The organism is Rhizobium sp. Leaf453 (assembly GCF_001425605.1).
GTDB lineage: Bacteria > Pseudomonadota > Alphaproteobacteria > Rhizobiales > Rhizobiaceae > Pararhizobium.
On sequence record NZ_LMRG01000029.1, the window covers coordinates 115005 to 171157 of the forward strand.

Consider the following 56153-nt stretch of genomic DNA (forward strand, 5'->3'; position numbering starts at 1 on the left):
CAAGCCCCTGTCCAGTACGGTGGCGGTTCCGACGACAGGGCAGGGCGACCGGACCCGTCTCGACCGCGTGCTCGATCATATCCATCTCAATTATGCCGCGCCTCTCTCGGTCGATGCCTTGGCAGATATCGCGGCGCTTAGTCCGTCCGGTCTGCATCGCCTGTTCGGGCGTCACCTGCACATGACCGTGTCCGACTATGTCACCTGCCTGCGCATCGGCGAGGCCTGCGCCCTGCTGTCGGCGACGGAAATGCCGATTGCCCACATCGCCGACGAGGTGGGCTATGCATCGCTGGCCAATTTCAATCGGCAGTTCAAGTCCCTGAAGGCCAAGACGCCGCGTGAGTATCGCCACAGCTTCGCGCGTCGCTCCTGACCGGCACGATCCATCAATCCCACTGATCCGATCGTCATTTTATTTCGCTTTTTTAGCGAGAGGGCGGAGCGTAAATTGACCACTCAATCATTCGGAGTCGTTCATGTCCGCCGTTACCCAGTCCACCCCGCGCGCGTCCGCCGCAAGCCCCGGTCTGCCCTGGCTGATCATCGTCGCCGGGTCGCTCATCGCCGTTCTCACCTTCGGCCCGCGGTCTGCCATGGGCTTCTTCCAGTTGCCGATGCTGGCCGATACGGGCTGGGACCGCACGACCTTCGGCCTCGCCATGGCTCTCCAGAACCTCGCCTGGGGTGTCAGCCAGCCGTTCTTCGGCGCCATCGCCGACAAGTATGGCTCCTGGCGCGTGCTTGCCTTTTCCGGTCTGGTCTATGCTGGCGGTCTCGTCATCATGGCCTTCGCCAATGCGCCGATCTGGCTGCATGTCGGCGGCGGCATCATGGTCGGCCTGGGTGTCGGCTCTGGTTCGTTCGGCATCCTGCTGTCGGCTTTTGCCCGCAACGTGACGCCGCAGCAGCGATCGATGGCCTTCGGCATCTGCACGGCAGCGGGTTCCGCCGGCATGTTCCTGTTCGCGCCGCTGAGCCAGGGCCTGATCTCGGCCTTCGGCTGGTCGGACAGCCTGATCTACATGAGCGCTCTGATGCTGCTCGTACCGATCTTCGCCATTCCGCTGCGGGGCAATTCCTCCTCCGGCACACAGAAGGAAGCGCTCTACAAGCAGTCGATCGGCGAGGCGCTGAAAGAGGCGCTCGGTCACAAGAGTTACCTACTGCTCGTCACCGGCTTCTTCGTCTGCGGTTATCAGGTGGCCTTCATCACCGCGCATTTCCCGGCCTATATCGGCGATATCGGCATCGATGCGCGGTATGCCGTGATTGCGCTGGCGCTCATCGGCTTCTTCAACATCATCGGCTCGCTCGCGGCCGGCTTCATCGGCCAGCGCTATTCCAAGCCCTATTTCCTGGCATGGATCTATATCGGCCGCTCGGTCGTTGTCTCGGCCTTTCTGCTTGTGCCGCAGTCGCCAACATCGGTTGTCATCTTCGCCGCGCTCATGGGCCTTCTCTGGTTATCGACGGTGCCGCCGACCAACGGTCTCGTCGCCATCATGTTCGGCACGCGCCATCTCGGCCTGCTCGGGGGCATCGTCTTCCTGTCGCACCAGATCGGCTCGTTCCTCGGCGTCTGGATGGGCGGCTACCTCTACGACCACTTCGGCTCCTACGATCCGGTCTGGTGGCTCGGCGTGGTTCTCGGTGTCTTTGCGGCCATCGTTCACTGGCCGATCCAAGAAAAGGCGGTGCCGAGACCGGCTGCGGCATGAAAATCAGCCTTGATCATCGCCCGAAATCATTTCGGGCGAGGCTTCTTGCAAACTGTCACAAAAGTTTCTAATTCTAATGTGCTCAGCAGAATTTCATGTGACGAGTATGTCCGTGTTTTTTGTTATTTGTGCCGTATCATTCACAGCCGGTGCCTCCGGTATCGTCTATGGATCATACGTCACAGCCGACAGATTTCACCTTCATACCCGTTATATGGGGTTTTGTTGGGCACCAGGACGCACCGGCTATGCCGGTTTTCTTTTGAGGCTATTATGCTCATTTTGAGCAAAATAGGGAGTGCCGCCCAACAGCGGCAGAAGTGGAGGGTTTTATGACCGTTGTTGCCCAGCATTCGGCCAAAGGGGCCGAGCGTCTGCTCACTGCAGCGGAACGTTTCGGTATCATCGAGCGGCCAGACCTTACCTTCACGCCTGAAATCGCTCGTGAGACCGAACATCTCTACGAGCGCGTCAAGCAGTTCATCCCTGCCTTCGAATGGCCGGTCTATGCACCCTATGTCGCCGCCATCAACCGGCTGAAGAAGGAGCGCGGCGCCGTCATTCTCGCACACAATTACCAGACGCCGGACGTCTTCCACTGCGTTGCCGATATTGTCGGGGACAGTCTGCAGCTCGCCCGCGACGCCACCAAGGTCGATGCCGAGATCATCATCCAGTGCGGCGTGCACTTCATGGCCGAGACCTCGAAGCTTCTGAATCCGGAAAAGACCGTGCTGATCCCCGATGGCAAGGCAGGTTGCTCGCTGTCGGAATCGATCACCGGCGCCGATGTGCGCCTTTTGAAGCAGCGTTATCCGGGCGTGCCTGTTGTCACCTATGTCAACACCTCGGCCGACGTGAAGGCCGAGACCGACATCTGCTGCACATCGTCGAACGTTCTCGCCGTTGTCGAAAGCCTCGAGAGCGATACGGTCCTCTGCATTCCCGACGAATATCTGGCGATGAACGTCGCCAAGCAGACCAACAAGAAGATCCTGACCTGGAAGGGTCACTGCGAGGTGCATGAGCGCTTCACGGCGGCTGAACTCCTGGCTTACAAGGAGGCCGATCCTTCGATCGAGATCATCGGCCATCCGGAATGCCATCCTGATGTCATCGCCGTCTGCGATTTCGCCGGTTCCACCGCCGGCATGATCAACTATGTCAAGGACAAGCGCCCGCCGCGCGTCCTGCTCGTCACCGAATGCTCGATGGCGTCCAATATCCAGGCGGAAGTCAAAGGCGTCGATTTCATCAAACCCTGCAATCTCTGTCCGCACATGAAACGCATCACGCTGCCGAAGATCCTCGACAGCCTGTTGTTCATGACGGAGGAAGTCCTGGTCGATCCGGCAATCGCCGGCCGGGCAAGGCTGGCCGTCGAGCGGATGGTGAATTTGAAGCAGTGATGGGCTTAGCCCCTCTCCCTTGTGGGGAGGGGGTGGGGAGGGAACTTTCCCATACGAAAGAAGAACCCCTCCCGGCCCTGCGGGCCACCCTCCCCACAAGGGGGAGGGCTAACTGCATTGGAGGAGGAAGAGCATGCTGACCGATCATTTCCGCCCACAGTCCTTCAACGGCATCGATGACATCGTCATCGTCGGCGGAGGACTTGCAGGCCTGTTCTGCGCACTGAAGCTCAGCCCGCGTCCCGTCACCGTTCTGGCAGCCGCGCCGATCGGCCATGGCGCCTCGTCGGCCTGGGCGCAGGGCGGCATTGCAGCGGCAATGGGGCTTGGCGATACGATCGACAAGCATGTTGCCGATACGCTGGTTGCCGGTGCTGGGATCGTCGATGAAAAGATGACGCGGATGATGGTCGCCGAAGGCCCGGCGCGTATCCACGATCTCTTGGGCTACGGCGTCCCGTTCGACCGCGACCTCGAAGGCAAGCTGCTCCTGTCGCGCGAGGCCGCCCATTCCGAGCGCCGCATCGTCCGCGTCAAGGGCGACATGGCCGGCAAGGCGATCATGGAGGCCCTGATCGCCGCCGTGCGCAACACGCCGTCGATCCGTGTTCTCGAAGGCTATGTCGTTGAGGAGTTGGTGCGCGAAGGCCGCTTCATTTCCGGCGTCATTGCCCGGCCGGATGCCGGCCAGTCGAAGAAGCGCGTCGCCTTTCCGGCCCGCGCCGTGGTGCTCTGCTCCGGCGGCGTCGGCCATCTCTTTTCCGTCACCACCAACCCGACCGAGGCCTGCGGGCAGGGTGTCGGCATGGCGGCGCGCGCCGGCGCGATCATCGCCGATCCGGAATTCATTCAGTTCCACCCGACAGCCATCAATATCGGCCGCGATCCGGCGCCGCTGGCGACGGAAGCGCTGCGCGGCGACGGCGCGCAACTGATCAATTCCGCCGGTCACCGCTTCATGCGCGACATTCATCCGGATGCCGAACTCGCACCGCGCGACATCGTCTCACGCGGCGTCTTCGCCGAGGTGAAGGCAGGACGCGGCGCGTTTCTCGATTGCACGAAGACGATCGGCGCGCATTTCCCGGAAGCTTTCCCGACTGTCTACGCCTCCTGCCTGTCGGCTGGCATCGACCCGGTCACCCAGCCGATCCCCGTCGTGCCTGCTGTGCACTACCACATGGGCGGCGTGTTGACGGATGCAGAAGGTCGCACGTCGATCGATGGGCTCTGGGCGGCGGGTGAGGTCACGTCCACCGGCGTCCACGGCGCAAACCGTCTGGCCTCTAACTCTCTGCTCGAAGCCGTCGTATTTGCCGCGCGCATCGCCGAAAACATCAAGGGCATGCTGCCGGAGCCGAAGATCACCGACTGGGGCAACAATGCCGGCGAGAATGACGATCCGGTGACGATCGAGGACAGTCCGCCGCTGACCGCGCTGCGCCACATCATGAGTGATCATGTCGGCGTCATCCGCTCGCGCGATACGCTGACCCGAGCCATCCGGGCGATCGCCAATCTCGAACGGCAGAACACGCGTTTGCGCTTCGGCAATATCCTGACGACCGCCAAGTTGATCGCGACCGGCGCTTACCTGCGCACCGAAAGCCGGGGTGGTCACTACCGCTCGGATTGCCCCGAACCGAAGCCGGAATGGAAGCACCGGACCTTCCTGACGCTCGCCGAGGCCGACAAGGTCGTGGCCGAGGTCAGCGAGGTGGAGCCGGCATAGCTTTCAGCGTGGCAACCGCTGCCTCCTCATACTCCGTCATGCTCGGGCTTGACCCGAGCATCCACAGCCCACGGCATGGATCCTCGGCTCAAGGCCGAGGATGACGAAGGGAGAGGGGCAAAACGTGCATCTCCCCAAACCGTGATCCTGAAAGACACCGCCATGACACCCACTGCCCTTCGCCCCGAACTGCCCGCTCTGATGGTCGAGGAGCAGGTTCGCGCAGCTCTTCTTGAAGATCTCGGCCGGGCCGGCGACATCACCACCTATGCGACGATCGCGCCCGGGATGACCGCCACTGCCGAAATGAATTCCCGTGAAAACGGTGTCGTGGCCGGCATCGAACTGGCGCGCACGGCCTTCCGGCTGATCGACGCGGCAATCCGGTTCGAAGCGTTCGTTGCCGATGGAGACAGCGTCGTGCCCGGAACGGTCCTTGCCCGCATTTCCGGTCCGGCGCGGGGGCTGCTATCGGCCGAGCGGGTGGCGCTGAACTTCCTCATGCATCTCTGCGGCGTCGCCACTTACACCTCGAAATTTGCCGCCGAAATCGCCCATACAGATGCAAAGGTCTGCTGCACGCGAAAGACCATTCCGGGCTTGCGGGCGCTCGAAAAATACGCAGTTCGCATGGGCGGTGGCTCCAATCACCGCTTCGGGCTGGATGACGCCGTGCTGATCAAGGACAACCACATCGCGGTTTCCGGCGGTGTCGCCCGCGCCGTCCATGCCGCACGCGCGTATTGCGGCCATCTGGTCAAGATCGAGGTCGAGGTGGACGGGCTGGGCCAGATGCGCCAGGCGCTGACCGCAAGCCCCGATGTGATACTGCTCGACAATATGGGCCCGGACCTTTTGCGCGACGCCGTCGCGATCAACGCCGCTCACTGGCAGCTTTCCGTCGATGCCTATGCCACTGATCCGCGCCGGACGCGGCTCGAAGCCTCGGGCAATGTCAATTTCCAGACGATCCGGGTGATCGCCGAAACCGGCGTCGATTACATCTCGACCTCGAAGATCACCATGGCCGCCCCGACGCTGGACATCGGGCTGGATGTGGTGATCGGCTAAGGCTTATCTCGACTGCCGACGTTTCCATTCATCGGCGACATCGCCCATCGTCTTGCCTGTTCCGTCCTTGATCCAGGCCATCAAAGTGCGGTCGAACTTGAAACCATCGCCGCATTCCGCCGTGAGAAACCGGCGGACGTTCTGGGTGTTGCGATAGGTCGCGGTCACCTCGGTCTTGCGATCGATCGGATCGGCGTGCCAGTCGAATGCCGTCATTTCCCACTCCCTCAATGTTGCAAGACGAACGGGCAGATCGAGCGCTCGCCGATCGTCAGGGTCTTTCTGCAATCATAGTGGCATGTCTTGAACGGCCCGCTGAGATCTTCGTCGTTAAGGTTGCATGTTTCCGTGACGGAAGAGCCTGATCCCGTTCCTGAGTCGAAATAGTCGGGGATGGCCGGCTTGTTTTCGGGCGGCGCCAGCAAGGTTCCGGCAAACAGGAGGACGATGATCTTCATGGAACGGTCCGCCGGTGCGTGGATGAGGTGAATTGCTTGGCTGGGAACCTTTACCAACCCGATGCTGTTCGCGCAAATAGGCAGCATTTCGAAGGGGTGGTTCGTGTCGGCAGATTTTTGGGTTTTCGTGGTCATCGGCTTTTTCGCGCAATTGGTCGATGGTGCGCTCGGCATGGCCTTCGGCCTTTTGTCCACCACCAGCCTTCTGGCCGTCGGCGTGCCGCCGGCAACGGCAAGCGCAATGACGCATATCACAGAAATCTTCACCACGGCTGCCTCGGGCACTTCGCATGCCCTTCATCGCAATGTCGATTGGCGCCTCGTCGCGCGGCTGGCGCCGGCGGGCATGATCGGCGGCGCTCTCGGAGCTTATGGCTTGGCTAGTGTCGATGGAAAAATGATCGAACCCTTCGTGTCCGCCTATCTCGTGCTGGTCGGCCTTTATATCCTGTTCAAGGCCTTCCGTCCGCTCTGGTTGCGAGAGGTCAAGGATCGGGCCGTACCGTATATCGGCCTCGCAGGCGGAGCCTTGGATGCCGCTGGTGGCGGAGGATGGGGACCGATCGTCACGACGTCGCTTCTCGGTCGCGGTCACGAATTGAAGAAGGTCATCGGTTCGACGAGCTTAACCGAGTTTGCCGTCACCCTGACGATCTCCGCGACATTCGTGCTGACACTTGGCTGGTCCGACCTTGGTTCCGCTGTCGGTCTCATTCTCGGCGGCGTGCTGGCCGCACCGATTGGCGCCTATGTCGTCAGGAGCGTACCCGTGCGGCCGCTGATGATCGCCGTTGCTATCGTCATCATCACCACATCGGCCATCCGGATTTTTTAAAGCATATCGGTCAAGTGATATCGTTGGGTTGCGGATCGATTTTGGAACTGGAGGCGGGGTAAGGCGTTGCGCTCTAAGCACGTCACATCTCCGGAGGAATATTCCAATGAAACGTTTGGTCACAACGCTTGCCCTGCTGCTCGCAACGGCGACAGCCGCCGGCGCGCAGTCCTCGTCGCAGACCGCCATCGCCAATTTTATCGGCAAGGACGGCAAGGAAACTGGCCGTGCCGCACTGACGCAAGGCAAGAACGGCGTCCTCATCGAAATGGAAGTGACCAATATGCCGCCCGGCAAATGGGTTGCCTTCCATGTTCATGAAACCGGCAAGTGCGACTCAGCCCACCAGCATGAGTCGGCCGGCAAGCACTTCAATCCCGGCAAGACTGAACATGGCTTCCTCGCGGCCAACGGGCCACATGCCGGTGACATGCCGAACCAGTATGTCGGTGCCGACGGTGTTCTGCGCGCCCAGGTGTTCAACAGCATGGTCGTGCTGGATGGCGAGGAAAACGGCATTCGCGGCCGCGCCCTGATGATCCACGGTAAATCCGACGACAATCGCAGCCAGCCGGCCGGCGATGCGGGCGAGCGGCTGGCCTGCGCCGTGATCGAATAGGCGGTCTTTAAGCGCCGCTTTCCGGCACCGCCTCCACCGCAGGCTCAGGCAAATAGAAGACACGCTTGGCGGCACGCAGCATCTCGCGCGTCGTCGCCCACCAGCTACCGGTCCGCACCCAATATCGAAGCGTCAGCGACGTGCCGTCCTTGCTGAGATCGGCGATGAAAGTGGACGGGGCAGGGCTCTGCTCGACCATCGGATTTTTCGTTGCCAGATCAAGTAGCCTTGACTGCGCCGCGTCCAGATCATCCCCATTGCCGACGACCACAGTCAGATCGTGGCGACGAATGGGTTCTCTGCTGTAATTCGTGACCGGCACATTCCAGAGTGTGGAGTTCGGCGCCAACCGGTAGAGACCGTCGGCTGTGCGGAGCTCCGTCGCGAACAGCCCGATTTCCGTCACCGTACCGCTGACGGCGGAGGTTTCGATGGATTCTCCAACCCGGAAGGGCCGGAGCACCAGAAGCATGATACCGGCCGCGATATTCTGAAGTGTGCCCTGTAGCGCCAAACCGATGGCGAGGCCGGCGGCACCCAAAGTCGCGATGATCGAGGCCGTCTGCACGCCGAACTGCCCGAGCACGGTGATGAAGACAAGCAACAGAAGTGCATAACGGATAATGTTGGAGAAGAACCGGGCGAGCGTTTCGTCGATGCCTCGGACGCGCGACAGACCGGAATAGGCCCAGTTGTGGGCCAGCCGGGCAATGAACCAGCCGAGGAAAAGCAGGATCAGCGCTCCGACGATCGAAAACGAATATTGCACCGCCAGGGCGCTGGCCTGGCTGAGTGCGGTTCGCGTTGCGAGAATGACGTCCGATGCCTGCTGTTCCATGATGCTGTCCTTCGTCCTGATGAGGGGGACATGGGGCAGGGACCGGGCGGGTCAACCCTTGTTTTCGGATGATAGGTCGTTATCGGCCGCCGACCTTGAGGCCCGGTGCCGGGCGTTCGTCGAGGATCTGGCGACGGAAACGGAAGAGCGCGGCGGGCCGTCCGCCCGTCGCCGCCGATAGCATGCCTGTCGGCTCCACGAGTTCGGCACCCTCGACGAGACGGCGGAAGTTCTGCTTGTGCAGATGCCGTCCTGAAATGGCTTCGACAGTCGCCTGCAGGTCTGTCAGCGTGAATTCAGGCGGCATCAGTTCGAAGATGACCGGCCGGTACTTGATCTTGCCGCGCAGCCGCGCAACCGCAGTCGCGACGATCCGGCGATGGTCGTGTCGCATGGTGAGGCCGATCGGCGGCGTGCTGGTCGCGGCGACGCGCCCGTCAACGACCGCTTCGCCAACGAGGCCCGCTTCATAGAGAAGTTCGTAGCGCTCGAGCACTCGCTCTTCGTCCCAGGGGAAATCGTCGAGACCGAAGGCGAGGCGGATACGAGTGCGCCGCTGCGGCAGGCCCATGCGTTCGTCCTGGTGACCGCCGCTCTCCCACAGTCGCAACGCGGGGAGGATGACCTGGTCGATGATGCCCGGCCGTCCCTGCCGCCAGTCTTCCCACGGCAGATAGGTGTACCAGTCGCGCCAATGGGCGCCGGCTTCCGACAGACGTGCATTGTTTTCGGCATCTGTCCGCGTCAGCGCGAGATAGCCGACCGAGACCATATGCTTGCCGCTTTCGCCCGGAGAGCGATGCCGGCCCTGATCGCCGAATGTGTAGAGTTGCTCGATATAGCCGAGGTTGAGCGCCGTCTGCTGTTCGACGCGCGCTCTAAGGCTGGTCTCGAATGTCCGGTGGCGGGCGGGGTCGAAGGGGCCGAACGGCAATCCGTCGCGGCCATCGTCCGGCTCTTCACTGACGGCGAGAATGCGCGGGGAGCGGCTGGTGACTGCGACGATCGCCGCATTGAGGCCGATCTCCACTGTCACACCGCGATCGTCAACCGGCATGGGAGACGGTCTCCGGCAGGATGGAAAACATGAAAGGCGCGTTGCCATCGGCATCGGCACCACGGCCGATCGCCTTGATCGCGGCCACCAGCCGGCCATTGCGCGACAGCATGCTGTCGCCGATCTCGATCAGCCGGCTGTTGGGCGTCACGTAGGCAGATGCAGATCGAAGCCTCAGTGCCAGCACCATGTCGTCCTGATCCGGCTCGACGGCAAGGGCCGCGATGGCAGCGGCGGCTGGCGAGCGCGAGACACCCATCCAGCAATGGACGAGAAGTGGCGCCGAGCGATCCCATTGTCGGGCAAAGCCGATGATTTCACGAACATGCTCCTCGCCCGGAGCGACAAGTGCGGCGTTGCCGGCAAAATTGATGTCGTTCATGCCCAGAAGCAGGTGACGACTGGCGTCAACGACCGCCGGCCGGTGGAAGGTCTGCTCCTTCGACAGAAGACTGACCATCTCGCGGCAACGATGCCGGACAGCCATTTCGGCGATGCGTGACAGGGGGGAAACGATGATGACGGACATTCAGGTCACCGCATGCGTTTTCGGTCGCAATGCCTCGATGGCCGCGAATCGTTCGGCGAACAGCTTTTGTGCCTCGACCGCCGGCAGCGGGTCGATCAGGATCATGTCGCGGGTAATGCCGCGCGGCTGGCCGAAGAATTTGCGGGCTTCCGGCAGCGAGAAACCGGCGAGTTCGGTCGCCTCGAAATAGGCAGCGATCTGGTCGGCCTTCTTGATCTTCGCCTTGAGTTCTGCCGATGTTGCGGCGGGCAGGCCGAAGCGGAGGTGGATTGCGCCTTCCAGTCTTTTCTCGACGACCTTGTAGCCGCCGCCGACGACGGCCTTGAAGGGGGAAATCATGTCGCCGATGACATATTCCGGCGCATCGTGAAGCAGCGCGGTCTGGCATTCCTCAGCCGTGCCTTCGTACTGGCGGCGAAAAATTTCCTCGACGACGAGGCTGTGCTGGGCGACGGAAAAGGCATGGTTGCCATTCGTCTGGCCGTTCCAGCGGGCAACGCGGGCAAGGCCATGGGCGATATCGGACAGTTCGACATCCAGCGGCGACGGATCGAGCAGATCAAGCCGCCGTCCGGACAACATGCGTTGCCAGGCACGCGCCGACATCAGGCGGTTGCCTCGTCGGCCTCGGATGGAAATTCGAGGCCGGTCCAGGCGGGCAAGGCGAGGGTGACAGCAACATCGCCGGCGAGAATCGGTTCACCGGCCGCAATTGCCCCTCCGGCTTTGTCTGTTCGCACGATCGCGAGCCCAGTCCCGCCAATGGCGGTGCCGAGCACACCGATCAGGCGGCCGTTGACAGTCAGCGGCGTGCCGGTTTCCGGCAGCGTGCTATCCGATGTCACTGTCACGACGCGGCGGCGCGCCGTGCCACGATGCTGCATGCGCGAGACGACTTCCTGGCCAACATAGCAACCCTTCTTGAACGAGAGCCCGCCATTCTTGTCCATCAGCACATCATGCGGAAACGCATCCTGCAAAGCATAGTCGGCGCCCGAGACGGCAACGCCGCTGGCGATCCGCAGCCGATCATAATCCTCCGTCCCGGTCGTCTCCGTCACGGAACCGTAAACGCGCCATACGGATTGTCCGGCCTTGGCGAAACGCGTGTCGCTGAAACCGCCGTTGGCTTCCGAAAAGCGAATCTCGACCGAGGCAGGCGAGGTCAGCGAAAGCGTGATCGGCGCCCGCAGCTTGTACATGGTCAGACGCTTCAACAGGGCTTCACCCTGATCCGCGCCCGTTTCAAGGCGAATCGCCTGATCGTCGCGGGTGACGACGAAGTCGAACAGGATCTTGCCCTGCGGTGTCAGCAGTGCACCCGGCAAAGCCTCGTTGTCCGTCAGCTTGTCAAGATCGGTGGTGATCAGTGCCTGCAGGAAATCCTGCGCATCCTGTCCCGACACGGTAACGAAGGCGCGATCGGGCAGGGAGACGGGCTGCATGGCGGTAAATCCTGTTTGTGAAATCAGACAGGTAGGATTTCGTGAAGCTCCCGGCAAGCACTTTGAGAAAGCACGTCAGTCGCCGGCGACGAAAAACTTCCATTCGCCGGATGGCGTGATGCCGACGCGGTAGAAGTTATAGTTCCCGCCTTCTTCCATCTCGGCGAAATCACCGGCTGTCACCAGCCGGAACAGATCGACTTTTTCCGGCGGCGTCAGCGATGCCAGCGGCCGTTCGGTGAAATATGGCCAGACATACATTTCATCCGGCGTACCCTTGTCGACGAGCACGAAGCCGGTCGAAAGGACATCGAGCAGGATGGCGAGGATTTCGACGCCTTCCTGGTCACCGGAGAGCCCCTTCAGGGTCTCAACCGGATCGGCATCCGCATCGCCCACCTGGGTCTGCGTCGGTCCCTTGCCGAGAAGCGGACGCAGCCGTTCGATATCGCCGGAAGCGGCGGCCTCGACGATCAGTTCGCGCATGCGTGCCGCGGCTTCGGGAATCTTGGAAACGTCCGACAACACCTCGACCGGTTCGGCCGGTGCCGTGTCTTCCCGGGCGTCCGTTGCCGGCTTGTTGACCAACGGATCGGGCATCGGGATCTGCATCGGGCCTTCGGCAGGCTCTTCCGGCTGCTCGGGCTCCTCGTCGGCCTTCTTGTCCTTTGGGACGTCGCCGGGAATCTGCTTGAGTTCGCTGAGTGCGAATGCGGGATGCGCGACGGGGAGCGATGATGCGAACAGGCCGGCCAGCAACAGCGCAGAGAGGCGAACCGTGAAGGACCGGTTGGCTGAGGTCAGGCGTTTCATAACGGCCTCGAAGATTACTGCAGTGTGCGTTCCGGTGAAAATTCGCCAGCCAGCATGCGTTCACGCAGGGAGGTCAGCAAAGCCTCCGCACTGTCTTCGCCATGGAGGCGAATCGTCTCGCGCAGGGCCAGAGCAATGGCAGCGTCAGCAATGATTTCCGGCTCGATGCCATCTGCCATGCCATCCGCCCAGGCTTCATTCTGGTGTTCCAGGGCTGCCTGCATCTTCTCATGAACGATCATGTCGTCGATGTCATTCAGACTGGGTTCCATCATTCGTTCCATGGCCTTGTCACGCTCTTTACTTGGCATCCAACTCAGGTCGATGCCACTTCTTACCACTCTCTTAACGACCTTAGCAGCCTTTTCCCAAAACGACACGGGCTCGTGAAGAAAGGGGTTAATTTATCCTTAATTTCCAAACCGGGCGACAATTTCTGAAGCAAGTGTTGCTCCTTCGGCACGGTATCTCTGTTCTGCGACCACTGCCGGCGGGGTGCAGGCAGTGTAAACGGAAGCAAAGGTGCGGTATCCGCGATTGAACGCCGCCGTCATCCTCGCCCGCCTCTGTGCCTCGCTTCCGGCCTCCTTGTCGAGCAATTCCTGCATGGATTGGCGCCACGAATCGGCGGTTTCATCCTTGCAGAGCGTGCGCAGATAATGCAACGAGCCGATGATTTCCGACAGTCTCAACAGGCGCGCATCATAGGGCGCTGGTTTTTCGACTGCAACTGCGGGGACTTGCGCCGCAGGCGTCTCCTGCGCAACGGCAACAGATGGGAGGCCGGCGAGAACCGGAAGAAGGCAAAGGCTTACTGTCGCGTAAAAACGGATCATGCCCCTTTGAAGCCCCGAATCATGTGTGCGGGCAAGAAGTTTTGAAAATATCCGTTCATCGCTACCGAATCAGTTCAAGTTTCTCCACGCAGTCGCGCACGCTGTCGGGGATCGGAAGGGCGAAAATCTCGTCGGCGGTGTACCAGCCGATGCTGGCGGCATCATCACCGGCGGTCGCGACGAGGTCCGGATCCGCCTCGACCTTAAACACCGACAGGAAGAAATGTCGCGCCCCCGGCCCATCCGATTCGCGCGGCGGCAGGTCGTAGGTCTCGAACAGCTGCGGGTTCGTCGGCAGGATACCGGTCTCCTCGTGAAATTCCCTGACCGCCGTGTCCGCTGGTGTTTCGCCCGGCTCCGCCCGACCGCCGGGAAAGGCATACATGTCGGCGGACGGCGGATTGGCGCGCCGCACGAGAAGATAACGGCCGTCGCGTTCGAGGATGGCCGAAGATGCCAGTTGGGGAGAAGAGAGGATCGTTTTGTCTTTCATCTGGCTTGCACCTATATTCCGACTTGCCAACGAAATACAATGGACAGCAGTGACGCAAGGGCATGCCATGACGATGCAAGCGATGGATCGAGTTGGCCTGGCGTTCTTCGCCGGGAAATACATTTGGTGGAAATCCATCGACGAGGCGCTTGCGCAGCCGGAGCGGGTGATCGCGCAGGTCATGAACATTGGTGATTTCGATGATGTTCAGCACTTGGAAACCTTGGTTGGTGTTGACATGCTGGTGCATGTTTTGACCCATGCTGAAATCGGCCAATTCACGCCGCGATCCTGGTCCTACTGGCATTATCGCCTTGGTTTGTCAGATGTCGATCATGTGCCGCCGCTTCCCGCTCGGAGATTGGCGTGACCGCCTTTGAGCCGCACATTGAAATTTTGCCGAATAGCCAGCGTGCGCTTTGGCCTTTGCTGAAGCCTGCAGCGGCACTCGGTTTCGTTCTGTATGGAGGAACGGCAATAGCTTTGCGCCTTGGGCATAGGCAGTCCATAGATTTTGATTTTTTCAGTGAAACAAGCCTGGATTTGAATGCTCTCTACTCGCAAATGCCCTTTCTCCAAGGCGCTTTGGTTGTTCAGCAGTCGCCCGATACCCTTACGGTCCTTGTGCAAGGAAATGAAGGGGCGGGCGCGCCGGTGAAGGTTTCCTTCTTTGGCCCGATTCGCACAGGCAGGGTTGGGGTGCCGCAGTTTACGGCTGACGGTGTTTTGCTGATTGCCTCGCCCGATGATCTGTTCGCAACCAAGGTCAAGGTTCTGCTCCAGCGCGTCGAGGCGAAGGATTATCGAGATATCGCGGCGATGCTTTCCGTGGGGCAGAATCTGGAAAGGGCACTCGGCGGGGCGAGGTGCATGTATGGATATACGTTTCAGCCGAGCGAAAGTTTGAAGGCGATGACCTATTTCGAGGGAGGCGACCTGCAAAGCGTATCGCAGCAGGAGCGTGCAGTGCTGATAGAGGCGGTCAAGTCCGTGCGAAATATTCTCGACGTTGAAATTCTTGATCATCGTCTCTCGATAGACGCTTGAGGTGCCATCATGTGCGGACGTTTCTCACTGACGGCGACGCCGAGGGAATTGGCGGATATTTTCGGGACCCTGGAAACCGAGGATTTTCCCGCGCGATACAATATCGCCCCGACGCAGCCGATCCTTGTCGTCATTTCCGGCGATCGACAAAAGCCGGGCAGCAATCTGCCGGACCGTAAGGCCGTGCTGGTGCGTTGGGGTCTCACGCCCTCCTGGGTCAAGGATCCGCGGGATTTTCCGCTGTTGATCAATGCGCGGGCGGAAACGGCTGCCACCAAGGCCTCGTTCAAGGCGGCGATGCGCCACCGCCGCATTCTCATCCCCGCATCCGGATTTTACGAGTGGCATCGGCCGTCGAAGGAAAGCGGACAGCCGTCACAGGCCTATTGGATCAAGCCTCGCAACGGCGGCATTGTCGCCTTTGCCGGGCTGATGGAGACCTGGGCCTCGGCCGATGGCTCGGAGGTCGATACGGCGGCAATCCTCACCACGCACGCCAATGCGCGGATCGGCGATGTGCATGATCGCATGCCTGTCGTCATCCAACCGGAAGACTTCAGCCGCTGGCTCGATTGCACAACGCAGGAGCCGCGCGATGTCGCTAACCTGATGATGCCGGCGGACGACGATTATTTCGACGTCATCGCCGTCTCCGATCGCGTCAACAAGGTTGCGAATGTCGGTTCGGACCTGCAAGAGCCGGTTCACGTTGTCTCAAGGCCCGTTGCAAAGCCGAAGGAGTCTCCGGCGAAGTCGCAACTGTCGTTGTTTTAAGAGGCTCAGGCCGGCTTGGGCACCACCGGCTTCTTGACTGGCTTTGGCTTGACCTGGAGGGCTGCGGCGAGAACGGCCCTCAGCCCGAGTGGGCGGTATTGCTCGACGAGATTGGCCGCGGTTCGCGGACTGTTCTTGTCGGTCTTGGTGCCAGGCATTTCAAACTCTCCTTTGATGCTTCCCTGAATCGGAATTGCTTCGTCCGGTGTACTGTCCACTAAAACGGCATTCCTTATTGTGCCCCAGGAAACAGGCTTTCTTGTGCGTCCCCGCAAAGCCTTGTTTCCCCGAACGTCTGGTGTTTCCAGATAAGTGTAATCATGACAAAAACATGACCAATATTCCAGTAATTTAACATATGATGCTGGAGCGCACCTGACCTCTTGACCGGAAAGGGACGAAGCGCGATAAAGCTCGCCATGAAAACGGTTATCTGCAGCATCTGCCGGATTATTATTCGCTAGCCCAAACGCTGGCCTGGCCGTTTTCGTCTCTCAAAAATCAAGATGACAACGCGAAGGTCCAGCCGGGCGATGACGTGTGGTCGGTCGAATGTGGATTTGGGAGATGGGAATGAATGGGCAGCCGAAACTGAAACTGTACAACACGCTGACACGGGAAAAGGCGGACTTCACGCCGATCGAGCCCACAAATGTCCGCATGTATGTCTGCGGCCCGACCGTCTATGATTTCGCCCATATCGGCAATGCCCGCCCGGTCATCGTCTTCGATGTGCTCTACCGGCTGCTGCGGCATGTCTACGGCGAAAGCCACGTGACCTACGCGCGCAACATCACCGACGTCGATGACAAGATCAACGCCCGGGCGCTGCGCGACTTCCCGAACCTTCCGCTGAACGACGCCATCCGCGCAGTGACGGAGAAGACGGAAACGCAGTTTCTGGACGATGCCAAGGCGCTCGGCAGCCTTGAGCCGACGCATCAGCCGCGCGCCACCGACAATATTGCCCAGATGATCGAGATCATCGAGGCGCTGATTGCCAAAGGCCATGCCTATGTGGCCGAGGGCGAAGTGTTGTTCGATACGCGGTCGATGGCAGATTACGGTCAATTGTCGAAGCGCAATCTCGACGAACAGCAGGCCGGTGCGCGTATTGCTGTCGAGGCGCACAAGAAAAACCCCGGTGACTTCGTCCTCTGGAAGCTGTCGTCCGACGAGGAGCCCGGCTGGCAGAGCCCGTGGGGCAGGGGGCGTCCCGGCTGGCATATCGAGTGCTCGGCGATGAGCCAGCGTTATCTGGGCGAGACTTTCGATATCCATGGCGGCGGGCTGGACCTGATCTTCCCGCACCATGAGAACGAAATCGCCCAGTCGCGCTGCGCCCACGGCACCGAGGTGATGGCGAATGTCTGGATGCACAATGGCTTCCTGCAGGTCGAAGGCCGCAAGATGTCGAAGTCCGACGGCAATTTCGTCACCATCCATGAGCTGCTGCACACCGAGACTTTCGGCGGCCGCAAGTGGCCGGGGGCGGTTCTGCGTCTGGCCATGCTGATGACGCACTATCGCGAGCCGATCGACTTCTCGCTGAAGCGGTTGGAGGAAGCCGAGCGTCTTCTGTCGAAGTGGCCGGCCGGCAAGGCGGGCGACGTCGCGCCCGATGCGTCAGTCCTGAACGCCCTTGCTGACGACCTGAACACGGTGGCGGCAGTGCAGGCCCTGCATGCTCTGGCTCAAACAGCCAATGTCGATCCGGCCGCATTGCCGGTCTTCGCGGCCAGTGCGGCTTTGCTTGGTGTCCTGCCGAAGGAAGCCGAGATCGACGATGCACTTGCCGCAGCCGTCGAATCGCTTGTGGCGATGCGTCTGGAAATGCTGAAGGCGAAGAACTTCGCCGAGGCCGACAAGATCCGCGACGATCTGGCGGCCAAGGGCATCCAGTTGAAGGACGGAAAAGATGCCGTGACCGGCGAGCGGGTGACGACATGGGACGTCAAGCGCTAGACTGAACGCCAGACAGGGGAGGAAGGCATGATCGATCATACGGGAATAGCCGTTTCGGACTTCGAACGGTCACGGGCCTTCTATGATGCGGCGATGGCGCCGCTCGGCGCCTCGCTTCTGAAGACGGTGCCGCCGGAATTTACCGGCGGCAAGAAGGTCTGTGGTTATGGTCGCGAACGGCCCGTCTACTGGTTGCACGAGGGGGCCGAGCCCGGTCCCGGTCGTCACATCGCCTTTACCGCCGATAGTCGCTCGGCAGTCGACGCCTTTTATGCTGCGGCACTCGCGGCCGGTGGAAAGGACAATGGAGCCCCCGGCCTTCGTCCGCATTATCATGCCAACTATTACGGCGCGTTCGCGTTCGATCCGGTCGGCAACAATATCGAGGCTGTCTGCCACGCGCCGGAATGAGACGGCATCGGGTTGAACGGAGAGAGAACCGGTCATGAGCGACGACGAGACTCTACAGTATTCCGGCGGTTGCCAGTGCGGTGCCGTGCGTTTCCATGTCGAGGGCGAACTCGGCGATGCCTCCGTCTGTCATTGCCGCATGTGCCAGAAAGCCTTCGGCAATTTCTATGCGCCGCTCGTGTCATTGGGGAAGGCGAAGCTGACGTGGACGCGCGGCGGGCCGAAGTTTTTCCAGTCGTCCAACTTCGTCAAGCGTGGGTTCTGCGGTGATTGCGGCACGCCGCTCTGTTTCGAGGCGCCGGATGGTATCGGTCTGGCAATCGCGGCCTTCGACAATCCGGAGCACATCACGCCGAGGATCCAGTGGGGCATTGAGGCCAAGCTACCCTATGTCGATGGCATCGCCAGTCTACCCGGCGAGGATACGATGGCGGACCAGGATGCGGCGTCTTTCCTCACCCATCTCGTTTCCTACCAGCATCCCGATCATGACACCGAAACCTGGCCGCCGGAGAACGCGCGATGAGCATTGCCCGCATCTATACCGGCGGCTGCCAATGCGGCGCGGTGCGTTACCGGGCGGAGGGATCACTCGGCGATCCGCATCTTTGCCATTGCCGCATGTGCCAGAAGGCGGCCGGCAATTACTTCATGCCGCTCGCCAATGCCGCCCGCGTCTCGTTCAGCCTCACGCGCGGTGAGCCGAACTGGTTCCAGTCCTCCGATCTCGCAAGACGAGGCTTCTGTGCCGCCTGCGGCACGCCGCTGTTCTACGACATGCCCGGTGCCGATTTCATCAATATCGTTCTGGGATCGCTCGACGATCCCTATGATGTCCGGCCGCTGAAACAGTCCGGCGTCGAATCGCGCATGCCGTGGTTTGCCAATCTTCCGGGTCTGCCCGGCGGCGAAACGGATGCGCGCAAGAAGACAAGGGCGGAGCGGCATCTTGCCATTTTCGAATCGAACCGCCAGCACCCAGACTATGACACCGACCACTGGCCACCCGAGGAAGACCTGCCATGAGCGAGACCATTCGAACCGGAGGCTGCCAGTGCGGCGCCGTGCGCTTCAGGATCAGGGGGGCGCTTGGCCGTCCATCGATCTGCCATTGCCGCATGTGCCAGAAGCAGTTCGGCGGGTTCTTTTCCGCGCTCGTGACGGCGCCAAAGGACGGTGTCGAATGGACCCGCACGGAGCCGAGCTATTTCCAATCCTCAGTCAATGTCGATCGCGGTTTCTGCGCCTCGTGCGGCACGCCGCTGACCTACCGGCATCCCGGCGGGCTTGAGATCGCGATCGGCGCGTTTGATGATCGTTCCGATCTCGCGCCGCAGATCCAGGTCAATTATGCCGCCCGGCTGCCCTGGGTCGAGACGATCTTCGAACAGCCGGTCCACAACGACCCCGATTTCTATTCCCAGCAGGAACACATCATCTCGTTCCAGCATCCCGATCACGATACGGCCGTCTGGCCTGCCCATGGACTGAACCTATGACATCTGAACTGCGCACGCTCTATCCCGAAATCGAACCCTATGCCTCCGGTCATCTCGATGTCGGTGACGGCCACGTCATCTATTGGGAAAAGGTCGGCACACCCGGCGCCAAGCCCGCCGTCTTCCTTCACGGCGGCCCCGGCGGCACGATCTCTTCGAACCACCGCCGCCTGTTCGATCCGACGCTTTACGACGTAACGCTGTTCGACCAGCGCGGCTGCGGCAAGTCGACCCCGCATGCGGAACTCGAAGCCAACACGACCTGGCATCTGGTCGCCGATATCGAGCGGCTGCGCGAAATGGCCGGCGCCGAACAATGGCTGGTCTTCGGCGGCTCCTGGGGTTCGACGCTGGCGCTCGCCTATGCTGAAAAGCATCCCGAGCGCGTCTCTGCGCTGATCGTGCGCGGCATCTACACGCTGACCAAGGCGGAACTCGACTGGTACTATCAGTTCGGCGTCTCGGAAATGTTCCCGGACAAGTGGGAGCGCTTCATCGCCCCGATCCCGGAAAACGAGCGCCATGAAATGATGCATGCCTACCATCGGCGCCTGACCAGCCCCGACCGGCAAACACGCCTCGATGCCGCCAAGGCCTGGAGCATCTGGGAAGGCGAGACCATTACGCTCTTGCCGGAACCTTCAACCTCGACACCGTTCGAGGAGGAGGAATACGCCCACGCCTTCGCCCGCATCGAGAACCATTTCTTCGTCAATGCCGGCTGGCTGGACGAAGGCCAGCTTTTGCGCGATGCCCACAAGCTCACCGGCATCCCTGGGGTCATCATCCACGGCCGCTATGACATGCCATGCCCGGCGAAATATGCCTGGGCGCTGCACAAGGCCTGGCCGGAAGCGGAATTCCACCTGATCGAGGGAGCAGGCCACGCCTATTCGGAACCGGGCATCCTCGACCGGCTCATCCGGGCGACGGACCGGTTTGCGGGGAAAGTGTGATGAGCATGTCTGTTTTGCACGATGGGGCGGCTCGCGCCACCTTCTCCCCAGCGGGGAGAAGGTGGCGCCCGGCGCCGGATGAGGGGGCCTGCAGGCCACTTCGTTCTGGTGCTGGCTTCGCCCCCCTCATCGCCTCACTTCGTTCGGCACTTCTCCCCGCTGGGGAGAAGAGGGAGAGAGCCTCCCGGCCGAATCCAAAAATGCTACTCTGTTTCTGGGGACGGCTCGCATGACCCGCGAACGCATCCACCTCTTCGACACCACGCTACGCGACGGCCAGCAGACGCCCGGCATCGATTTTTCCGTCGAGGACAAGATCGCCATTGCCGCGATGCTGGATGATTTCGGCATGGACTATGTCGAGGGCGGTTATCCCGGAGCCAATCCGACTGACACCGAATTCTTCTCGAAGAAGCGGACGAAAACCGCAAGGTTCGTCGCCTTCGGCATGACCAAGCGCGCCGGTGTGTCCACCTCCAATGATCCCGGCCTGACGGCGCTGCTGCAGGCCAAGAGTGACGCGATTTGTCTTGTCGCCAAGAGCTGGGACTACCATGTCCGCGTCGCTCTTGGCTGTTCGAACGAGGAAAATCTCGAGTCCATTCAGGCATCCGTTGAGGCGGTTGTCGCCAGCGGCAAGGAGGCTATGATCGATTGCGAGCATTTCTTCGACGGCTACAAGGCCAATCCGGCCTATGCGCTCGCCTGTGCCAAGACCGCCTATGATGCCGGCGCTCGCTGGGTCGTGCTCTGCGACACCAATGGCGGCACGCAGCCGCCGGAAATCCGCGATATCGTCGCCGCCGTCATTGCCAATGGCGTGCCCGGCGACAATCTCGGCATCCATGCCCACAACGATACGGGCCAGGCGGTCGCCAATTCGCTGGCTGCGGTCGAGGCCGGTGTGCGCCAGATCCAGGGCACGCTGAACGGCATCGGCGAGCGCTGCGGCAATGCCAATCTGGTGACGCTGATCCCCACTCTGGCGCTGAAGGAAGCGTATACCGGCCGTTTCGAGACCTCGATCGATCCCGACCGGCTGCAGGAACTCACCAAGCTGTCGCATTCCTTCGACGAACTGCTGAATCGCTCACCCGACCACCAGATGCCCTATGTCGGCGCCTCCGCCTTCGCTACCAAGGCCGGTATTCACGCTTCGGCGCTCCTGAAGGACCCGCGCACCTATGAGCATGTGACGCCGGAAAGCGTCGGCAATCTGCGCAAGGTCATGGTTTCCGACCAGGGCGGCAAGGCGAATTTCATCAACGCTCTGAAGCGCCGGGGTATTCTCGTTTCCAAGGACGATCCGAAGCTCGACAAGCTGATCGCCATCGTGAAGGAGCGGGAGGCGACCGGCTATGCCTATGAAGGGGCGGATGCCAGCTTCGCGATCCTGGCGCAGCGGATCCTCGGCTCGGTGCCGGATTTCTTTCTGGTCGACAGCTTTCGAGTGATGGTCGAGCGACGCTTCGACGCCAACGGCAATCTGAAAACGGTGTCTGAGGCTGTGGTCAAGGTGTCGGTCGATGGCGAGACGACGATGTCGGTCGCCGAAGGTCATGGCCCGGTCAACGCGCTCGATCTGGCACTACGCAAGGATCTCGGCCGCTACCAGTCGGAAATCGAGGATCTGGAGCTGGTGGACTATAAGGTCCGCATCCTCAATGGCGGCACGGAGGCCATCACCCGCGTTCTAATCGAATCCGTCGATGGCACCGGCGCCCGCTGGTGGACGGTTGGCGTGTCCGACAACATCATCGACGCGTCCTTCCAGGCGCTGATGGATTCGATCGTCTTCAAGCTCTTGAAGAACCGCGATCAGGCGGGGCTGGCGGCTGCGGAATAGGGAGCCGGTTTACTTCATCGCATTACTGCCGGTTCAGACGGGTTTTCCGATGGACCGGCCATCTGCAAGTTTTGTGCAATGCAGTGTGAAGTTAAAATGAAATTTTATACTTTGCTAATTCTCCCCTTGAGAAGCGTTTGACTGCGTCGTATAGGGGCGTGGGGTTATTTTTAGGGGGATTTCATGGCTACTAAAAAGTCTTTCAATACCACGCAGGCTGCTTTTCAGCTGACACGCAACGACTCATCCTGGTCGGTCAATCTCAATGAGCCGACGACGATCACATACGCCTATCGCAACAGCATTCCGACGAACTATGAAGGCTCCAAGAACGAGCGGACCACGTTCGAAAAATTCACGGCTGCCCAGATCAAGGTCACCGAACTGGTCTTCAATCTGTTCGAGGAAGTCTGCGGCGTGACACTGAAGCGGGTCGAGGGCTCGAACGGCTATTCCAACAGCGCGACGTTCCTGCTCGGAAACTATTCCGACCCGAAGCAAGCCAGAACCTACGGTTATTCCTACAGCGTCGGCGATGAGGAGCGGCGCGCCGGTTCGACCGACGGCGACTTCTGGTACAATCTGTCCGGTCCGAATGATGATGGGGGCGACCCGAAGATTCCGATCGGCTCCGACAACTACAACACGCTCATCCACGAACTTGGCCATTCGCTGGGCCTCGAGCATCCCTCGGATTATCCGGAGGACTTCAACTACAAGGACGACGCGTTCTACATTCAGGATTCCCTTCAGTACACGGTCATGAGCTATATGGACGCTTCCGAGACGGGCGCCGTGCACAAGGGTCAGTTCCTGAAGACGCTGGGTCTCCATGACATCGCGGCGATGCAGCGGCTCTACGGCGCTAACATGACGACGCGTACCGGCGACGATACCTATGGCTTCGGCGGCAAGAGCGTCTACGCCATCAAGTCCGCGACCGACAAGACGGTCTTCTCGATCTGGGATGCCGGCGGCAAGGATACGCTGAACTTCTCCGGTTATACGAACACGCAGGTCATCAACCTCAACGCCGAGAAATTCTCCTCGACGGGTGGGTTGAAGTACAACATCTCGATCGCCAAGGGCGTGACGATCGAAAATGCGGTTGGCGGTTCGGGCAAGGACACGATCACGGGCAACAAGGTTGCCAACGTGATCGACGGCGGCGCCGGTAACGACATCATCGACGGCAAGGAAGGTAACGACACCATCAAGGGCGGCGCAGGCGCCGACATCCTCGATGGCGGTACCGGCAACGACAAGCTGACGGGCGGAAGTGGCGCCGACTCCTTCTTTTTCGGCAGTGTCGCGCTCGCCAAGCTCGGCCTCGACCTCATCCTCGACTTCGCCAAGGGCGACAAGGTCGTCCTGGATGCCGCCACCTTCGTTGCCTATGACGCATCGGACGATGGCCTCATCGGTATCGCCAAGGGGGATTTCTCCGCTGGCACCTCGCTGAAGTCGATGGGCAAGGGCGATCATCTGTTCTTCGATACGGATGATTCCTGGATTTACTACGACAACGATGGCGCTGGCACCGGCAGCGCCGCCATCAAGTTTATCGAACTGGTCAACAGCTATGTTCCGACCTACAGCGACTTCTTGATTGCCTGAGGTTTTTCGCCGGCATTCGCTCGCGGTTGCCGTCTCCGAAGATGCTCCGCAAAGCCCTGATACCAGTTTTCATGCTGGCGTCAGGGCTGATTTTTTTAGATCGCTCTCACAAGACCAGCCTGAATTTTGCAAATCCGTCCGCGCCGTCGCCGGCATCCTCGATCTTGACGCCTTTCACCTGCGCGATCAGACCGCGTGCCTTCGGGCCGCTTTCGAACAGGGCGGTCGCGCCCTCGATCGGCTTGAAACTCCAGTTGCCGTCGGCCGATGGATTGATGGTGCCCTCGGCGATGATGTAGCGGACGATGACGTCGCGATTGGTGTCAGGCGCGGCGAAGACCACCTTGTCTGCCGCGATCTCCGGGAACTTGCCGCCTCCGCCGGCGCGGTAATTGTTGGACGCGACAACGAATTTCTGGGCCGGATCGATCGGTTTGCCATCAAAGGACAGGTTCTGGATGCGGTTTGATTCCACATTCACCACGACGCCGTCGCCATCGTATTTCGCCGGCTGCGACAGGTCGATCTGGTAGGTTACACCGTCGATGATGTCGAAATTGTAGGAGGGGAAGCTTGCATTGAGGAGGGGCACATCCTTGGCGCCGGGTTCAACCGTGTTGAACATGCCGGCCGACATTTCCAGCCAGTTCTTTACCTGCGCACCGGTAATCACCACGGCCTGCACGGTGTTCGGATAGAGATAGAGGTCGGCGACATTCTTGATGGCGATATCGCCGGCGGGGACATCGGTATAGTAGTCCGAGCCGCCACGACCGCCGGCCTTGAACGGTGCTGCTGCCGAAAGCACCGGCAGATCCTTGTACTCCGTGTCCTTCAGCATGTCCTTGATGTACCAAGTCTGCGCATTCGAAACGATCTGCACGGACGGGTCGTCGGCCACCAGCGCGAAATAGGAATAGAGCGGCGCCGAGGTCTTGCCGACCGGCGTGCGGACATAGGCGAGCGTCGCCTCGTGTTCGGCGGATGCGGCGGCCAGCACGTCGGCGCGATCCGGCACGTCAGCCACCACCTTCTTGTCCTCGCGGTGATAGATGGGCCGCGCCTCGGTGGTGAAATCGACGATCTTCCAGTTGTCGCCGTTCTTTTCCAGCAGCAGATCGATCAAGCCGAGATGCGAGCCCCAGAAGCCGCCCATGACTGCCGGTTTGCCCAAGAGCGTGCCCTTGACGGGATCGACGCCCTCGATACCGTCGAAACTCTTCGGGCCGGGGAAGACAAGGTGCTGGTGGCCGGTAAAGACCGCGTCAATGCCCTCGACGGCAGCGAGGTACAGCGAGGCGTTTTCCATGCGGTCGCTCTGGCCAGAACCGTCGATGCCGGAATGCGAGAGAGCGACGATGATATCGGCCCCAGCTTCCTTCATGGCCGGTACCCAGGCCTTGGCCGCCTCGACGATATCGCGCGTCTGTGCCTTGCCCTCGAGATTCTTGATATCCCAGAGCATGATCTGCGGCGGCACGAAACCGATGATGCCGATCTTCAACTCGTTTGCCGCGCCACTTCCGTCCGTGATGGTCTTTTCAACGATGGTATAGGGCTTGAAGAACAGCTCGTCGTCCTTCGGATTCGATGCCAGCTGTCCCTTCGTCAGGTTGGCGCAGACGTAAGGAAAGTTGGCGCCCGAGAGCACCTTGAACATATAGTCGAGACCGTAGTTGAACTCGTGATTACCGAGCGTGCCGGCCTCGTAACCGAGCACGTTCATGGCCTTGATGACCGGGTGGACGTCGCCCTCCTTCATGCCATGCTGATAGGCCATGTAGTCGCCCATCGGATTGCCCTGCAGGAAATCACCGTTGTCGACGAGGAAGGAATTGCCAGCCTCCGCCCGGATGGCATCGATGATCGAGGCGGTGCGGGCAAGGCCCAGCGTGTCGTTCGGCTTGTCGCCGTAATAGTCATAGGGGAAGACGTGGACGTGGATATCGGTGGTTTCCATGATCCGCAGATGCGCCTGGTTGGCGGCCGCGCGGGCGGCGAACGGATGCAGCATAACGAGGGCGGAGGTTGCTGCGGCGCCGCTCAGAAAGGCGCGGCGGCTGATCGGGTGGAGCGCGAGGATGGAGGACATGTGGTTTCCCTTCGTCTGGCCGGTCTTTTCCCTGCGCAGAAACTAGGGCGATGATCGCGGAATTGCACCCCGCAAAATGTGACTGTCTTGCTGCCTCTCGATGGGCATCGTTCAGCGCCGCTGCAGCAAGGTTCACGGAAATGAATTGGTTGATCACGGGTCTTTGGAGTAGGACGGGCAAAATAATGATAATCTGACGGGATGAACGCCATGGCGGACGAAAAACAGGCAGTTGCGGTGCAAAATGGCGATTCCCCCAAGGGTTTCGCCTTCGCGCTGACGGCCTATCTGCTCTGGGGGTTCCTGCCGTTCTTCATGAAGGCGGTTGCCCATATCCCCGCTTTCGAAGTGGTTGCCCATCGCATTGTCTGGTCTGTTCCGTTGGCCGGCGCCATTCTCATCTGGCTCGGCCGCACCGGCGACGTGAAAGCGGCGCTGCGGTCCTCGCGCATGCTGAAGATGGCGACGTTGACCGCCGTTCTCATCACCCTCAACTGGGGCATCTATGTCTGGGCGATCGGCGCAGGTCGCGCGCTGGAGACGGCGCTTGGCTATTACATCAATCCGCTCTTCTCGATCTTCCTCGGTGCCGTGCTGCTCAAGGAAAAGCTCAATCCGGCCCAGATGGTTGCCATCGGGCTTGCCGCCACCGCAGTGGTCGTACTCGCATTCGATGCAGGCGGACTGCCCTGGGTATCGATCGGACTGGCGCTGACCTGGGGGCTCTATGCCTTCTTTCGCAAGACGCTGCCGGTCGGACCGAACCAGGGTTTCTTTCTGGAGGTCCTGCTGCTCAGCGTTCCCGCGCTTGGCTACATCGTCTATCTGGAAGCCACGGGGCAGGGGCATTTCGGTGATACCGGCTGGGGCGACGTAATGTGGCTGATGGCCTGCGGCGTCGTGACCGCCATCCCGCTGATGATCTATGCCAATGGCGCCAAGCTGCTCCGTCTCTCGACCATCGGCATCATGCAATACATCGCCCCGACGATGATCTTCATCATCGCCGTCTTCGTCTTCCATGAACCTTTCGGCACCCCGAAGCTGATCGCCTTCATCCTGATATGGGCGGCGCTGGCGGTTTATTCGACCTCAATGATCATGGAAAGCCGCGCCCGCCGGTCGGAGATGCCCAAACCGGCGGAGTAAGCCGCTATGCATCCTCCGGCCATTCCCGGGCGCCATGCTGCACGAACAGAATGTCGATTTGAGTATCGTGCACGCGGTACGCCACGATATATGGCGTTCCGGGAACGACGAGTTCTCGCGTTCCCTTGATGTCCCCGGGACGTCCAATGAACGGATTGTCCGCCAGGAGCCTAAGAGTCCTTGAATGAATGGCGTTGACGACGCGGGCGGCCGCGCGCGGATTATGCTGTGCGATATAATCGCCTATGCCGGCAAGTTCTCTGAGCGCGCGACGGGTCCATTCGATCCGCACGCGTCAGATCTGGCCATATTTGTTCAGCACGGCTGCAACCTCTTCGGGGCTGGCGAAATCACCACTATCGGCGTCGATGAGACCTTCCTCGACGCCGGCGACCCACTTTTCCTGCGAGGCGAGTGACCTGCCATGGGACAGGGCATCCTCAATGATACGCTCCCGCGTCAACGTCGAGCGTGCGGCCAGCCTGTCAATGCGGCGGCTGAGGTCTTCGGAAATACTGTTCTGGCTGCCCACGGGATTATCGCCTGTCAATGTTCTACCGCGACTTTAACGCGTGAACAGATTCCAATCAATCCGGCCGCTCTATACCGCGTCAAAGCTTGGCGATGATGCCGTCGTCGCCATCGCGGTCCACTTGGCTGGCCCAATGGGCAAGCAGGGCGGGCACGATCTCTTCCGGCTGGTCGATGACGATCGGCTGGACGAGGTGGGCCGTATGGATGAAGCCGGAATCAGCCATATGGCGGATCAGCTTCATCAGCGGATCCCAAAAGCCGCCGATATTGGCGAGCACCATCGGCTTGCGGTGGCGGCCAAGCTGCGCCCAGGTCATGATCTCGACGATCTCTTCCAGCGTACCGATACCGCCGGGCAGGGTGACGAAGGCGTCGGAGCGCTCGAACATCTTGTGCTTGCGGTCGTGCATATCCGGCGTGACGATCAATTCGCTGAGCTGGCCGAGCGAATGGCGCGTGGCCTCCATATCCATCAGGAATTCTGGTATGATGCCGGTAACGCGGCCGCCATGCGAGAGAACGCCGCTCGCGACCGCCCCCATGATGCCCTTGGTGCCGCCGCCATAGACGAGGTTCAGGTGATTCTCGGCGATGGATTTGCCGAGAATGCGGCCGGCATTCATGAAGGATTGGTCACGCCCCGGCTGTGAGCCGCAATAGACGCAGATGGATCGAATCGGGATATTTTTCTCACTCATGGTGCAAAGAGACATCGCACTGCAACAGGCGTCAAGAAAAATGACGGGAAAGGCAGGCATGCAAGCGCGAGGAAAGGTGGCAATGCTTGTGTAAAACACCGGAAATCGTTAGCAATTTTAGGATTGGACTGACGCTTTGTGCGCGTTTCCGAATCCGGGGGCAGGAATACGGAACGTGAGCGCGTGCAGGGTATGGGGGAGCTGTGCTTTTGCGTTCATGTCGAGCGCAGACGGCTTCGGGCCATTTGGAGATGTGCATGATGAAGAACAAGGCCGGCTGGGTGGCCCTTATCGTCCTGGCAATTGCGTCGCTGCTGATGATTTTCGTCGTCATGCCGAATATTCAGGGCAAGAAGGATGGCATCACGGCGCAACAGCCCGCTGAGGACGCATCCAAGCCGGCCGAAACCGCAGCCGATGCAAAAGGTGCGCGTCCGACGGCCGAAGGCGATACGGCCAAGCAGGCGGAAACGCCGGCCGCAGCCACAGCCGAGATAGATACCAATGCCAAGCCGGCCGACGCCCAATCCGCTGAGACCAAGCCAGCCGATGCCCAGACCGCAGACGCAAAACCTGCGGATCCGACAACTGACTGGACCGTGCCCGGCTTCGACGTCCTGCGTGTCGAGCCGGATGGCTCGACCGTCATTGCCGGCCGGGCACAGCCGAATACCAAGATCGAGATCGTCAGTGGAGACATGGTCGTCGGGACGGCCGATGTCGGCGCGACCGGCGATTTCGCTGCGATTTTCGACAAGCCGCTGGCCGCCGGCGACTATCAGTTGACGCTGCGCAGCGTCGGCGAGAACGGTGCCACCAAGTCATCCGAGGAAGTCGCGACCCTATCGATCCCGAAGGACAAGGCTGGCGAACTGCTCGCCATGGTCTCCAAGCCGGGCGAAGCCAGCCGCATCATCACCACGCCGGAAGCTGAGACCGCCAACAAGCCGGCGGATGCGACCGCACAGCCGGCACAGGACGTGGCGAAGGCAGAGCCGAACACCAATGCTGCCGCTGCAACGGCCGAGACAGCCAAGCCGGCGGATACGACCACCAAGCCTGCCGATGCCGCCTCCGCTGCACAAACACCGGCAACGACCGAGGGCGATGCCGCAGCCGTGAAGCCGGCGACACCTGCGGCAGGCACCCCTGCCGCTGTCGCGGTCTCTGCCGTCGAGATCGAAGGCAAGAAAATCTTCGTTGCGGGTAGCGCCAAGGCCGGCGCGCTTGTGCGCATCTATGCCGATGACACGCTGGTCGGCGAGACCAAGGTGGATGAACAGGGCCGTTTTGTCGTCGATGGAACGATCGACCTTGCTGTCGGCAACCATACGATCCGTGCTGACGTGATCGGGGCTGATGGCAACAAGGTCGAAGTGCGGGCCGCGGTGCCATTCGATCGTCCTGCCGGCGAGCAGGTGGCGGCTGTTGCGCAGAGCAATGCGCAAGGGACTGTCGCACCGTTCGATGGCGGCAGCTTCGACGGTTTGCGCCTGGAGGCCGGCAAGGCCCTCGGTCTGCTCAAGGGCCTGTTTGCCGATGGCAAGCTGCCAAGTGTCGAGCAGTTGGCAGCGGCGCGCTCGGCGACCGAGATCGCGCTGAAGTCGCTGGCCGATTTCAAGGTGGCCGATAATCTCGACCAGAGCGTCAAGGAAATGGTTGGCAAGACCTCTAAGTCGGCAGCCGATGCGCTTGTTATGCTGAAGGCACTGCCGCAGGACGCAACCAGTGTTTCCGCTGCTCTCGGCAAGATCGAGGCTGCTGTCGGCTCGGCGCTGATGCCGCGTACCGATGGGACGGGCGGCAATGCGGTCGCGACCGAAACCACGACACCGGCGCCGGCCACGACGACCGACAATGCCACCGCGAAACCGGCTGAGGGGCAGGACGCAAAGCCTGCGCCCGCAACGGAAACCGCGCAGGCACCTGCCGCAGAGTCAACCACGCCCGCAACCCAGCCCGACGATTCCGCAACGGCAACCGACAATAGTGCGGCTGCTGCTACTCCGGCAACGGGGCAGGCAGCGGCTGAGCCGGAAACGGTCCAGCAGGCACCGCTACAGCAGAGCAAGACCTCGGTCATCATCCGTCGTGGTGATACGCTCTGGCAGATTTCCCGCCGTGTCTATGGCGCCGGCGTTCGCTACACGACGATCTACCTCGCCAATGAGGACCAGATCACCAATCCGGACCGCATTCTGCCGGGCCAGATATTCGGCGTGCCGGACAAGGCGATGTCGGAGGAAGAGTCGGAAGAGATGCATCGCAAGCACGTCAAGCATTTGCCGTGACGGCTTTTTGTCCGCCGCTCCATTGCGGCGGATGCCCATGAGACCTATCTGAAACATAAAGAGCGGCGCCTTGAGAAAGGCGCCGCTTTTGGTTGGAATTTGGCTAAGACGGGGACAGACGTGGCAGCGCAGAAAAAAACAGTATCGGCGGATTCAGGCAATCCGCTGCAGACGATCATAAATCTCTGGCCTTACATGTGGCCGAGCGACCGTGCCGATCTCAAGATGCGTGTCGTCTGGGCGACGGTCATCCTGCTGGTCGCCAAGATCGTGCTTTTGCTCGTCCCGTATTTCTTCAAATGGTCGACCGATGCGCTGAACGGCAAGGCCGATCTCGTCGGCGCGCTGCCGGCCGTTTTCACCGGCGCGGTGATGCTGGTACTGGCATACAATCTGGCGCGTCTGTTGCAAGCGGGGCTCAACCAGTTGCGCGATGCGCTTTTTGCCAGCGTCGGCCAGCATGCCGTACGACAACTCGCCTACCGCACCTTCGTGCACATGCATCAGCTTTCGTTGCGCTTCCATCTGGAGCGGCGCACCGGCGGCCTGTCGCGCATCATCGAGCGCGGCACCAAGGGAATCGAGACGATCGTCCGTTTCACCATTCTCAACACGGTACCGACGCTGATCGAGTTCCTGCTGACGGCCGTGATCTTCTGGTGGGGTTACGGGTTCAGCTACCTGCTCATCACCGCTGTCACCGTGGTGATCTATATCTGGTTCACCATCAAGGCGAGCGACTGGCGCATCGGCATCCGCCGTGCCATGAATGACAGCGATACGGACGCCAATACCAAGGCGATCGATTCCCTCCTGAATTTCGAAACCGTCAAATATTTCGGCAATGAAGAGATGGAGGCGAAGCGCTTCGACCAGTCGATGGAGCGTTATGAAAGATCCGCGACCCAGGTGTGGACCTCGCTCGGCTGGCTGAACTTCGGTCAGGCCGTCATCTTCGGCGCCGGCACAGCGATCATGATGGTCATGTCGGCCTTGGCCGTCCAGCGCGGCGAGCAAACGCTCGGCGATTTCGTCTTTATCAACGCCATGCTGATGCAACTCTCCATTCCGTTGAACTTCATCGGCTTCGTCTACCGCGAAATCCGCCAGGGCCTGACGGATATCGAGCAGATGTTCGACCTGCTCGAAGTGCAGGCGGAAGTTACCGACAATCCGGATGCGGTCGATCTGGTGATCGACAGGGGCGCGATTGCCTTCAAGGACGTGCATTTCGCCTATGACCCGGCCCGACCGATCCTCAAGGGCATCACCTTCGAAGTGCCTGCGGGCAAAACCGTTGCCGTCGTCGGTCCCTCCGGTGCCGGCAAGTCTACGTTGTCGCGGTTGCTCTATCGCTTCTACGATGTCCAGGAAGGGGCGATCACCATCGATGGTCAGGATGTGCGCGGCGTGAAGCAGAAATCGCTGCGCGCCGTCATCGGCATGGTGCCGCAGGATACCGTCCTGTTCAACGATACCATCGCCTACAATATCCGCTATGGCCGCATCTCCGCCACGCAGGCGGAAGTGGAGGCCGCGGCCGACATCGCGCAGATCGGCGGCTTCATCAAGAGCCTACCGGAAGGCTATAATGCCATGGTCGGCGAGCGTGGCCTGAAGCTGTCGGGTGGCGAGAAGCAGCGCGTGGCGATTGCCCGGACGGTACTCAAGAGTCCGCCGATCTTGATCCTCGACGAGGCGACATCGGCGCTCGATACCCGCACCGAGCAGGAGATCCAGGCAGCACTTGATATCGTCTCGCAAAACCGCACGACGCTGGTCATCGCACACCGTCTTTCGACTGTCATTCATGCGGATGAAATTATCGTCTTGAAGGATGGCGGCATCGCCGAGCGCGGCACGCATGGGGAACTTATCGACCGCGATGGGCTTTACGCTTCCATGTGGAATCGCCAGCGCGAAGCGACACAGGCCGAGGAAACACTGAAGAAGGTGCGGGAGAGCGACGATCTCGGCGTGGTGATGCGCGGTCCGGCGGCAGTGTGAGGGAGCGTATGCATTAGGCAGTCGGAAAGTCCCGCTTCACTGCGTGTGAATCCGGCTACTGCCCATTGCCTATCCCTGGTGCCTCTACCGCATTGCCCGTCAGGGCAATGCGGTGTACGTGCTGTTGCAAGAAAATTTGGAGAGATGAGTTCATGAGCTTGATCAATACGGTGCGCAACACGCTGGTTCCGGTCCACAAGGAAGGCTATCCCTTCATCGCCGGTTTCTTCGTCGTTTCGCTGGTTCTCGGTTTCCTCTGGGAGCCGCTGATGTGGATCGGCTTCATCCTCACCGCTTGGTGCGCCTATTTCTTCCGTGATCCCGAGCGCATGACCCCGCTGGACGATGATCTGGTCATCAGCCCTGCAGATGGTCGTGTCTCGTCGATCGCGCTGATGACGCCGCCGGAAGAGCTCGGGTTGGGCGACGCGCCGATGCTGCGTATCTCCGTCTTCATGAACGTCTTCAACTGCCATGTGAATCGTGCGCCGATGGGCGGCACGATCCGCCGCATCGCCTATCGCGCCGGCAAGTTCGTCAATGCCGAACTGGACAAGGCAAGCCATGAAAACGAGCGCAACGGCCTTGCGATTGAAACGGCGCACGGCACGATTGGCGTCGTGCAGATTGCCGGTCTGGTCGCTCGCCGCATCGTCTGCTGGTCCCACGAAAGCGATACGTTGCAGCCGGGCGAACGTTTCGGTCTGATCCGCTTCGGGTCCCGGCTTGATGTCTTCCTGCCGGCGGAGGCCGCGCCGCGCGTCAGCCTCGGTCAGACGGCGATCGCCGGTGAAACCGTCCTGGCCGAATTCGGCTCGTCAAAGGGACCGGTCATCAGCCGTCGCGGCTGATACTGCGGCCGTTGAAACAGGAGCAGGAGCACGCCATGGAAACGCCCTTTCCGTCTTTTGAACCGAACGGCCCGAACGACGAGGCGCGGGGACCCCGCCTGCGGGAAATCCCGCTGCGGCTCATTGTGCCCAACCTGATCACCGTACTGGCGATCTGCGCCGGCCTGTCCGGCGTGCGCCTAGCCTTCGAAAACCGGTTCGAGCTTGCCGTGGCCATGGTTCTGGTTGCCGCCTTTCTCGATGGCATTGACGGCCGCGTCGCGCGGTTGATGAAGGCCACGTCGAAGTTCGGCGCGCAGATGGATTCGCTCGCCGATATCGTCAATTTCGGCGTCGCTCCGGCACTGGTGCTCTATGCTTTCGTTCTCGATCAGGCCCGGTCACTTGGCTGGATCGCCGCGCTGATCTACGTGATCGCTGCAGGCCTGCGGCTTGCCCGTTTCAACGTCATGGCGGAGCGTGAGGTCAAGGCCAGCTGGCAGTCGGAATATTTTGTCGGCGTGCCGGCGCCTGCTGGCGCCATGCTGGTGCTGCTACCGATGTATCTCGGTCTTCTGGGCGTGGCGCCGGATCGGCCGATCGCGATCTTCGCTTCAATCTATACGGTCCTCATCGCCTTCCTGCTGGTCAGCCGCCTGCCGGTCTGGTCCGGCAAGTCGGAAAACCGCGTCCGCCGTGACCTCGTCCTGCCGATCATCCTGTTCGTCGTGCTCTACGTCGCGACCCTGATGAGCTTCACCTGGGAAACCATGGTGCTGACAGCCGTCGGCTACCTGATCAGCCTGCCGTTCGGCGCGCGCAAATGGCAGAAAAAATACGGCGACTGGCCGCTGCATCCAGACCATCTGACGACAGCCGAAGATGGCCTGCCGGGCGACAAGAAGTAAGCAATCGATCAAAGCATGAAAAAAGCCGCCGCGGATATCTCGCGGCGGCTTTTTCGTCTCTATGGCTCGAAGGATCAATCCGGCAACCGGTAATCAACGATCCTGTTTTCGCGCACGATAAACAGCTTGCCGGTTTCCGTCTGGTCGGGACCAACGAGCGGCAGCAGCTTGGCGGCGACTTCGGACGGATGCGGCAATGTCGTCGGATCTTCGCCCGGAACCGCCTGTGCCCGCATGGCCGTGCGCGTTGCGCCCGGATCGACCGAAAGGATGCGCAGCGGCAGACGCTGGGTTTCCCCGGCCCAGGTGCGCGCCAGAGCTTCCACGGCGGCCTTGGAGGCGGAGTAGGGACCCCAGAAGGGCTTGCACTTGTGCGCGGCGCTGGAGGACAGGATCAGGGCACGGCCGGCATCGGACAGTTGCAGCAGCGGATCGACCGAGCGGATCAATCGCCAGGTCGCCGTCACGTTGACCGTCATCACCTTCTCGAACACCTTGGCTTCGACATGGCCGATCGGCGAGATGATGCCGAGCACACCTGCATTGGCAACCAGAATGTCGAGCTTGCCCCAACGCTCGTGAATGGCGCCGCCCAGTTTGTCGATCGCAGCCATGTCAGCGAGATCGAAAGGCACCAGCGTCGCCGGCAGTCCGCCCGCCTGTTTGATCGCGTCATCGAGATCCTCAAGGCCGCCGACCGTGCGGGCGCAGGCGATTACCTGTGCACCGGCCTTGGCCAGTTCCAGCGCGGTGAAGTAGCCGATACCACGCGATGCGCCCGTGACCAGTGCAATGCGGCCCTTGAGATCGATCATGTCTGGATGACTCCGAATTTCTGATGCGGCTTGCTGTGCCACACGTTCGGGCTCGGATGCAAGGCAGATGCTGGACGGGAGGATCGTGGCGGATGGACGCAAGGGCCGGTTTTCGGCGCCTTGCGTGTTCGAAAGGCTATCAGCCCTTGCTGGCGAGGACAGAGAGCTTCAGACCGGCCGTCTCGCCATTCTTGTCGAGCAGACGGGTCGGGTAGTCCCCGGTAAAATAGTGATCGGTAAACTGCGGACGAGCTGGATTGCGATCTTCGCCGCCGACAGCACGATAAAGCCCGTCGATCGTCAGAAACTCCAGCGAGTCGGCGCCGATGTACTTCGCCATCGCCTTGATGTCGTTGTACTGGTTGGCCAGCAACTTGTCGGCGTTCGGCGTGTCGATGCCGTAGAAGTCCGGATAGAAGATCATCGGGCTTGCAACACGGATATGAACCTCGGTCGCGCCGGCATCGCGGATCATCTGCACAATCTTGAGCGAGGTGGTGCCGCGAACGATGGAATCGTCGACCAGCACGACGCGCTTGCCTTCGATCATTGCCCGGTTGGCAGAGTGCTTCAGCTTGACGCCGAAGGCGCGGATCTGCTGCGTCGGCTCGATGAAGGTGCGGCCGACATAGTGGTTGCGAATAATGCCGTATTCGAAGGGAATGCCGCTTGCCTGGGCGAAACCGAGCGCTGCCGGCGTTCCGCCATCCGGAACCGGAACGACAACGTCGGCCTCGACAGGCGATTCCTTGGCGAGGTTGATGCCCATGTTCTTGCGGGCGACATAGACGCTCCGGCCGCCGACGACGGAATCGGGGCGGGCGAAATAGACATATTCGAACAGGCAAAGCCTTTCCGGCTGCTGATTGGCCGGCTTGCGCGCATCGATCTGGATCGAGCCATCCGGCTGGGTTTCGCAGATGATGACTTCGCCATTCTCGACATCGCGGATGTATTTCGCGCCGATGATGTCGAGGGCGCAGGTTTCCGAGCAGAAGATCGGCTTGCCGTCGAGTTCGCCCATGACAAGCGGCCGGATGCCGATGGGGTCGCGGGCGGCGATGAGTTTCGTGCGCGTCATTGCGACCATGGCATAACCGCCTTCCATCTGGCGGATGGCATCGATGAAGCGGTCGGCGGTCGAGGAATGGCGGGAGCGGGCGATGAGGTGAAGAACGACTTCGGTATCGGACGTCGACTGACAGATGGCACCGGTGGCGATGATCTGGCGGCGAAGCGTGAGGCCGTTGGTGAAGTTGCCGTTATGGGCAATCGCGATACCGCCGACTTCGAGTTCGGCAAACAGCGGCTGGACGTTGCGCAGCGCCACTTCGCCGGTCGTCGAGTAACGCGTGTGGCCGATCGAAATGGTGCCCGGCAGCTTGGCCAGGATCGCCGGGTCGGTGTAGTGGTCGCCAACGAGGCCCATGCGCTTTTCCGTGTGGAACGCGCCGTCGAAGGTGACGATGCCGGCCGCTTCCTGGCCGCGATGCTGCAGGGCGTGCAGCCCGAGCGCCGTCAGGGTCGCTGCGTCCGGATGTCCAAGGATTCCGAAGACACCGCATTCTTCGTGCAGCGTGTCGCCATCGATCTCGTCGTGAATCTCTGCTGCTCGCAAATGGGTCATCGCTGTTGGCCTTTGTTGTGACGGCTGAAACGCGTTTCGCATATCGTATCAGATTTTCCGTCCTTCAAGTCGATAAGACCTGAGGGTTTCACATATCATCATTGCAAAATGGACAAGGCCCGCCGGAGCGGGCCATGGTGTTTATGGTCGGACTCAGCCGTTTGTGGCTGCGCCATTCGTGGCCGGCGTTTCTTCCGCCGGCGGCTGCGTTGTCGCGCCGCCCGTGCCTTCGTTTTCGCCTTCGCCGGTCGTGTCCTTGCCACGCAGGCGGTCGAGGATCGTCGCATCGGCGTTTTCGGGCAGGAGCGCGATCAGCTTGCCGCCGAGATTGTCGAGCAGCGGCTTGGACTTTGCCGTGGTGACCCAGACTGGCTGCTGCTGCGGAGCAACCAGCCAGTTGAAGAACAGCATGGCGACGACGACGAGCAGAACGCCGCGGGCCGCGCCGAACAGGAAACCGAGCGTGCGGTCCAGCGCACCGATCCGGCTGTCGATGATGAAATCGGCGATCCGCATGGTGATGAAGGAGATGATGATCAGCGCGATGAGGAAGATCACACCGGCCGAGCCGATCATCGCAACCGTGTCGCTGCTGGTATAGCCCTTGGCGAAGGGCAGGAGGTGAGGATAGAGGAAATAGGCGGCAGCGGCAGCGCCGAGCCAGCTTGCGACCGACAGGACTTCCCGGGAAAAGCCGCGGACCATGGCCAAAATGGCCGAGAAAAGCGCGACGCCGAGAACGATACCGTCGAGAATTGTAATGGGCATATTTGTCCTACTCCGAAACCGCCTTGCCACGCAGCGTGTCCATCCGGACCCGAAAGGGACGCTGCACCCCAATCAGATGCGCGACCCGACGCTGATTGTCCGTGGACCATATATCATCAAGCCGCAAGCGTCTTTCGATGGTCCATGACTGAACACTATTTTCACCGGAATTCGTCGATTTTTAACCAACGGTTTCCTCAATCGTCATCGTCTGTCTGCCTCAGCGCACCCTTCGATCCGGCAATACGCGCCACCAGATCCGGCAGGCTTTCCATCTCCGCCCACTTCATACCGGCGCCCTTGGGCAGATCGGCCGAAGCGGATGGCAGGACAGCCTGTGAAAAGCCGAGCTTTTCGGCTTCTTTAAGGCGCTGGGCGGTATGCGCAACCGGCCGGATTGCCCCCGACAGACTGACTTCGCCGAAATAGACGCAATCGGACGGAAGGGCAAGACCGGCAAGCGACGAAACCAGTGCGGAAGCGACGGCAAGGTCGGCCGCCGGCTCGGAAATGCGATATCCACCGGCAATGTTGAGATAGACGTCGTGCTGGCCGAGCCGGACGCCGCAATGGGCCTCCAGCACGGCGAGGATCATCGACAGCCGTGCCGAGTCCCAGCCGACGACGGCGCGGCGCGGTGTGCCGAGCGAGGTCGGCGCCACCAGCGCCTGCACTTCGACCAGCACGGGACGCGTCCCTTCCATGCCGGCAAAGACTGCGGCACCTGGCGATTTCGCGTTGCGCTCGCCGAGAAACAGTTCGGACGGATTGGTGACTTCGCGAAGTCCTCTGTCGGACATTTCGAACACGCCGATCTCGTCGGTCGGGCCGAAACGGTTCTTGACGGTGCGCAGGATGCGGTAGTGATGGCCGCGGTCACCTTCGAAATAGAGCACGGCATCGACCATGTGTTCGACAACGCGCGGTCCGGCGATCTGGCCTTCCTTGGTCACATGGCCCACCAGCACGATGGCGGAACCCGTCTGCTTGGCGAAGCGGATCATCGCCTGCACGCCGGTGCGCACCTGCGTGACTGTGCCCGGCGCAGAATCGACAATATCGCTCCACAGCGTCTGGATCGAGTCGATGATGACGAGATCCGGCCGCTTGCCTTCGCTCAGCGTCGCCAGAATATCCTCGACATTTGTTTCGGCCGCGAGCAGCACGTCGGTGTCGGCAGCCCCCAGCCGCTGGGCGCGCAGGCGAACCTGTGCGACGGCCTCTTCACCCGAGACATAGATGATCCGATGGCGGCGTCGCGACAGGGCGGCAGCGGCCTGCATCAGGACCGTGGATTTGCCGATGCCGGGGTCGCCGCCGATCAGCACGGCCGATCCGCGCACGAAACCGCCGCCGGTGGCGCGGTCGAGTTCGGAAATGCCGGTCGTGATGCGCGGTGCATCCTCGATTTCACCCGACAGCGTGGTCAGCGCGACGGGGCGGCCCTTCTTCGGCGTCTTGCCCGGACCACCACCAATGCCCCCCATCGGGTCTTCCTCGACGATGGTATTCCATTGGCCGCAGCCTTCGCATTTCCCGACCCAGCGGGTGTGAACCGTGCCGCAGTTCTGGCAGATGAATTGTGTCCGGGCTTTCGCCATCAAGTGTCGCTTTCGGGGAAGTGTTTGAAGGATATGTCCTGCCAGCCGTGAAGGAAGCGGACAATGTAGATATGGGATTCTTCGACGCGGAAATAAATGCATCGGTCGCGATATGGCAAGGCCCGCAACTGCTGACGGAGATGATCGCGTGCAACGCCGGTGAAGCCGTTTTGCGCAATCGAATTGATCTTCGAATGGATATCGAGAACGAATGCAGCGGCAGCGTCCGGATTTTGTGCCGCGATATATTTGAAGATTGATCGCAGGTCTGCCCGGGCGGCGCGCGAGAAAACCGGTTTGCGGCTCTTAATCGTCATGCTGCCCGTGCATTATGTCCTGCAGAAGGGCGTCCCCATCCGCATATTCATGAACGCGGCCAGCGGCAATATCATCCTCGCCCTCCTGGATCAGCCTTTTCAACTCCAGAAATCTCGCCTCGTCGCGCTCCAGCAGCCGCAACCCGGCTCGCACCACTTCGCTCGCGTTGTTAAAGCGTCCGCTTGTGACCTGTTGGCTGATGAAGGCGTCGAAATGGTCGCCGATGACGAAGGATTTCTTCGAGTTTGACATGGGAACTCTCCTCACACCAACAATACCATAAGGTAGGAACAGTTCCTACTTTCTTACACCTCGATGTAAGCCCGTTCATGGCGGCTTCCGAGGCTGGTCAGCATTTCGTAGCCGATGGTGCCGCCAGCGCGGGCGACATCATCGACGGCGATGTTGTTGCCGAACAGTTCGATATAGTCGCCGGGGCGGGCGGCATTTTCCGGCAGGTCGGTGACGTCGAACAGGGTCAGGTCCATGGTGACGCGGCCAAGCTGCGGGATTTTCACACCATGCAGGAAACCGTAGGCGCCTCCGGGAGACGCTTGGCGCAATGTGACGCCGCCGCCGGAGAGCGAGCGGTGATAACCATCGGCATATCCCACGGCGGCAATGGCCACACGACTGTCCCGGGTGAACTGCGCCGAGCCGCCATAGCTTCCGGTATCGCCCTTGCGGGCACTGCGGATCACCAGGATGCGGGCTTCCGCCGTGACGACGGGTTTCATCGGGTTCGCCATGTCGTTGACGGCTTCGCCGCCATACACGGCGATACCGGGGCGCGTCAGGTCGAAGTGGAAGTCAGGCCCGAGATGAACACCGCCGGAATTGGCAAGGCTTGATTCGATGCCTTCAAAAGCGGCCGTAACCATCCGGAAAGATTCGAGCTGCCGGCGGTTGAGCGGATGCGACGGGTCGTCGGCGCAGGCAAGGTGGCTCATCACCAGAATGGGTGAAAAGCTTGCCGGCCTGGCCGGATCATTGGCGAGTGTCAGCGCTTCCTCGACCGCCAGGCCCAACCGGTTCATGCCGGTATCGACATGCAGGACGCACGGGTGATCGCCGCGCTCTGACAGCGTCGATATGAAAAAGGCGAGTTGTTCCTCGGAGTTGATGATCGGGATCAGGTCGTTGTCGAAGAACAACCGCTCATTGCCGGACCACATGCCAGCGAGGATATGGATGCGGCCATCTGGGACGATGGGGCGAAGGGCGACCCCTTCCTCTGCGTTTGCAACAAAGAAATCCCGCGCCCCGGCGCGGTAGAGTGTGCTGGCGGCAGGCCCGATGCCGATGCCATAGGCATTCGCCTTAAGGACGGCAGCAGCCCGGGCCTTGCCGGAAAGCTTGTTCATGGCCCGCCAGTTATCGGCAAGCGCACCGAGATCGATCGTCAGGCGATTGGACGCGGCCTCGAAGGCGGCATCAGCGGAAGAGGGATCGTGAAAATGGTCCATGAAAACAGAGATACAGCCAAGCGTAGGGCTCCGCAATCATCTGCACTGCGCAAAGCCCGGCCCTCGTCTTGGTAGGACAACGAGGGGAAGCGGCAGTCCAGCCCAGCTGTCTGCCGCCGCTTGAGCCATCAGCCAAGCGCCGACATGATGACCGGTTCAACTTCCATGAAGCCTTCGTAGATCATCTTCAGCGCCACGAAGAGAATGATCGCCAGACCCAGATAGGAGATCCAGGGGTAGCGGTTGAGAAGCTTGGCGATGAACGAGGCGGCGATGCCCATCAGTGCGATTGAAACGGCGAGCCCGAGGACCAGGATGTTCGGATGCTCGCGCGCCGCACCGGCAACCGCCAGCACATTGTCGAGCGACATGGAAACGTCGGCGATAACGATCTGCAGAGCGGCCTGCTTCAGTGTCTTGCGCGCCGCGCCGGCACCAACCACGCCGTCCTTGTCGATGTCCTCGCCGGTCAGGGATTCGAGCCCGGCATTTTCCTCGTGGGCGGCGGTGCGCAGTTCACGCCACATCTTCCAGCAGACCCACAGCAGCAGAATGCCACCGACGAGCAGGAGGCCGAGAATCTGCAGCAACTGGGTCGCCAGCAGAGCGAAGATGATACGAAGGACTGTGGCAGCGGCGATACCGATCAGGATCGCCTTCGCGCGCTGCTCCTTGGGAAGGCCGGCTGCAGCAAGGCCGATGACGATGGCGTTGTCGCCCGCAAGGACAAGATCGATCGCAAGGACCTGAAGCAGCGCAACAAAAGCTTCCATGAACGGATTTCCTCATAGGGGGATGGAGCCGCGACTGAGGTGCCGCGGCGAAGTGCCAGTTTTCTATTCGACTATCCGGAAGAATGCGGATTTGCAACACGACATGACTGAGGTTTGGCAAACCTGCATGCCAACCGATCAATGTTCCTCGTATTGCGTGAAACTCGAATCGGCGAGATCCGCGAAACGGGTAAATTCCGCCTGGAAGGCGAGCTTGACGGTTCCGGTCGGTCCGTGACGCTGCTTGGCGATGATCACGTCCGCGGTGCCCTTCACCTTCTCGAACTGCATCTTCCACTCTTCGTATTTCGGGTCGAACTCGTCGCGCGGCTCCAGGTTTTTCACGTAGTATTCCTCACGGAAGACGAAGAGCACGACGTCGGCGTCCTGCTCGATCGAGCCGGATTCACGAAGGTCGGAGAGCTGCGGCCGCTTGTCCTCGCGGCTTTCCACCTGACGGGAGAGCTGTGAGAGCGCTATGATCGGAACGTTGAGTTCCTTGCCGAGCGCCTTCAGGCCGGTGGTGATCTGGGTAATTTCCTGGACGCGGTTGTCGCTGGATTTGCCGGAGCCGGTCATCAGCTGGATATAGTCCACCACGAGGCAATCGAGGCCGCGCTGGCGCTTGAGACGGCGGGCACGGGCCGAAAGCTGGGCGATCGAGATACCACCGGTCTGGTCGATGAACAGCGGCACCTTCTGCATGGTCTGGGAAAAGCCGACCAGCTTTTCGAATTCCTGTTCGGAGATATCGCCGCGACGGATTTTCGACGACGAGACTTCCGTCTGCTCGGACATGATACGGGTGGCGAGCTGTTCAGACGACATTTCGAGCGAATAGAACCCGACCACGCCGCCGTTCTTGGCCTTGAAGGACCCGTCCGCCTGCACCTCGGACTCATAGGCCGCCGCGATGTTCCAAGCAATGTTGGTCACCAACGAGGTCTTGCCCATGCCCGGGCGTCCGGCGAGGACGATCAAGTCGGAGCGCTGCAGGCCGCCCATGCGCGCATCGAGCGAGACGATACCGGTCGAAATGCCGGACAGATTGCCGTCGCGCTCGAATGCCTGGCCCGCCATGTCGACGGCCTGTGCCACGGCATCGTTGAACGACTGGAAGCCGCCGTCATAGCGGCCGGTCTCGGCCAGTTCGAAGAGACGACGTTCGGCATCCTCGATCTGGCTTTGAGGTGGCATGTCGAGCGGCGCATCATAGGCGATGTTGACCATGTCCTCGCCGATTGTGATCAGCGAACGGCGCAGCGCGAGATCGTAGATCGCGCGGCCGTAGTCTTCGGCGTTGATGATCGATACGGCTTCGGCGGCGAGGCGGGCGAGATACTGGGCGACCGTCATGTCGCCGACCTTTTCGTCCACCTTCAGAAATGTCTTGATGGTGACCGGATTGGCGGTCTTTCCCATGCGGATGATGTCGCCGGCCACTTCGAAAATCTTGCGATGCAGCGGTTCCATCAGATGCACGGGCTTCAGGAAGTCCGAGACGCGGTAGAAGGCATCGTTGTTGACGAGGATCGCACCGAGCAGCGCCTGTTCGGCCTCAAGGTTGTTCGGGGCTTCGCGATATTGCGCTTCCGTCTGGTCCTTGGCGATGGGGGCAAGTCTGCGCGCGATCTCGTTCATGGCGTTCCGTCTCTGTCTCTGGCTGTGGCATCCTGTGCGGTCCGCGACGGCGGGGGTCAAGAGCATCGCATCAATGACTGTCGATGGATCGCGTCTTGCAGCCTGCCGTCACCGTTGTTCACAGGGCCTGCTGCAATAACACGGATATTCCGGCAATGCAGGCATTAACTGTTGACCGGTTTTCCGTTCGAATCGTGTTGTGGCCTGTATGCCCCATCATACCCGTCCGTCTTTCTGCCGTTGACATGAATTTTGCCGATATCGCGTCTGCCGGGTTGAAAACGGCTTTGGCGGCCGCTAGATAGGGTCAAAATAATTAGCATGCTACTAATATGAAAAAGGTACGAAATGTTCGACTCGGCCGTCAATCGTCAGTTGTTCGATGCGCTGTTTTCGGTGAATCGCAAGCTGCGGGCGCTGTTCGATGCGCGGGTGAAGGAGAGGGGGCTGACCTTGTCACGCGCTCGTGCCCTTTTTGCGCTTTCCAAACGGGACGGCCTCAATCAGCGCGAACTGGCCGAGGAGCTCGGTATCGAGACGCCGACCATCGTACGCCTGCTGGATGGCATGGAAAAACAGGGTTTTATCGAGCGTCGGATCGAGGCGAGCGATCGGCGCGCCAAGCAGATCCACATGACCGAGCGGGGGCGGGGCATTGCCGATGAAATCGACAAGCTGGCCTGCGAGATCCGCCAACAGGTGCTTGATGGCGTCGATGCGAAAGACAAGGCGACAGCCTTGCAGGTCGTCAGTATGATGGCCGGAAATATCCTCGTCATTACCAGGGATTGACCGGGAGATGAGCGCCGCGGTTCAAGAGAGGGAGATAGACCACAGCGAAAGCGACGCGGCGTCTGTCGTTGTCGCGCCACCCGTGGCTGCTCCACCACCGCCAGCGTCGATGAGCCCAGGGAGAGCGGCTGTCTACATGGCTTCCTCGGTCCTTCTGTTTCTCACGCAGGGCCTCGGCATGAACCTGCTCAATGCCAACATTTACCAGCTGCAGGGATCGTTGTCGGCGACGACGACGGAGATCGCCTGGCTGTCGGCGGCCTACATGGCGCCGTACGCCTCCATGTCGATCGCGCTGTTCAAAATCCGCTCGCAATACGGCCTGCGACGGTTCGCCGAACTCAGCATCATCTGCTTCGTAATCGCATCGATCCTCAACCTGTTCGTTTCGGATCTGCATTCGGCAACCGTCGTCCGGTTCCTGAGCGGCATGGCGGCGGCTCCGCTGTCGACGCTCGGCTTCCTCTACATGCTCGAAGCCTTCCCGCCGGCTCGAAAACTGTCCGTGGGACTGAGCCTCGCGCTTCTGAACACGACGCTGTCGGCGCCGATCGCCCGCATCATCTCGCCGCCGCTGATGCAGCTGGGCGGTTGGCACGCACTCTATACATTCGAGATGGGACTGGCGTTGATCGCCCTGCCTGTCGTCTATTTGCTGCCACTGACAGCGCCGCCGCGCGCCAAGGTGATCCAGAAGATGGATATCTTGAGCTATCTGCTTCTGGCGATCGGTTTCGGCTGTCTCGCGGTTTTCCTGACGCTCGGCAGACTTTATTGGTGGTTCGAAGCGCCATGGCTTGGCTTGCTGCTGGCCGGTTCGATCGCCTCCCTGACCGTCATGGTGGTCCTCGAACTGCCGCGAAAGATGCCGCTTCTCGACATGCGCTGGCTGTTCACCCGCGAGAACATGCACATGGCTGGCGTGCTGCTGCTGTTCCGCGTCGTGAGCTCGGAGCAGACGACGACCGCCGCGAATTTCTACATGCAGCTCGGTCTGCTCAACGATCAGACCCAGACGATGTATTCGATCATCCTGCTCGCATCCATCGCTGGTGGGCTGGTCTGCACCGTCCTGATGATGACGCGCTATGTGGAAACGGCCCATGTACTGGCCTTGCTGCTGATCGCCGGCGGTGCATGGCTCGATAGCCAGTCCACCAGCCTGACGCGGCCGGAGCAGATGTATCTGAGCCAGGCCATGGTCGCCGCCGGTGCCGCCATGTTCCTGCCGCCGGTCATGTCCAAGGGGTTCGCCGCCGTGCTCGCCAAGGGCGTGCCCTTCATCGTCAATTTCCTGGTGATCTTCCTCTTCACCCAGAGCATCGGCGCCCTCCTGGCTCAAGCCGCGCTTGGAAGTTTCGTCACGATCCGCGAGAAGTTCCATTCGAACGTACTCGTCGAGCATATCCTGCTCACCAATCCCTTCGTCGCCCAGCGCGTTTCCCAGCTCTCCGGCGCCTATGGCAAGGTCATTACCGACAAGTCGCTGCTAAACGCCGAGGGGCTGCAATTGCTTGGCCAGCAGGTGACGCGCGAGGCCAATATCCTTGCCTATAACGATGCCTTCCTCGTCATTTTCATCGCATCCTCCATCGGTCTCGCTCTGCTGCTCGGGCATCTCGCCTGGGCAAGACTGATCCGGCCTTGGGTAACGGCGCCAGCCGTTGCCACCTCCTCCTGACAGGTTTTCCCATGCTGAAGTCTCTTCGCTCCCCCGCAACCATTCTCACGCTCCTGGCTGGCCTGACCGGCGTGCTGCTTGTTCTCTATGCCTGGCGATTGCCGCCCTTCGCGACCACGGTGGAAATGACCGATAATGCCTATGTCCGCGGTTATGTGACGATCGTCAGCCCGCAGCTTTCTGGCTATGTCTTGAGGGTCGAGGTCAAGGATTACGAGGCTGTCAAGGCAGGGCAGGTGCTCGTCCGGATCGATGACCGCATCTATGCCCAGAAACTGGCCCAGGCGAAGGGAGCGCTCGATACGCAGAAGGCGTCGCTGGCCAATTCTCATCAGCAGGAATTGTCGGCAAAAGCGAGCATCGCCGCGAGCGAAGCCCAGCGCGACAGTGCCACGGCGACTTACATACGGGCAACGCAGGCCTGGGAGCGTATCCAGCCGCTGGCGGAAAAGGGCATAGCCACCTCGGTCGACGTCGATACCGCGCGGGCAACGCTCGAGCAGGCTAAGGCGGGTGTCGATCAGGCGACAGCCACGATCGAGGTGTCGCGCCAGAACCTTGCGACCACGATCGGTTCGCGGGCAGGATTGGAAGCAGCCGTGCGAAGCGCGGAGGCCGCCGTGGAACTGGCGCAGATTGATCTCGACAACACGACGATCACAGCGCCGCAAGACGGTAAGCTCGGCGAAGTTGGCGCGCGGCTCGGCCAATATGTCACGGCTGGCACGCAGTTGCTGGCAATCGTGCCGAAGGATGTCTGGATCATCGCCAATTTCAAGGAAACCCAGCTGGACGGCATGAAGATCGGTCAGCCGGTCGTCTTCACCGTCGATGCGCTGAGCAAGGCGAAACTGAGAGGGCACGTCGAACGCTTCTCGCCCGCTGCCGGCTCGGAGTTCAGCGTCATCCGCGCCGACAATGCGACGGGGAATTTCACCAAGGTCGCGCAGCGGGTCGGTGTGCGCGTGTCGATTGATCCGGATCAGCCGCTGGCGGATGCGCTGGTGCCGGGCATGTCGGTTGAAGTCAGCATCGACAAGGCTGCGGAACCGCAGACGGCGCAATAATTTCAAGCTCGAAATGCAAGAAAGCCCGCGACGATGTCGCGGGCTTTCTTGTCTTGAAGAGCAAAAAGACTTATTCGTCTTCGCCGTCGAATTCAGCTTCCGGGTTGAAGAAGTCTTCCGGCTTCAGGGCATCTTCGTCAACGCCGTAGATGGCGTCGGCCGAGGTCAGGCTTTCGCCCTTGAGCTGGCGTTCTGCTTCATCAGCCGAACGGGCAACGTTCATCTGAACCTTGATTTCGACTTCCGAGTGCAGGTGCAGGACGACGTCGTGCAGGCCGATGGTCTTGATCGGGTTGTTCAGGTCGACCTGGTTGCGGCCGATGTTGAAGCCTTCCGCAGCCAGAACGTCAACGATATCGCGGGCAGCGACCGAACCGTAGAGCTGACCGGTTTCGCCGGCCGAACGGACGACGATGAAGGACTTGCCGTCGAGCTTTTCGGCAACCGACTGGGCTTCCGACTTGCGCTCGAGGTTACGGGCTTCGAGCGTTGCGCGCTCGGATTCGAAACGCTTCTTGTTGGCATCGTTGGCGCGCAGAGCCTTGCCGAGCGGCAGCAGGTAGTTGCGGGCAAAGCCGTCGCGAACCTTGACGGTTTCGCCCATCTGGCCGAGCTTGGCAACGCGTTCGAGAAGAATGACTTGCATTGTCTTGATCCTTTCAGGTGTTAGTTCAGAGGTCTTTTGTTTCAGTTTCAGAGGTTTTCCCTGCCGGCGACAGCGCGATGGCACGCCGCGTGTCCATCAGACCCGACAGGAGAAAGAAGAAAGCCGGTATCGTGAAGATGAAAACCGACAGATAACCAAGCCACAGCACCGGAAGCCGCCAGGACTTGCCGCGCGTCCGGAAATGGAAGACGGCGAAACCGGCAAGCAGGAAGCCCGCGCCGAAGGTGCCGCAGATGAGCCCGCCGACCGTCGCCAGCGTGCCGCCCGTAAAGGCGAGGATGAGGCCGGCGAGAAAGGCGAATATGGAGAACCGGTGCATGCGCAGCGTCGAGGGCATGTCCTCGCGCGGACGCAGGTTCTTTCCCGACAATTGGACAACGCGATTGGCGATGTAATAGGCCGCAAACAGGATCATTACCCACAGCGTGCCGAACATCATCGGCCAGCCGATATGAAAGGCCGACTTGATCTGTGCGATGACGTCCGGGCTGAGGTCATATGCCGGATCTTGAGCCTTCATCGCGACCACGACCTGATCGACCACGACGCTGGCAAGACTATCGTCATAGCCGGTCACTGCGCCGATGATGAAGGCTGCGACCGTTACCATCAGGACCAATTGGCTGAGGATATCGGACAGGGGGTACCAGGCCAGCGCATCAGCCGGACCGCCGAGTTCCGACGCCGGACGCGCCAGATTGGCGACATGGCTGAGCCAGGCGGCGGGCGCGAGCAGCAGGATGACGAGAAACAGGGCGCCGAGTGGCGAAGAGAAGATGGCAAGGCCAAGGCCGGCGACAACAACGGCTGCGGCTGCGGCGGCATTGCCCCAGCCGAGGCCGGCAATGAGGATGGGCAGCGCTGCGGCCGCGACAAGGAAGATTGCAAGAAACGACTGCGCGTTCGCGCCGAGCAGAAGCAGGGCGACGGTCACGCCGGCGAGGGCGCCGGTCAGCAGCGATGTTGCATTCAGTATCTTCACGGTCGCTGTCCTGCTTTTCAAGCAGTTAGAGGCGTTTCCTTGTGGAAGGAACCAAGCCCCAACATGGGTTTTAGCGCAACTGCGCCGGTGTTTCCGATCCGCGCCCAACGCGAAAGGGAGAAGGTGAGGCGATGCCGGAGCATTCGCCTTACCTTGAGTCAGCTTCCGTTGAGTCAGAAACTCAACGGAGAGTCATGTGTTTCATATTGCATATGCCTTTCCCTGGAGCGTGCTCCAAGGGGACATGCAATTAAGCCATGACGTAGGGCAGGAGGCCGAGGAAGCGGGCGCGCTTGATGGCCTGGGCCAGTTCGCGCTGCTTCTTCTGGGAAACTGCCGTGATACGCGAAGGAACGATCTTGCCGCGCTCGGAAATGTAGCGCTGCAGCAGACGGATGTCCTTGTAGTCGATCTTCGGAGCGTTGGCACCGGAGAAGGGGCAGGTCTTGCGACGACGGTGGAACGGGCGGCGTGCCGGAGCGGACAGTGTATCAGCCATGGTCTTTTCTCCTTATGCCCGGTCTTCGCGCGGACGGCGCGGACGGTCTTCACGGTCGCCACGCGGCGGGCGGTCGCCGAATTCGCGGCGCGGGCCACGATCGTCGCCATCGCGGCGCGGACGGTCGTCGCGGTCGCGCTTCTGCATCATGGCGGACGGGCCGTCTTCATGCTTCTCGACAGCGATGGTCATGTAACGAAGGATGTCTTCGTTGATGCGCATCTGACGCTCGACTTCGTGAACGGCCGGTGCCGGAGCATCGATGTCCATCAGAACGTAGTGAGCCTTGCGGTTCTTGTTGATGCGGTACGTCAGGGACTTGAGGCCCCAGTTTTCGACGCGCCCGACCTTACCGCCGTTAGCTTCCAGTACACCCTTGTACTGTTCGACGAGAGCGTCGACCTGCTGAGCGGAAATATCCTGCCGGGCAAGGAATACATGTTCATAAAGAGCCATGAGGCTTTGCCTTTCTTGCGTTAATCGTCACCCGGAAATCGGCGGCTAAGCCTCAACGACTGTTCAAGTGGCTGCGAGCAGCCGGCAAGAAAGTGTTGTTTCGAGACGGTCGAGAGCGGAGACACGGGAGGCTGGACCCCTCTAGGTCCGGACAGGTCTCTTAAGGGAAACCGGCCCTCCGTTCAGCCACCAGCCAGAAGACCGGGTGTTGCGAACAGCGCGCTTATACGCATTTTCGGCCAGGAAGCAAGGGGCGGCGGGAAATTTTGGTAAGGTCCCATCCTGTGCGGGTCATCTCATTGACAGGTCGATGATCTCCCTTTCCCGGTTCAGGCAACATGTGTGGCCACGCGCGAAAAATCGCCGTGGTTTTCAAAGAGCAGTTCGGCCGGGACACATCGAGTGCCTCAGGTAATAGTAGTAGGTGACACGCGATGTGCCCCGTTTCGATGTCTTTTGCCGCGCTTCTCAGGTTCTTCTCCGCCTCTCGTTTGACGGAGAGGCCTCCAATGCCCCGGCCCGCTGCTTATCCGCAGGGCCTTTCAATCTGGCGGGGTTCAGCCCTGGACCCTTGGACGGCAGAACCGTCCGGCGGCGTGAGCCGCCCGCGGCGTGGCTACCCGGCACGCCCGGTTCATTCGCGAACCGGAGGAGAACCGCCTTTCACGCGGCCCCGGAAACCTGACGCGCGTTCCGCCAGACCACCCGGGCACCGGCCCCGCCTCGCCGGCAACGCAAACCGGTGTATCCGTGACGGGACGAGTGGATTGTGGCACGGGTGATGGGGGCGGGGATGAACGGGGAAGAATTTTGGCCGGGAACGGTAGAGGTGGGCCTTGGATTTCATCGAGCTTGTTGTCGGCCGAACTGCCCGCGCGTCTGCAGATCTGCCACCGAAGTCGTACAGCCTGCGCATTAGCAGGCCCCGCCTCGCGGAGGCTTTTCATCCGTTGAATTTACCTGCGGCCAATAAAGCCGTGATCGCGTGCCAATGTCCCCGTCGCGGCATTCACAGTTTCACAACGCAGGCGGCGGCGATGGGAAATACCTTGGCAGTGTGCGTCGCAGTCATGACAGTGAAACCGTGAGTTAATCTTGTTGACTTGAGATTGCATGTCTTTATTTTTGCACGCGGATACGGGTCTTGCTGCAAGAAAGAGCAAGAAAATTTGTGAATTGCTTGGTGCTCATTTCCTAAGCGCCGATTTCATTTTTTCGAAAATATAATGGAAGCCAGGAGGTTGGGCTGTGGCAGGGATATCGATTTGGAAAAATCAGACCATTATTCCATCGGGAGCGACGGTCGCGTCTTTTAGAGATGGAAAGCTTTTCATCCTCGGCGAGGATAGCGATAGCGTAATACATGGATCTATCTTTGACGTTCGTGTGACGCAAACGCAGGCCGTCGATGTGAGTGGGCTGATCTACGATAACTTCTCGTGGCAGAATCCGATCGCTCGAAAATCCTACAATGGCAGCGTGGGAGTGGCCTATTCACTCGATTTCGAGCCCGGTGATCGTGATATCTATTTCCGCTACTGGGGGTCCGATGGTTACGGCAACGGCAGCAGCATCGAGTTCGTATTCTCAAGTGCAGACGAAGCCCTCAGCGACCTGCTGCTGGATGGCGGCATCTGGGGCAATTCAGCCGATGTTATCGTCGCATATAGTCTGACGGTCGGCGATGACCCATCCCAGGCCTGGCTTTCGCTCGCGGACTTTTCCGGCGAGACGGACTGGAAATTCAGGGTAGACAGTTCCGCAACCGAAACTGCGAGCAGCGTTAAAATCGCCTTCGTGGGGTCGGGAGATATCGCCGTTGTCTGGCAGGCGTTCGATCCCGGCACTCTCGTCCGGACAATCAAGTTTACTATCGTGGATGAAGACGGGACGGCTGTCTCTGCCGAACGTATCATCGGCAATACCGGTAATCCGGCATTTCCGACCATTACTGCGCTTGCCAATGGCAATGCGGTGATAGCATGGCAGGACGTTTCGGCGCAGAAGATGTATTATCAGGTGGTCGGCGCTGACGGTAACGATGTGACCGTCCTGCGGTCTGTCGATGATGCCTTCGGCATCGTGCCGAAACTCGTCGCAACGCCGGATGGCGGCTTTGTCCTGGCATGGTCGAGTTACGCAGGAACGGAAGGCGATGGCTCGCCGGACGGCGATGTGGTCATCCAGATGTTCGATGCATCCGGTAGTTTCGTCTCCGACTTCGAGATCGACAGGCCCGGCGACCAGAGCCTGTCGGATTTGACCGTAACCGAAGATGGCCGCATCGTCGTCGTCTACAATACGGAAACCGGCGACTCGACGGACACATTCCAGGATGCCTTCATGATCCTTGACCCGCGTGGGCGGGCGATTACCGGCGACGAAGGCAACAATGTCATCGTCGGCGGCCTGGGGGCGAGTGTCATCAGCGGCCTCGAAGGCGACGACCAGCTATACGGGATGAATTCGGCCGACACCCTGATTGGCGGCGACGGTAATGATCGGCTCGACGGCGGCACCGGCAATGACGTCATGGTCGGCGGGAATGGAGACGATACCTATTACGTCGATGGCTCCACGGAATTCGTGGTCGAGGTTGCCAATGGCGGCGCCGACCGCGTGTTCGCCTCGGTGAGCTTCGGGCTGGCGGGAACGCATGTCGAGAACCTGACGCTGACGGGAACCTCGAACATCAATGCCACCGGTAACAGCCTTGCCAATATCATCAACGGCAATGCCGGCAACAATATCATCGATGGCGGAACCGGCATCGACGTGATGTCCGGTGGAAAGGGCAATGACGTCTACATCATCGACCGGACCGGTGACACGGTGACCGAGACGACCGGTAATGGCACAGATCGGATCGAATCCTCGGTCAATTATTCGCTGGCGGGGATCCATGTCGAAAACCTAACCCTGACGGGAGCCCTGAATATCCAGGGTACCGGCAACAGCCTCGATAACGCCGTCGTGGGTAACGCTGCGAACAACGTGCTCGATGGTGCCGGGGGCAATGACAAACTGAAAGGGGCAGCGGGCGCCGACACGCTGACGGGAGGCACAGGAACCGACCAGTTCATCTTCACCAGCCTGTCCGAGTCGACCGTCGCCTCAAGCGGCCGTGACCTGATCCTCGATTTCGCACGCACCCAGGGCGATCGCGTCAATCTCAGCGTCATAGACGCCAACACGGCGCTGGCGGGCGATCAGGCGTTCACATTCGTCGGCGCGGCGTCATTCAGCAACAAGGCGGGCGAACTGCGTTACGCCGTCAGTGGTGGCGACACGTTTATCGAGGGCGATGTCGATGGCAACGGGACAGCGGATTTTTCGATCGTTCTCGACCGTAGCCTCGCCATGGTAGGGGCGGACTTCGTCCTCTGAGCGCTTGCCCGGTCGCGGGGCGGCGGAGGTTGTTCGCCGCCGGACTTAATCGCGTCCGGCACGACTGATCATCCGGCCATCACGCCGGCCGGGCAAGACGGTTCGGTCGCATGTCGCTGGCCGAGGTGGCGCGAAATGTGTCCGCCGGGGCAGGGCGGCCGACATGGAAGCCTTGAACCTGATCGATGCGGAATTCCCGCATCAACTTCAGCTGGTCCTCCGTCTCGACACCCTCGACCAGGATCTTGTGGCCGCGGTTGCGGACGAGGCCGATGATATCCTGCAGCATGGCCTTGCCGCGCGGGCTGCTGGTGTCATGCAGGAAGGAACGGTCGATCTTGACCGTGTCGAAGTCGATCAGGCGCAGCCAGGAAAGGCCGGCAAAGCCCGTGCCGAAATCATCGAGCCAGATCCGGATGCCGAGCGTCTTCAGATCGCTGATGCAGCGCAGGATGTCCGAGTGCATCTCCATTTCCAGGCCTTCGGTGATTTCGAAGGCAAGCCGGTTTCCGGCAACCTGCGTTTCGCCGAGGATGGCGGCGACGGATGCGGCAAAGCCCGGTGTCCTCAACTGGATCGGCGAAACGTTGACGCTGACGACCTTGACCTGGTTGTCCGCGAGCAATTCGCGGCATGCGGTCCGGATTGCCCATCGGCCGAGTTCGAGGATCGCGCCGGTGCGCTCGGCAATCGGAATGAACAGGCCGGGGGTGACCGGCGTGCCGTCAAGCATGCGCAGACGCATCAGCGCCTCGAAGGCTTCCAGCTTGCCGGTCGCGGCGTTCTGGATCGGCTGATAGACGAGCGAGACGAGGTTTTGCGCGATCGCGATCTTCAGGATCGCGGCGATGTTTTCGCTCTCATCGCTCGTCTGCGGATCGTTCGGATCGAACAGCTTGGCACAGTTGCGGCCGCTTGCCTTGGCGCTGTAAAGCGCCCGGTCTGCGTCGTTGATGATCTTCTCGAGCTTCGAGCCGGCATTGCTGCGGGTATAGGCAGCGCCGACGCTGACGGTGACGATCGAGACGCCATCGCGGCGCTGTTCGTGGATCAACTCCATCTCGTAGACCGTTCGGCAGATCAGGTTGGCAAGTGCCGCTACCTGTTCCTGCGAGTCCAGTTGGGCAATGACGATAAACTCTTCGCCGCCGAAACGGCCGATCGTGCCGTTGTAGGGCTGGATCGCCTTCTTCAGGGCATTCGAGACGAGAACAAGGCAGCGATCGCCTTCCTGATGGCCATAGCAGTCGTTGTAACGCTTGAAGAAATCGACGTCGATCAGGATGGCGGCAAAGTTGCTGCCGGATTTTTGCCAGTCGTTCCAGTAATCGCGCAGCCGCTGATCGACGGCGCGACGATTGTCGAGGCCGGTCAGTGGATCGGTATTGGACAAGCGCAGAAGCGCGTCACCGCGATCGGAGGCTTCTTTCTGTTGGTAGCGGGCTTCGAGCGCATTGAGGAAGACGTTGTAGCGCTCGCGGTTGAGCTTCCAGTTGATATAGGAACTGAACAGCAGGCAGGAGATGCAGAAGGCGCCGAAGGTCATCTTGTAGTAGAGGGCTTCCGGCGGGAAGGTTTGCAGGGCCGCCAGGAACATCACCGCGATGATTCCGGATCCGATCAGCGACAGGCGGAACCGGAAGCTGAAGAAGAGGTTGACGCTGAGCATGAAGATCGCGCCGAAGACCATGTAATAGGACATGGTGAGCGTGTCCGTCGTCATCAGCGCCGTCGGCAGCCAGCCGCCATAGGCGCAGACGAGTGCGAGCGTGCATACCCGGTCGATCGCGTCGGCGCTGGCACCGCGGTAGATCTGCACTTCCATCAGCAGCAGCATGATCGCGGAAATGATGAAGCGGGCGGCGATGGTGTAGGCAGAAACATCCCCGATCAGCAGAATGTCCGTGAGCGAGAACAAGAGATAGATCGTGACCGAAATCCACAACCCGCGGCGGGTGTCCTGCCGGCGCGCAGCTTCGCCTTCCGCAGCGTAGAGCCTGCGCAGCTCCTCGGAGGAGAGCTTTTGCGGCTCGCTGTGAAGATCGATCTCAACGACGTCAGCCAATGTGTGCTTCATGCACTGTATCCGTTACTTGCCCGGTCTTTCGAGCCTGAGTTCTTTCCGGTTCGGCGTTGCCCATGCACAGACGCGCTTTCTGATCGGGGCTGCCTATCAGGAAAGCGCAGTGTTCTGGAGCAGATTAAGGGAACTGCATTAAGTTTGTCTGAATTCGGGGCTATCAGCGTTTACCCCCTGTCCCATATAAACCGATGGTTTCAGGCGTGATTAACCATGTCGCGCGATAGTCGCGATTCCGTGCTAGAGATAATTACAATTTTAAGCATACTGTTAAGTGCGTTTTAACGGATGGTTTCAGCAGTGACCCAAGCACAGATTGTTTTCGACGGCGAAAGCCTGATCACCCCCAAGGCCATTAACAGTGAACTGGCATCGGCTCGGGCCGAGCTGCATTATGATCAGGTCGCCACGGGCAAGGCGGAGCTGGCCATCATTCTTCGAATCGCCCAGCAGCAGATTCAGGAAGACATCGAACCCGCAAAGATTATCCATCGGCTGATCGGCTCGCTGAACGAGATGCGCGCCAAGTATCACCCTAATGTCTGGCAGGAACTGATCCCGATTGTTCAGAACCATCCGGTCGCCGATTATTTCCACGAGGACCCGTTCACGCGCTGGTCGTTCGTCAAGCCGCGCGGCTATTCCGGCGACGCCCATCTGATCGACTTTATCTACGGTCATGAGAGCGTTGCAGAGGAGGTGGCGAATGCCTCGCCGCTCGGTCGCACGCTTTTTGAATATACCCGGAATTCGCCATCGCCGGTTGCGGTGCGCGAGCGCCGGGACCTGTTGACCAAGCATGTCGATGCCATCGCGGCCGAGAAGGGGCCGGGTACCGAAATCCTGACGGTCGCCGCCGGCCATCTGCGCGAGGCCGATCGTTCGGTGGCCTTGGAGAATGGCAGCATCAAGCGCTGGGTGGCGCTGGATCAGGACCCGCAGAGCGTCGGCTCCATGACCCGCGATTTCAAGGGCACCTGCATCGAGGCGATCGACGGTTCCGTGCGCGGGCTGTTGACCAAGGCCCACAAGATCGGCACGTTCGACTTTATC

At 60.6% G+C, this 56153-nt stretch carries 58 protein-coding genes (2 of these 58 cut by a window edge); 28 read left to right on the forward strand and 30 right to left on the reverse strand.

Going from position 1 to position 56153, the window contains the following annotated elements; translation table 11 throughout:
• From ASG68_RS26870 to nadC, 5 genes are all read left to right on the forward strand, one after another.
• On the forward strand, positions 1 to 376 hold the 3' end of the coding sequence (locus tag ASG68_RS26870; protein ID WP_062610271.1) for a helix-turn-helix domain-containing protein. Its footprint begins 491 nt before the window's first position; the window shows 376 of its 867 coding nt (coding positions 492-867); its start codon lies off the left edge, out of view; the stop codon is at positions 374 to 376.
• Between the two features lie 103 nt (positions 377 to 479).
• A complete protein-coding gene (locus ASG68_RS26875) occupies positions 480 to 1721 on the forward strand; it encodes an MFS transporter (RefSeq protein ID WP_062576194.1) in 1242 nt (413 codons plus the stop codon).
• Positions 1722 to 2053: 332 nt separating this feature from the next.
• A complete protein-coding gene (gene nadA / locus ASG68_RS26880) occupies positions 2054 to 3130 on the forward strand; it encodes a quinolinate synthase NadA (RefSeq protein WP_062576195.1) in 1077 nt (358 codons plus the stop codon).
• Between the two features lie 133 nt (positions 3131 to 3263).
• On the forward strand, positions 3264 to 4862 hold the full coding sequence (locus ASG68_RS26885; RefSeq protein WP_062576196.1) for an L-aspartate oxidase: 1599 nt from the start codon (positions 3264 to 3266) through the stop codon (positions 4860 to 4862).
• Positions 4863 to 5024: 162 nt separating this feature from the next.
• Positions 5025 to 5933 carry a carboxylating nicotinate-nucleotide diphosphorylase gene (nadC, locus tag ASG68_RS26890; protein ID WP_062576197.1) on the forward strand — a complete coding sequence of 303 codons (909 nt, stop codon included), beginning with the start codon at positions 5025 to 5027 and terminating at the stop codon, positions 5931 to 5933.
• Positions 5934 to 5936: 3 nt separating this feature from the next.
• On the opposite strand, the gene ASG68_RS26895 is transcribed toward nadC, so the two are convergent.
• Positions 5937 to 6149 (reverse strand): DUF6434 domain-containing protein, encoded by a 213-nt coding sequence (locus tag ASG68_RS26895; RefSeq protein ID WP_062576198.1) that lies wholly within the window; start codon positions 6147 to 6149, stop codon positions 5937 to 5939.
• 11 nt (positions 6150 to 6160) lie between these two features.
• Positions 6161 to 6526, reverse strand: coding sequence for a hypothetical protein (locus ASG68_RS31665; RefSeq protein WP_156373799.1), 366 nt, complete (start codon positions 6524 to 6526; stop codon positions 6161 to 6163).
• Positions 6527 to 6563: 37 nt separating this feature from the next.
• On the opposite strand from ASG68_RS31665, the gene ASG68_RS26905 reads away from it, so the two are divergent.
• Positions 6564 to 7226, forward strand: coding sequence for a sulfite exporter TauE/SafE family protein (locus ASG68_RS26905; protein ID WP_413814050.1), 663 nt, complete (start codon positions 6564 to 6566; stop codon positions 7224 to 7226).
• A gap of 106 nt (positions 7227 to 7332) precedes the next feature.
• Positions 7333 to 7845 (forward strand): superoxide dismutase family protein, encoded by a 513-nt coding sequence (locus ASG68_RS26910; protein ID WP_062576200.1) that lies wholly within the window; start codon positions 7333 to 7335, stop codon positions 7843 to 7845.
• Between the two features lie 7 nt (positions 7846 to 7852).
• Here the strand turns inward: ASG68_RS26910 and ASG68_RS26915 are convergent, their stop codons facing one another.
• From ASG68_RS26915 to ASG68_RS26955, 9 genes are all read right to left on the reverse strand, one after another.
• Positions 7853 to 8683 carry a mechanosensitive ion channel family protein gene (locus ASG68_RS26915; protein ID WP_062576201.1) on the reverse strand — a complete coding sequence of 277 codons (831 nt, stop codon included), beginning with the start codon at positions 8681 to 8683 and terminating at the stop codon, positions 7853 to 7855.
• 79 nt (positions 8684 to 8762) lie between these two features.
• On the reverse strand, positions 8763 to 9740 hold the full coding sequence (locus ASG68_RS26920) for an NUDIX hydrolase (protein ID WP_062576202.1): 978 nt from the start codon (positions 9738 to 9740) through the stop codon (positions 8763 to 8765).
• Positions 9730 to 10269, reverse strand: a complete 540-nt coding sequence (locus ASG68_RS26925; protein ID WP_062576203.1) for a tyrosine phosphatase family protein — start codon at positions 10267 to 10269, stop codon at positions 9730 to 9732. The genes ASG68_RS26920 and ASG68_RS26925 overlap by 11 nt, the downstream gene beginning before the upstream one ends.
• Positions 10270 to 10878, reverse strand: coding sequence for a YfbR-like 5'-deoxynucleotidase (locus ASG68_RS26930; protein WP_082478316.1), 609 nt, complete (start codon positions 10876 to 10878; stop codon positions 10270 to 10272).
• Entirely contained in the window at positions 10875 to 11714 is an 840-nt protein-coding gene (locus tag ASG68_RS26935; protein WP_062576205.1) for a YgfZ/GcvT domain-containing protein, read from the reverse strand. The genes ASG68_RS26930 and ASG68_RS26935 overlap by 4 nt, the downstream gene beginning before the upstream one ends.
• 75 nt (positions 11715 to 11789) lie before the next feature.
• Entirely contained in the window at positions 11790 to 12527 is a 738-nt protein-coding gene (locus tag ASG68_RS26940; RefSeq protein ID WP_062576206.1) for a hypothetical protein, read from the reverse strand.
• A gap of 14 nt (positions 12528 to 12541) precedes the next feature.
• Positions 12542 to 12811, reverse strand: a complete 270-nt coding sequence (locus ASG68_RS26945) for a hypothetical protein (protein WP_112405816.1) — start codon at positions 12809 to 12811, stop codon at positions 12542 to 12544.
• Positions 12812 to 12937: 126 nt separating this feature from the next.
• A complete protein-coding gene (locus tag ASG68_RS26950) occupies positions 12938 to 13363 on the reverse strand; it encodes a TIGR02301 family protein (protein ID WP_062576207.1) in 426 nt (141 codons plus the stop codon).
• A 61-nt stretch (positions 13364 to 13424) separates the two neighbouring features.
• On the reverse strand, positions 13425 to 13856 hold the full coding sequence (locus tag ASG68_RS26955; protein WP_062576208.1) for an NUDIX hydrolase: 432 nt from the start codon (positions 13854 to 13856) through the stop codon (positions 13425 to 13427).
• A 67-nt stretch (positions 13857 to 13923) separates the two neighbouring features.
• On the opposite strand from ASG68_RS26955, the gene ASG68_RS26960 reads away from it, so the two are divergent.
• From ASG68_RS26960 to ASG68_RS26970, 3 genes are read left to right on the forward strand one after another with little or no spacing between them, the layout of a single operon-like run.
• A complete protein-coding gene (locus ASG68_RS26960; RefSeq protein WP_244484348.1) occupies positions 13924 to 14226 on the forward strand; it encodes a hypothetical protein in 303 nt (100 codons plus the stop codon).
• A complete protein-coding gene (locus ASG68_RS26965) occupies positions 14223 to 14903 on the forward strand; it encodes a nucleotidyl transferase AbiEii/AbiGii toxin family protein (protein ID WP_200943259.1) in 681 nt (226 codons plus the stop codon). The genes ASG68_RS26960 and ASG68_RS26965 overlap by 4 nt, the downstream gene beginning before the upstream one ends.
• Before the next feature lie 9 nt (positions 14904 to 14912).
• Entirely contained in the window at positions 14913 to 15677 is a 765-nt protein-coding gene (locus ASG68_RS26970; RefSeq protein ID WP_062576209.1) for an SOS response-associated peptidase, read from the forward strand.
• A gap of 5 nt (positions 15678 to 15682) precedes the next feature.
• On the opposite strand, the gene ASG68_RS31970 is transcribed toward ASG68_RS26970, so the two are convergent.
• Positions 15683 to 15835: a hypothetical protein gene (locus ASG68_RS31970; protein WP_200951810.1), complete on the reverse strand. Its 153-nt coding sequence runs from the start codon at positions 15833 to 15835 to the stop codon at positions 15683 to 15685.
• Positions 15836 to 16250: 415 nt separating this feature from the next.
• Between ASG68_RS31970 and cysS the strand changes: the two genes are divergently transcribed.
• From cysS to ASG68_RS27015, 8 genes are all read left to right on the forward strand, one after another.
• Positions 16251 to 17642, forward strand: a complete 1392-nt coding sequence (gene cysS, locus ASG68_RS26980; RefSeq protein WP_062576211.1) for a cysteine--tRNA ligase — start codon at positions 16251 to 16253, stop codon at positions 17640 to 17642.
• A gap of 27 nt (positions 17643 to 17669) precedes the next feature.
• Positions 17670 to 18053 (forward strand): VOC family protein, encoded by a 384-nt coding sequence (locus tag ASG68_RS26985; RefSeq protein WP_062576212.1) that lies wholly within the window; start codon positions 17670 to 17672, stop codon positions 18051 to 18053.
• Positions 18054 to 18087: 34 nt separating this feature from the next.
• Entirely contained in the window at positions 18088 to 18579 is a 492-nt protein-coding gene (locus ASG68_RS26990; RefSeq protein WP_062576213.1) for a GFA family protein, read from the forward strand.
• Positions 18576 to 19079, forward strand: a complete 504-nt coding sequence (locus ASG68_RS26995; RefSeq protein WP_062576214.1) for a GFA family protein — start codon at positions 18576 to 18578, stop codon at positions 19077 to 19079. The genes ASG68_RS26990 and ASG68_RS26995 overlap by 4 nt, the downstream gene beginning before the upstream one ends.
• Positions 19076 to 19552: a GFA family protein gene (locus ASG68_RS27000; protein ID WP_062576215.1), complete on the forward strand. Its 477-nt coding sequence runs from the start codon at positions 19076 to 19078 to the stop codon at positions 19550 to 19552. Before ASG68_RS26995 ends, ASG68_RS27000 begins: the two co-directional genes overlap by 4 nt.
• Positions 19549 to 20508: a prolyl aminopeptidase gene (gene pip, locus ASG68_RS27005; RefSeq protein ID WP_062576216.1), complete on the forward strand. Its 960-nt coding sequence runs from the start codon at positions 19549 to 19551 to the stop codon at positions 20506 to 20508. The genes ASG68_RS27000 and pip overlap by 4 nt, the downstream gene beginning before the upstream one ends.
• A 229-nt stretch (positions 20509 to 20737) precedes the next feature.
• Positions 20738 to 22354 carry a citramalate synthase gene (gene cimA / locus ASG68_RS27010; RefSeq protein ID WP_062576217.1) on the forward strand — a complete coding sequence of 539 codons (1617 nt, stop codon included), beginning with the start codon at positions 20738 to 20740 and terminating at the stop codon, positions 22352 to 22354.
• Positions 22355 to 22537: 183 nt separating this feature from the next.
• The gene (locus ASG68_RS27015) at positions 22538 to 23971 is read left to right on the forward strand and encodes a M10 family metallopeptidase (RefSeq protein ID WP_062576218.1); all 1434 of its coding nucleotides are present in this window, start codon (positions 22538 to 22540) and stop codon (positions 23969 to 23971) included.
• Between the two features lie 106 nt (positions 23972 to 24077).
• On the opposite strand, the gene ASG68_RS27020 is transcribed toward ASG68_RS27015, so the two are convergent.
• The gene (locus tag ASG68_RS27020; protein WP_062576219.1) at positions 24078 to 26063 is read right to left on the reverse strand and encodes a bifunctional 2',3'-cyclic-nucleotide 2'-phosphodiesterase/3'-nucleotidase; all 1986 of its coding nucleotides are present in this window, start codon (positions 26061 to 26063) and stop codon (positions 24078 to 24080) included.
• A 210-nt stretch (positions 26064 to 26273) separates the two neighbouring features.
• Between ASG68_RS27020 and rarD the strand changes: the two genes are divergently transcribed.
• On the forward strand, positions 26274 to 27212 hold the full coding sequence (gene rarD / locus ASG68_RS27025; protein ID WP_062576640.1) for an EamA family transporter RarD: 939 nt from the start codon (positions 26274 to 26276) through the stop codon (positions 27210 to 27212).
• Between the two features lie 4 nt (positions 27213 to 27216).
• Here the strand turns inward: rarD and ASG68_RS27030 are convergent, their stop codons facing one another.
• From ASG68_RS27030 to ASG68_RS27040, 3 genes are all read right to left on the reverse strand, one after another.
• Positions 27217 to 27504: a type II toxin-antitoxin system mRNA interferase toxin, RelE/StbE family gene (locus ASG68_RS27030; RefSeq protein ID WP_062576220.1), complete on the reverse strand. Its 288-nt coding sequence runs from the start codon at positions 27502 to 27504 to the stop codon at positions 27217 to 27219.
• A gap of 3 nt (positions 27505 to 27507) precedes the next feature.
• Positions 27508 to 27744, reverse strand: a complete 237-nt coding sequence (locus ASG68_RS27035) for a CopG family ribbon-helix-helix protein (RefSeq protein WP_062576221.1) — start codon at positions 27742 to 27744, stop codon at positions 27508 to 27510.
• Between the two features lie 79 nt (positions 27745 to 27823).
• Entirely contained in the window at positions 27824 to 28444 is a 621-nt protein-coding gene (locus ASG68_RS27040) for a TIGR00730 family Rossman fold protein (protein ID WP_082478318.1), read from the reverse strand.
• Between the two features lie 257 nt (positions 28445 to 28701).
• Between ASG68_RS27040 and ASG68_RS27045 the strand changes: the two genes are divergently transcribed.
• The 4 genes from ASG68_RS27045 to pssA all read left to right on the forward strand — a co-directional run bounded on the left by ASG68_RS27045 (position 28702) and on the right by pssA (position 34480).
• Entirely contained in the window at positions 28702 to 30735 is a 2034-nt protein-coding gene (locus tag ASG68_RS27045; RefSeq protein ID WP_062576223.1) for a LysM peptidoglycan-binding domain-containing protein, read from the forward strand.
• 120 nt (positions 30736 to 30855) lie between these two features.
• The gene (locus tag ASG68_RS27050; protein WP_062576224.1) at positions 30856 to 32742 is read left to right on the forward strand and encodes an ABCB family ABC transporter ATP-binding protein/permease; all 1887 of its coding nucleotides are present in this window, start codon (positions 30856 to 30858) and stop codon (positions 32740 to 32742) included.
• A gap of 152 nt (positions 32743 to 32894) precedes the next feature.
• Complete coding sequence (locus ASG68_RS27055; RefSeq protein ID WP_062576225.1) at positions 32895 to 33593, forward strand: phosphatidylserine decarboxylase; 699 nt, start codon at positions 32895 to 32897, stop codon at positions 33591 to 33593.
• Between the two features lie 35 nt (positions 33594 to 33628).
• Positions 33629 to 34480: a CDP-diacylglycerol--serine O-phosphatidyltransferase gene (gene pssA, locus ASG68_RS27060; RefSeq protein ID WP_062576226.1), complete on the forward strand. Its 852-nt coding sequence runs from the start codon at positions 33629 to 33631 to the stop codon at positions 34478 to 34480.
• A gap of 74 nt (positions 34481 to 34554) precedes the next feature.
• Here pssA and ASG68_RS27065 read toward each other — a convergent pair whose 3' ends face one another.
• The 9 genes from ASG68_RS27065 to ASG68_RS27105 form a co-directional block, all read right to left on the reverse strand.
• The gene (locus tag ASG68_RS27065) at positions 34555 to 35295 is read right to left on the reverse strand and encodes an SDR family NAD(P)-dependent oxidoreductase (protein ID WP_062576227.1); all 741 of its coding nucleotides are present in this window, start codon (positions 35293 to 35295) and stop codon (positions 34555 to 34557) included.
• Positions 35296 to 35434: 139 nt separating this feature from the next.
• Positions 35435 to 36922 carry an amidophosphoribosyltransferase gene (purF, locus tag ASG68_RS27070; RefSeq protein ID WP_062576228.1) on the reverse strand — a complete coding sequence of 496 codons (1488 nt, stop codon included), beginning with the start codon at positions 36920 to 36922 and terminating at the stop codon, positions 35435 to 35437.
• Positions 36923 to 37075: 153 nt separating this feature from the next.
• A complete protein-coding gene (locus ASG68_RS27075; RefSeq protein WP_062576229.1) occupies positions 37076 to 37690 on the reverse strand; it encodes a CvpA family protein in 615 nt (204 codons plus the stop codon).
• Positions 37691 to 37887: 197 nt separating this feature from the next.
• The gene (gene radA / locus ASG68_RS27080) at positions 37888 to 39291 is read right to left on the reverse strand and encodes a DNA repair protein RadA (protein WP_062576230.1); all 1404 of its coding nucleotides are present in this window, start codon (positions 39289 to 39291) and stop codon (positions 37888 to 37890) included.
• On the reverse strand, positions 39291 to 39608 hold the full coding sequence (locus tag ASG68_RS27085; protein WP_062576231.1) for a type II toxin-antitoxin system RelE/ParE family toxin: 318 nt from the start codon (positions 39606 to 39608) through the stop codon (positions 39291 to 39293). The genes radA and ASG68_RS27085 overlap by 1 nt, the downstream gene beginning before the upstream one ends.
• Positions 39598 to 39861 carry a type II toxin-antitoxin system ParD family antitoxin gene (locus ASG68_RS27090; RefSeq protein WP_062576232.1) on the reverse strand — a complete coding sequence of 88 codons (264 nt, stop codon included), beginning with the start codon at positions 39859 to 39861 and terminating at the stop codon, positions 39598 to 39600. The genes ASG68_RS27085 and ASG68_RS27090 overlap by 11 nt, the downstream gene beginning before the upstream one ends.
• Positions 39862 to 39914: 53 nt before the next feature.
• Positions 39915 to 41075, reverse strand: a complete 1161-nt coding sequence (gene alr / locus ASG68_RS27095; protein WP_062576233.1) for an alanine racemase — start codon at positions 41073 to 41075, stop codon at positions 39915 to 39917.
• A 128-nt stretch (positions 41076 to 41203) separates the two neighbouring features.
• Entirely contained in the window at positions 41204 to 41848 is a 645-nt protein-coding gene (locus ASG68_RS27100; RefSeq protein ID WP_062576234.1) for a TerC family protein, read from the reverse strand.
• A gap of 138 nt (positions 41849 to 41986) precedes the next feature.
• Positions 41987 to 43489: a replicative DNA helicase gene (locus tag ASG68_RS27105; protein WP_062576235.1), complete on the reverse strand. Its 1503-nt coding sequence runs from the start codon at positions 43487 to 43489 to the stop codon at positions 41987 to 41989.
• A 348-nt stretch (positions 43490 to 43837) separates the two neighbouring features.
• On the opposite strand from ASG68_RS27105, the gene ASG68_RS27110 reads away from it, so the two are divergent.
• From ASG68_RS27110 to ASG68_RS27120, 3 genes are all read left to right on the forward strand, one after another.
• Entirely contained in the window at positions 43838 to 44281 is a 444-nt protein-coding gene (locus ASG68_RS27110) for a MarR family winged helix-turn-helix transcriptional regulator (RefSeq protein WP_062610273.1), read from the forward strand.
• Between the two features lie 136 nt (positions 44282 to 44417).
• Positions 44418 to 45962, forward strand: a complete 1545-nt coding sequence (locus tag ASG68_RS27115; protein WP_413814048.1) for an MFS transporter — start codon at positions 44418 to 44420, stop codon at positions 45960 to 45962.
• A gap of 11 nt (positions 45963 to 45973) precedes the next feature.
• A complete protein-coding gene (locus tag ASG68_RS27120; RefSeq protein ID WP_062576237.1) occupies positions 45974 to 47029 on the forward strand; it encodes an HlyD family secretion protein in 1056 nt (351 codons plus the stop codon).
• Positions 47030 to 47099: 70 nt separating this feature from the next.
• On the opposite strand, the gene rplI is transcribed toward ASG68_RS27120, so the two are convergent.
• The 4 genes from rplI to rpsF all read right to left on the reverse strand — a co-directional run bounded on the left by rplI (position 47100) and on the right by rpsF (position 49633).
• Positions 47100 to 47675 carry a 50S ribosomal protein L9 gene (gene rplI / locus ASG68_RS27125; protein ID WP_062576238.1) on the reverse strand — a complete coding sequence of 192 codons (576 nt, stop codon included), beginning with the start codon at positions 47673 to 47675 and terminating at the stop codon, positions 47100 to 47102.
• 25 nt (positions 47676 to 47700) lie between these two features.
• Positions 47701 to 48678, reverse strand: a complete 978-nt coding sequence (locus tag ASG68_RS27130; RefSeq protein WP_062610275.1) for a DUF2232 domain-containing protein — start codon at positions 48676 to 48678, stop codon at positions 47701 to 47703.
• 250 nt (positions 48679 to 48928) lie between these two features.
• Positions 48929 to 49177 carry a 30S ribosomal protein S18 gene (gene rpsR, locus ASG68_RS27135; RefSeq protein ID WP_062576240.1) on the reverse strand — a complete coding sequence of 83 codons (249 nt, stop codon included), beginning with the start codon at positions 49175 to 49177 and terminating at the stop codon, positions 48929 to 48931.
• A 12-nt stretch (positions 49178 to 49189) separates the two neighbouring features.
• Positions 49190 to 49633: a 30S ribosomal protein S6 gene (rpsF, locus tag ASG68_RS27140; protein WP_062576241.1), complete on the reverse strand. Its 444-nt coding sequence runs from the start codon at positions 49631 to 49633 to the stop codon at positions 49190 to 49192.
• Between the two features lie 1386 nt (positions 49634 to 51019).
• On the opposite strand from rpsF, the gene ASG68_RS32645 reads away from it, so the two are divergent.
• Entirely contained in the window at positions 51020 to 53020 is a 2001-nt protein-coding gene (locus tag ASG68_RS32645) for a calcium-binding protein (RefSeq protein WP_062576242.1), read from the forward strand.
• A 79-nt stretch (positions 53021 to 53099) separates the two neighbouring features.
• Here ASG68_RS32645 and ASG68_RS27150 read toward each other — a convergent pair whose 3' ends face one another.
• Entirely contained in the window at positions 53100 to 55097 is a 1998-nt protein-coding gene (locus ASG68_RS27150; RefSeq protein WP_062576243.1) for a putative bifunctional diguanylate cyclase/phosphodiesterase, read from the reverse strand.
• A 303-nt stretch (positions 55098 to 55400) separates the two neighbouring features.
• Between ASG68_RS27150 and ASG68_RS27155 the strand changes: the two genes are divergently transcribed.
• Positions 55401 to 56153, forward strand: the 5' portion of a protein-coding gene (locus tag ASG68_RS27155; RefSeq protein WP_062576645.1) for a class I SAM-dependent methyltransferase. Its footprint extends 291 nt past the window's final position; 753 of the gene's 1044 nt are visible here — the first part of the coding sequence; the start codon lies at positions 55401 to 55403; the stop codon falls past the right edge of the window.

Excerpts from the sequence above, each read along its gene's own strand:
- ASG68_RS26875 (WP_062576194.1), top strand. The coding sequence starts at position 480 with ATGTCCGCCGTTACCCAGTCCACCCCGCGCGCGTCCGCCGCAAGCCCC.
- nadA (WP_062576195.1), top strand. The coding sequence starts at position 2,054 with ATGACCGTTGTTGCCCAGCATTCGGCCAAAGGGGCCGAGCGTCTGCTC.
- ASG68_RS26885 (WP_062576196.1), top strand. The coding sequence starts at position 3,264 with ATGCTGACCGATCATTTCCGCCCACAGTCCTTCAACGGCATCGATGAC.
- nadC (WP_062576197.1), top strand. The coding sequence starts at position 5,025 with ATGACACCCACTGCCCTTCGCCCCGAACTGCCCGCTCTGATGGTCGAG.
- ASG68_RS26895 (WP_062576198.1), bottom strand. The coding sequence starts at position 6,149 with ATGACGGCATTCGACTGGCACGCCGATCCGATCGATCGCAAGACCGAG.
- ASG68_RS31665 (WP_156373799.1), bottom strand. The coding sequence starts at position 6,526 with ATGACCACGAAAACCCAAAAATCTGCCGACACGAACCACCCCTTCGAA.
- ASG68_RS26905 (WP_413814050.1), top strand. The coding sequence starts at position 6,564 with ATGGCCTTCGGCCTTTTGTCCACCACCAGCCTTCTGGCCGTCGGCGTG.
- ASG68_RS26910 (WP_062576200.1), top strand. The coding sequence starts at position 7,333 with ATGAAACGTTTGGTCACAACGCTTGCCCTGCTGCTCGCAACGGCGACA.
- ASG68_RS26915 (WP_062576201.1), bottom strand. The coding sequence starts at position 8,683 with ATGGAACAGCAGGCATCGGACGTCATTCTCGCAACGCGAACCGCACTC.
- ASG68_RS26920 (WP_062576202.1), bottom strand. The coding sequence starts at position 9,740 with ATGCCGGTTGACGATCGCGGTGTGACAGTGGAGATCGGCCTCAATGCG.
- ASG68_RS26925 (WP_062576203.1), bottom strand. The coding sequence starts at position 10,269 with ATGTCCGTCATCATCGTTTCCCCCCTGTCACGCATCGCCGAAATGGCT.
- ASG68_RS26935 (WP_062576205.1), bottom strand. The coding sequence starts at position 11,714 with ATGCAGCCCGTCTCCCTGCCCGATCGCGCCTTCGTTACCGTGTCGGGA.
- ASG68_RS26940 (WP_062576206.1), bottom strand. The coding sequence starts at position 12,527 with ATGAAACGCCTGACCTCAGCCAACCGGTCCTTCACGGTTCGCCTCTCT.
- ASG68_RS26945 (WP_112405816.1), bottom strand. The coding sequence starts at position 12,811 with ATGGAACGAATGATGGAACCCAGTCTGAATGACATCGACGACATGATC.
- ASG68_RS26950 (WP_062576207.1), bottom strand. The coding sequence starts at position 13,363 with ATGATCCGTTTTTACGCGACAGTAAGCCTTTGCCTTCTTCCGGTTCTC.
- ASG68_RS26955 (WP_062576208.1), bottom strand. The coding sequence starts at position 13,856 with ATGAAAGACAAAACGATCCTCTCTTCTCCCCAACTGGCATCTTCGGCC.
- ASG68_RS26960 (WP_244484348.1), top strand. The coding sequence starts at position 13,924 with ATGACGATGCAAGCGATGGATCGAGTTGGCCTGGCGTTCTTCGCCGGG.
- ASG68_RS26970 (WP_062576209.1), top strand. The coding sequence starts at position 14,913 with ATGTGCGGACGTTTCTCACTGACGGCGACGCCGAGGGAATTGGCGGAT.
- ASG68_RS31970 (WP_200951810.1), bottom strand. The coding sequence starts at position 15,835 with ATGCCTGGCACCAAGACCGACAAGAACAGTCCGCGAACCGCGGCCAAT.
- cysS (WP_062576211.1), top strand. The coding sequence starts at position 16,251 with ATGAATGGGCAGCCGAAACTGAAACTGTACAACACGCTGACACGGGAA.
- ASG68_RS26985 (WP_062576212.1), top strand. The coding sequence starts at position 17,670 with ATGATCGATCATACGGGAATAGCCGTTTCGGACTTCGAACGGTCACGG.
- ASG68_RS26990 (WP_062576213.1), top strand. The coding sequence starts at position 18,088 with ATGAGCGACGACGAGACTCTACAGTATTCCGGCGGTTGCCAGTGCGGT.
- ASG68_RS26995 (WP_062576214.1), top strand. The coding sequence starts at position 18,576 with ATGAGCATTGCCCGCATCTATACCGGCGGCTGCCAATGCGGCGCGGTG.
- ASG68_RS27000 (WP_062576215.1), top strand. The coding sequence starts at position 19,076 with ATGAGCGAGACCATTCGAACCGGAGGCTGCCAGTGCGGCGCCGTGCGC.
- pip (WP_062576216.1), top strand. The coding sequence starts at position 19,549 with ATGACATCTGAACTGCGCACGCTCTATCCCGAAATCGAACCCTATGCC.
- cimA (WP_062576217.1), top strand. The coding sequence starts at position 20,738 with ATGACCCGCGAACGCATCCACCTCTTCGACACCACGCTACGCGACGGC.
- ASG68_RS27015 (WP_062576218.1), top strand. The coding sequence starts at position 22,538 with ATGGCTACTAAAAAGTCTTTCAATACCACGCAGGCTGCTTTTCAGCTG.
- ASG68_RS27020 (WP_062576219.1), bottom strand. The coding sequence starts at position 26,063 with ATGTCCTCCATCCTCGCGCTCCACCCGATCAGCCGCCGCGCCTTTCTG.
- rarD (WP_062576640.1), top strand. The coding sequence starts at position 26,274 with ATGGCGGACGAAAAACAGGCAGTTGCGGTGCAAAATGGCGATTCCCCC.
- ASG68_RS27040 (WP_082478318.1), bottom strand. The coding sequence starts at position 28,444 with ATGAGTGAGAAAAATATCCCGATTCGATCCATCTGCGTCTATTGCGGC.
- ASG68_RS27045 (WP_062576223.1), top strand. The coding sequence starts at position 28,702 with ATGATGAAGAACAAGGCCGGCTGGGTGGCCCTTATCGTCCTGGCAATT.
- ASG68_RS27055 (WP_062576225.1), top strand. The coding sequence starts at position 32,895 with ATGAGCTTGATCAATACGGTGCGCAACACGCTGGTTCCGGTCCACAAG.
- pssA (WP_062576226.1), top strand. The coding sequence starts at position 33,629 with ATGGAAACGCCCTTTCCGTCTTTTGAACCGAACGGCCCGAACGACGAG.
- ASG68_RS27065 (WP_062576227.1), bottom strand. The coding sequence starts at position 35,295 with ATGATCGATCTCAAGGGCCGCATTGCACTGGTCACGGGCGCATCGCGT.
- purF (WP_062576228.1), bottom strand. The coding sequence starts at position 36,922 with ATGACCCATTTGCGAGCAGCAGAGATTCACGACGAGATCGATGGCGAC.
- ASG68_RS27075 (WP_062576229.1), bottom strand. The coding sequence starts at position 37,690 with ATGCCCATTACAATTCTCGACGGTATCGTTCTCGGCGTCGCGCTTTTC.
- radA (WP_062576230.1), bottom strand. The coding sequence starts at position 39,291 with ATGGCGAAAGCCCGGACACAATTCATCTGCCAGAACTGCGGCACGGTT.
- ASG68_RS27085 (WP_062576231.1), bottom strand. The coding sequence starts at position 39,608 with ATGACGATTAAGAGCCGCAAACCGGTTTTCTCGCGCGCCGCCCGGGCA.
- ASG68_RS27090 (WP_062576232.1), bottom strand. The coding sequence starts at position 39,861 with ATGTCAAACTCGAAGAAATCCTTCGTCATCGGCGACCATTTCGACGCC.
- alr (WP_062576233.1), bottom strand. The coding sequence starts at position 41,075 with ATGGACCATTTTCACGATCCCTCTTCCGCTGATGCCGCCTTCGAGGCC.
- ASG68_RS27100 (WP_062576234.1), bottom strand. The coding sequence starts at position 41,848 with ATGGAAGCTTTTGTTGCGCTGCTTCAGGTCCTTGCGATCGATCTTGTC.
- ASG68_RS27105 (WP_062576235.1), bottom strand. The coding sequence starts at position 43,489 with ATGAACGAGATCGCGCGCAGACTTGCCCCCATCGCCAAGGACCAGACG.
- ASG68_RS27110 (WP_062610273.1), top strand. The coding sequence starts at position 43,838 with ATGTTCGACTCGGCCGTCAATCGTCAGTTGTTCGATGCGCTGTTTTCG.
- ASG68_RS27115 (WP_413814048.1), top strand. The coding sequence starts at position 44,418 with ATGGCTTCCTCGGTCCTTCTGTTTCTCACGCAGGGCCTCGGCATGAAC.
- ASG68_RS27120 (WP_062576237.1), top strand. The coding sequence starts at position 45,974 with ATGCTGAAGTCTCTTCGCTCCCCCGCAACCATTCTCACGCTCCTGGCT.
- rplI (WP_062576238.1), bottom strand. The coding sequence starts at position 47,675 with ATGCAAGTCATTCTTCTCGAACGCGTTGCCAAGCTCGGCCAGATGGGC.
- rpsR (WP_062576240.1), bottom strand. The coding sequence starts at position 49,177 with ATGGCTGATACACTGTCCGCTCCGGCACGCCGCCCGTTCCACCGTCGT.
- rpsF (WP_062576241.1), bottom strand. The coding sequence starts at position 49,633 with ATGGCTCTTTATGAACATGTATTCCTTGCCCGGCAGGATATTTCCGCT.
- ASG68_RS27150 (WP_062576243.1), bottom strand. The coding sequence starts at position 55,097 with ATGAAGCACACATTGGCTGACGTCGTTGAGATCGATCTTCACAGCGAG.